The organism is Nocardia sp. NPDC056064 (genome assembly GCF_042266925.1).
Classification (GTDB): Bacteria; Actinomycetota; Actinomycetes; order Mycobacteriales; family Mycobacteriaceae; genus Nocardia.
The window spans coordinates 438,096-495,766 of the sequence record NZ_JBHJWO010000001.1 but is presented as its reverse complement, the minus strand read 5'-3'; the positions used below and the strand labels follow the sequence as shown (position 1 = coordinate 495,766).

General features: G+C 70.9%; 33 protein-coding genes and 1 riboswitch (2 of these 34 cut by a window edge). Of the genes, 12 read left to right on the top strand and 21 right to left on the bottom strand.

Annotation, left to right across the window (positions count from 1 at the left end; translation table 11 throughout):
• Positions 1-422: the final stretch of an IS5 family transposase gene (locus ACFC06_RS02280; protein WP_375926931.1), read on the top strand. It extends 484 nt beyond the left edge of the window; the window shows 422 of its 906 coding nt (coding positions 485-906); its start codon lies off the left edge, out of view; the stop codon is at positions 420-422.
• 40 nt (positions 423-462) lie between these two features.
• On the opposite strand, the gene ACFC06_RS02275 is transcribed toward ACFC06_RS02280, so the two are convergent.
• The 9 genes from ACFC06_RS02275 to ACFC06_RS02235 form a co-directional block, all read right to left on the bottom strand.
• The gene (locus ACFC06_RS02275) at positions 463-1,236 is read right to left on the bottom strand and encodes an FkbM family methyltransferase (RefSeq protein WP_375926928.1); all 774 of its coding nucleotides are present in this window, start codon (positions 1,234-1,236) and stop codon (positions 463-465) included.
• A complete protein-coding gene (locus ACFC06_RS02270; protein WP_375926925.1) occupies positions 1,233-25,607 on the bottom strand; it encodes a non-ribosomal peptide synthase/polyketide synthase in 24,375 nt (8,124 codons plus the stop codon). The genes ACFC06_RS02275 and ACFC06_RS02270 overlap by 4 nt, the downstream gene beginning before the upstream one ends.
• 540 nt (positions 25,608-26,147) lie before the next feature.
• Complete coding sequence (gcvP, locus tag ACFC06_RS02265; RefSeq protein ID WP_375926922.1) at positions 26,148-28,958, bottom strand: aminomethyl-transferring glycine dehydrogenase; 2,811 nt, start codon at positions 28,956-28,958, stop codon at positions 26,148-26,150.
• A gap of 155 nt (positions 28,959-29,113) precedes the next feature.
• A riboswitch (glycine riboswitch) is annotated at positions 29,114-29,213 on the bottom strand.
• 76 nt (positions 29,214-29,289) lie between these two features.
• A complete protein-coding gene (locus ACFC06_RS02260) occupies positions 29,290-29,847 on the bottom strand; it encodes a MerR family transcriptional regulator (RefSeq protein ID WP_375926919.1) in 558 nt (185 codons plus the stop codon).
• Positions 29,848-30,019: 172 nt separating this feature from the next.
• Positions 30,020-30,493 carry a bifunctional nuclease family protein gene (locus ACFC06_RS02255; RefSeq protein ID WP_278262095.1) on the bottom strand — a complete coding sequence of 158 codons (474 nt, stop codon included), beginning with the start codon at positions 30,491-30,493 and terminating at the stop codon, positions 30,020-30,022.
• Positions 30,494-30,649: 156 nt separating this feature from the next.
• Complete coding sequence (locus ACFC06_RS02250) at positions 30,650-31,429, bottom strand: MerR family transcriptional regulator (RefSeq protein ID WP_375926915.1); 780 nt, start codon at positions 31,427-31,429, stop codon at positions 30,650-30,652.
• 70 nt (positions 31,430-31,499) lie between these two features.
• Complete coding sequence (locus ACFC06_RS02245) at positions 31,500-31,985, bottom strand: FHA domain-containing protein (protein ID WP_110041099.1); 486 nt, start codon at positions 31,983-31,985, stop codon at positions 31,500-31,502.
• 176 nt (positions 31,986-32,161) lie between these two features.
• Positions 32,162-32,560, bottom strand: coding sequence for a glycine cleavage system protein GcvH (gene gcvH, locus ACFC06_RS02240; protein ID WP_375926911.1), 399 nt, complete (start codon positions 32,558-32,560; stop codon positions 32,162-32,164).
• A gap of 42 nt (positions 32,561-32,602) precedes the next feature.
• Positions 32,603-33,238, bottom strand: coding sequence for a CDP-alcohol phosphatidyltransferase family protein (locus tag ACFC06_RS02235; protein WP_375926908.1), 636 nt, complete (start codon positions 33,236-33,238; stop codon positions 32,603-32,605).
• A 123-nt stretch (positions 33,239-33,361) separates the two neighbouring features.
• Between ACFC06_RS02235 and ACFC06_RS02230 the strand changes: the two genes are divergently transcribed.
• The 3 genes from ACFC06_RS02230 (at position 33,362) to ACFC06_RS02220 (ending at position 36,374) form a co-directional block, all read left to right on the top strand.
• Positions 33,362-34,759 carry a DUF2252 domain-containing protein gene (locus tag ACFC06_RS02230; protein WP_375926905.1) on the top strand — a complete coding sequence of 466 codons (1,398 nt, stop codon included), beginning with the start codon at positions 33,362-33,364 and terminating at the stop codon, positions 34,757-34,759.
• 114 nt (positions 34,760-34,873) lie between these two features.
• Positions 34,874-35,752, top strand: coding sequence for an NERD domain-containing protein (locus tag ACFC06_RS02225; RefSeq protein ID WP_375926902.1), 879 nt, complete (start codon positions 34,874-34,876; stop codon positions 35,750-35,752).
• Between the two features lie 22 nt (positions 35,753-35,774).
• Positions 35,775-36,374 (top strand): phosphatase PAP2 family protein, encoded by a 600-nt coding sequence (locus tag ACFC06_RS02220; RefSeq protein WP_375926899.1) that lies wholly within the window; start codon positions 35,775-35,777, stop codon positions 36,372-36,374.
• A 4-nt stretch (positions 36,375-36,378) separates the two neighbouring features.
• Here ACFC06_RS02220 and ACFC06_RS02215 read toward each other — a convergent pair whose 3' ends face one another.
• Positions 36,379-38,310 (bottom strand): acyl-CoA dehydrogenase, encoded by a 1,932-nt coding sequence (locus ACFC06_RS02215; protein ID WP_375926896.1) that lies wholly within the window; start codon positions 38,308-38,310, stop codon positions 36,379-36,381.
• Between the two features lie 65 nt (positions 38,311-38,375).
• On the opposite strand from ACFC06_RS02215, the gene ACFC06_RS02210 reads away from it, so the two are divergent.
• The 5 genes from ACFC06_RS02210 to ACFC06_RS02190 all read left to right on the top strand — a co-directional run bounded on the left by ACFC06_RS02210 (position 38,376) and on the right by ACFC06_RS02190 (position 45,259).
• A complete protein-coding gene (locus tag ACFC06_RS02210; protein ID WP_375926893.1) occupies positions 38,376-38,999 on the top strand; it encodes a TetR family transcriptional regulator in 624 nt (207 codons plus the stop codon).
• A 3-nt stretch (positions 39,000-39,002) separates the two neighbouring features.
• Complete coding sequence (locus ACFC06_RS02205) at positions 39,003-39,932, top strand: ATP-binding cassette domain-containing protein (RefSeq protein WP_375926890.1); 930 nt, start codon at positions 39,003-39,005, stop codon at positions 39,930-39,932.
• Positions 39,929-41,560 (top strand): ABC transporter permease, encoded by a 1,632-nt coding sequence (locus tag ACFC06_RS02200; protein WP_375926887.1) that lies wholly within the window; start codon positions 39,929-39,931, stop codon positions 41,558-41,560. Before ACFC06_RS02205 ends, ACFC06_RS02200 begins: the two co-directional genes overlap by 4 nt.
• Before the next feature lie 314 nt (positions 41,561-41,874).
• A complete protein-coding gene (locus ACFC06_RS02195) occupies positions 41,875-43,908 on the top strand; it encodes an SDR family oxidoreductase (RefSeq protein WP_375926884.1) in 2,034 nt (677 codons plus the stop codon).
• 148 nt (positions 43,909-44,056) lie between these two features.
• Positions 44,057-45,259 carry an alpha/beta fold hydrolase gene (locus tag ACFC06_RS02190; protein WP_375926881.1) on the top strand — a complete coding sequence of 401 codons (1,203 nt, stop codon included), beginning with the start codon at positions 44,057-44,059 and terminating at the stop codon, positions 45,257-45,259.
• 99 nt (positions 45,260-45,358) lie between these two features.
• Here ACFC06_RS02190 and ACFC06_RS02185 read toward each other — a convergent pair whose 3' ends face one another.
• The 5 genes from ACFC06_RS02185 to ACFC06_RS02165 are packed head-to-tail and all read right to left on the bottom strand — an operon-like array spanning position 45,359 to position 49,677.
• A complete protein-coding gene (locus ACFC06_RS02185) occupies positions 45,359-46,885 on the bottom strand; it encodes a DUF4246 domain-containing protein (protein ID WP_375926878.1) in 1,527 nt (508 codons plus the stop codon).
• A 35-nt stretch (positions 46,886-46,920) separates the two neighbouring features.
• Positions 46,921-48,102 carry an NAD(P)/FAD-dependent oxidoreductase gene (locus ACFC06_RS02180; RefSeq protein ID WP_375926875.1) on the bottom strand — a complete coding sequence of 394 codons (1,182 nt, stop codon included), beginning with the start codon at positions 48,100-48,102 and terminating at the stop codon, positions 46,921-46,923.
• Positions 48,099-48,281, bottom strand: coding sequence for a rubredoxin (locus ACFC06_RS02175; RefSeq protein WP_375926872.1), 183 nt, complete (start codon positions 48,279-48,281; stop codon positions 48,099-48,101). The genes ACFC06_RS02180 and ACFC06_RS02175 overlap by 4 nt, the downstream gene beginning before the upstream one ends.
• Complete coding sequence (locus tag ACFC06_RS02170) at positions 48,278-48,454, bottom strand: rubredoxin (RefSeq protein WP_375935145.1); 177 nt, start codon at positions 48,452-48,454, stop codon at positions 48,278-48,280. Before ACFC06_RS02170 ends, ACFC06_RS02175 begins: the two co-directional genes overlap by 4 nt.
• Positions 48,451-49,677, bottom strand: a complete 1,227-nt coding sequence (locus tag ACFC06_RS02165) for an alkane 1-monooxygenase (protein ID WP_375926869.1) — start codon at positions 49,675-49,677, stop codon at positions 48,451-48,453. The genes ACFC06_RS02170 and ACFC06_RS02165 overlap by 4 nt, the downstream gene beginning before the upstream one ends.
• A 148-nt stretch (positions 49,678-49,825) precedes the next feature.
• Here ACFC06_RS02165 and ACFC06_RS02160 point away from each other — a divergent pair, with 148 nt between their 5' ends.
• Positions 49,826-50,428 (top strand): TetR family transcriptional regulator, encoded by a 603-nt coding sequence (locus ACFC06_RS02160; RefSeq protein WP_375926866.1) that lies wholly within the window; start codon positions 49,826-49,828, stop codon positions 50,426-50,428.
• Positions 50,429-50,437: 9 nt separating this feature from the next.
• Here ACFC06_RS02160 and ACFC06_RS02155 read toward each other — a convergent pair whose 3' ends face one another.
• Both ACFC06_RS02155 and ACFC06_RS02150 read right to left on the bottom strand, forming a co-directional pair.
• Positions 50,438-51,007, bottom strand: coding sequence for a cutinase family protein (locus tag ACFC06_RS02155; protein WP_375926862.1), 570 nt, complete (start codon positions 51,005-51,007; stop codon positions 50,438-50,440).
• A 276-nt stretch (positions 51,008-51,283) separates the two neighbouring features.
• Complete coding sequence (locus ACFC06_RS02150) at positions 51,284-51,496, bottom strand: hypothetical protein (RefSeq protein ID WP_278262076.1); 213 nt, start codon at positions 51,494-51,496, stop codon at positions 51,284-51,286.
• Positions 51,497-51,593: 97 nt separating this feature from the next.
• On the opposite strand from ACFC06_RS02150, the gene ACFC06_RS02145 reads away from it, so the two are divergent.
• Positions 51,594-53,288, top strand: coding sequence for an FAD-binding dehydrogenase (locus ACFC06_RS02145; RefSeq protein WP_375926858.1), 1,695 nt, complete (start codon positions 51,594-51,596; stop codon positions 53,286-53,288).
• A gap of 1 nt (position 53,289) precedes the next feature.
• On the opposite strand, the gene ACFC06_RS02140 is transcribed toward ACFC06_RS02145, so the two are convergent.
• From ACFC06_RS02140 to ACFC06_RS02130, 3 genes are all read right to left on the bottom strand, one after another.
• Entirely contained in the window at positions 53,290-54,126 is an 837-nt protein-coding gene (locus ACFC06_RS02140) for an IclR family transcriptional regulator (RefSeq protein ID WP_375926855.1), read from the bottom strand.
• Between the two features lie 82 nt (positions 54,127-54,208).
• Positions 54,209-55,159 (bottom strand): LysR family transcriptional regulator, encoded by a 951-nt coding sequence (locus ACFC06_RS02135; RefSeq protein WP_375926851.1) that lies wholly within the window; start codon positions 55,157-55,159, stop codon positions 54,209-54,211.
• Positions 55,160-55,195: 36 nt separating this feature from the next.
• On the bottom strand, positions 55,196-55,780 hold the full coding sequence (locus tag ACFC06_RS02130; RefSeq protein WP_375926848.1) for a YdcF family protein: 585 nt from the start codon (positions 55,778-55,780) through the stop codon (positions 55,196-55,198).
• Between the two features lie 118 nt (positions 55,781-55,898).
• Here ACFC06_RS02130 and ACFC06_RS02125 point away from each other — a divergent pair, with 118 nt between their 5' ends.
• Positions 55,899-56,906: a YeiH family protein gene (locus tag ACFC06_RS02125; RefSeq protein WP_375926845.1), complete on the top strand. Its 1,008-nt coding sequence runs from the start codon at positions 55,899-55,901 to the stop codon at positions 56,904-56,906.
• A 45-nt stretch (positions 56,907-56,951) separates the two neighbouring features.
• On the opposite strand, the gene ACFC06_RS02120 is transcribed toward ACFC06_RS02125, so the two are convergent.
• Positions 56,952-57,671, bottom strand: the final stretch of a protein-coding gene (locus ACFC06_RS02120; protein ID WP_375935142.1) for a 2-isopropylmalate synthase. 936 nt of this gene lie beyond the right edge of the window; only the last 720 of its 1,656 coding nucleotides appear in the window; its start codon lies off the right edge, out of view; its stop codon occupies positions 56,952-56,954.

Here is a 57,671-nt window from a genome sequence, read left to right as displayed (position 1 = left end):
GGGTGTTGTCGGTCTTGATCACCGCGGGTCAGGCTGGTGACAGTCCGCAGTTCCAGGCGGTGCTTGACGGCATCGCGGTGCCGAAACTCGGTGGCGGTCGAGCGCGAGTGCGGCCAGAACGAGTGTTGGCGGACAAGGCGTACTCGAGCCGCGTCAACCGGGAATGGTTGCGTCGTCACAAGATCAAGGCAACGATTCCGGTCCCTGCGGATCAGGCCGCGCATCGGCGTCGGCGTGGGAGTTCCGGTGGGCGGCCACCGGCGTTCGATCCGGTGGTCTACCGTGATCGCAATGCTGTTGAGCGGGGTATCAACCAGCTGAAACAGCATCGGGCGGTGGCTACTCGGTTCGACAAGCTCGTTGTCCGTTATCAAGCCACGATCCATATCGCTGTCATCAATCAATGGCTTAGACACTCGTGAGGGTGGGCCAATGGCCGCTCTCACGACTTCGAGACACTGCCTAGGCGCGTACGGCGTAGACCTCGTGCAGTTCGGTGCCCGCCAGGGACGGGTCCTGGCGGGTTCGCGGGCTGAGCCCGTGCGTGTCGAGGACCTTGCAGAACTCGCCGAGGCGCCCGTGATAGTCGTGGACCTCGGCCACGACCGCTCTGATCCGGGACCAGTCCGCTTCGGTGATGCCGAGCAGCACATCGAATTCGGCCCGCTCGACATCGATCTTGAGCACGCCGATCTCGGCGGTGGTGTCGTGGGCGGCCAGGATCGCCGACACCGTGGTGACCTCGACATCGATCTGTTCGCCGTCGTGCAGGCCGCGGGTGATCAGGGAGATCGCGTCGTCGGGCAGGCCGCTGTTGCGCAGGAATATCGCGGTCGCCTCGTCGTCGGCGGCGCGATCGGCGTACAGGCTCGAGTTCGCCGTGGCCCGGGGGTACCAGGTGAACGGCAGCACGCCGGGCGCGGCGCCGACCGCGACTTCGAGGGCGACGCCGTCGGGCACGTGGGCGGCCATGTTGCGGCGCAGGCAGTCGTAGGTCGCGGGGGCGGGCTCGGCCGCGATCACCCGGATCGCGGGATCGGTGTCGGCGAACATCATCGCGCTCAGCCCGATATTGGCGCCGATGTCGACGACGAGGTCACCCGGCCGCAGCGTGGCCGCGGCCTGCCGGTAGAAGCCGTCGGCCACCATCTCGTTCCAGAGCATGCGGGCTTCGGCCGGGCTGGTGCAGCTCACGGTGCGGCCGTCGTCGAGGCGGAGGTTCTGCGCAGTGGTCATGAGGACATGAATCCTTCGAGGAGGGGGCCGATGACGGCCAGCGCGGACGGGTGCGTCAACTCGAGGTGCCGTGCGTCGACGACGGTGTTGTGGAGGGTTCCGGTGATGTGCGGCTGCCACGTACCGGCGATGGCCGCCGGGTCGGGGCGATCCTTGCCCGCGGTGAAGAACACCAGGTCACCGTCGAAGACCCGGGGCCGGTAGGTCTCGGCGAGGGTGCCCGCCGTGTCGAAACTGCGCATCACGCGGTCGACCTGGTCGGCGGTGAACAGGCCAGTCCCGGTGATCTGTTCGCGCACGACCTGCCAGGCCTGCTCCGGTGTGCTCGCGGTGACCGCGTCGCCGAGATCGAACAGTTCACGCCAGCCACCGAGCAGATCGGCCATCAGCTCACCGGGCGCGGAGACGACGTTCGGTGCGCTGACCGGTGGGGTGCCCGCCGCGCTGTCCATCATGGCCAGCAGCGCCACGTGCGCGCCCTGTTCCTGCAGCCGCACCGCCACCGCGTGCGCGATCGCACCGCCCAGCGACCAACCAAGCAGGTGATACGGCCCGTCCGGCTGGACGCGGCGGATCTCCTCGGCGTAGCGCCGCGCCAGTTCCTCGATCGAGGTGGCGACGGGTTCGGCCGCGACGACGTGCGGGTCCTGCAATCCGTACACCGGCCGGTCGTCACGCAACTGCCCGGCCAGCCCGCCGTAGAACCAGGCCAGCCCGCCCGCCGGATGGATCGTGAACAGCGGCGCGGCCGACCCGGCGGGGCGCAGCGGCAGCAGGACCTGCATGCCCGAGGAACCGTCGGTCTCGTCGGCGCGACGGGCCAGCGCGCGGGGTGTGGCGTCGTCGAACATCCACGGCAGTTCGACGGCGACGCCGCGGGCGCACAGTTCGGTCACCGCCATCGTGGCCAGCAGCGAGTTGCCGCCCAGGTCGAAGAATCCCTCGGTGGCCCCGACCCGCGGCACCGACAGGACCTCCGCGAAGACCGCGGCCACGACCGCCTCGGAATGGGTCCGCGGTGTCTCCGGCTCGACGGTGTCGTCGTCGAAGACGGGTGCGGGCAGGGCTTTTCGATCGAGTTTGCCGTTGACGGTCACCGGCAGCGCGGGCAGCACCACGACGGCGGCGGGAACCATGTAGCCGGTGAGCACCTCGGTCGCGGACTGCCGGATCTGCGCCGGATCCACGGTCCGGCCCGCCACGGGGACCACATAGCCGATCAACTGGTCGACCTCCCTGGCGTGGCGGTGTACCGCGGCCGCCGCCTGCGCCACGTCGGGATGACGCAGCAGCGCCGACTCCACCTCACCCAATTCGATACGGAATCCCCGCAATTGGATCTGGGCGTCGGCCCGGCCCAGGTACTCGAGCTCGAGCCCGCCGGGCCCGCGACGCCACCGTCCGAGGTCGCCCGCGCGGTACATCCTGGTGCCCGGCGCGCCGAACGGGGCGGCCACGAACCGGCCCGCCGTCAGCGCGGCGGCGCCACGATAGCCGCGGGTCAGCTGTTCGCCGCCGATGTACAGCTCGCCGACGACCCCGGCCGGGACGGGCCGCAACCGCTCGTCGAGGACGTGGACCGTCATCCCGGGCAGCGCGGTCCCGATCCCACCGGCCCGCTCGCCCTCGACCTCGGCGAAGCCCACGTGGACGGTCGTCTCGGTGATGCCGTACATGTTCACCAGCCGGGGCGACCCGCTCGGATGCGCGCCGAACCACCCGCTGAGCCGGTTCACATCGAGCGCCTCACCACCGAAGACGACGTAGCGCAATGCCAGGTCGCCGCCGCCCGCTTCCCGGTACCGCTGCTCGGCCTCGGCGAATCCGTAGAAGGCCGAGGGTGTCTGGCTCAGCACGGTGACCCGCTCGCGCGCCACCACTTCCACGAAAGCGTCCGGTGTCCTGGAGGTCTCGTAGTCGACGACCACCACCCGGCCACCGGACAGCAGCGCGCCCCACATCTCCCAGACCGCGAAGTCGAAGGCGTAGGAGTGGAACAGCGTCCACACGTCGTCGGGGCCGACAGCGAACTTCTCGTTCGCATTGGTGAGCAGGGTGACCACGTCACGGTGGGTGACGGCCACTCCCTTCGGGCGCCCGGTCGAGCCCGAGGTGTAGATCATGTAGGCCAGGTTCTCCGGCCGGGGAACGCGGGGAGCGGGTATGTCCGCGACGGGGGCCGCCGCGTCGAGATGGACGACGGGGCCGTCGAATTCAGGGAACCCGGCAGGCACGCCGGACCAGGTCAGCAGGGCGACCGGATCGGCGTCGTCGAGGACGAACCGCAGCCGCTCCGCCGGATAGGCCACGTCCAGCGGGAGATAGCCCGCACCCGACATCACCACACCGAGCAGGCCGACCACCAGATCCGCGGTGCGCGGCAGCGCCACGGCCACCAGTGTTTCCGGTCCTGCCCCGCCGGCGACGAGCCGGGCTGCCACGGCGCGGGCGCGCGCGTCGAGTTCCCGATAGGTCAGGCTCGTCGCGCCGTCGGTCACCGCGACGGCGTCGGGCGCGAGCGCGGCCCGGCGCGCGAACAGTTCACCGATGGTCACCGCGGGGACCCGCGCTCCGGGTTCGCCTGCGGCATCGAGCAATTCGCGCCGCTGTCGTGGTTCCAGGAACTCGATGTCGCCCACCACGGTCCCGGGATCGGTGGTGACCGCCTCCAGGATCCGGACGTACCAGCGCGCGAAGCGCTCCATCGACTCCTCGGTGAACAGGTCGGTGGTGTAGGTCAGTCGGCCCACGATGCCCAGTGGTTTGCCGTCGGGGTCGTAGCGTTCGACCAGCTTCACATTCAGGTCCGACTGGGCCTGTTCGAAATAGTTCTCGACCGGCTCCACCACGATCCCGGGCAGGGCGAGTACCGCCTCGTCGAGGTTCTGGTAGTCGATGGTCACCTGGTACAGCGGCAGGTGCGCGGTGGATCTCGGTGGGTTGACCGCCTCCACGATCTGCTCGAACGGGACATCCGCGTGGGCCATGGCGGCCAGATCCGCCGCCCGCACGGTCGCCAGCAGCGCATCGAACGGGTCGGCCTGCCGCACCGCCGTGCGCAGGACGACGGTGTTGACGAACATGCCGATCAGGTCGTCGAGTTCGCGTTCACCGCGTCCGGACATCGGCGTGCCGACGGCGACGTCACCGGTACCGGCCAGGCGCGACAGCAGCACGGTCAAGGCCGCGTGGGCGACCATGAACGGTGTGGCGCCCGCCGCGCGGGCCACCGCGCCGATCCGTTCCTGCAGGGGCGCGCCGATCGCGAAATCGAACGCCTGCCCGCGCATCGAGGCCACCGGCGGACGCGGCCGGTCGGTGGGCAGTTCGAGCAGTTCCGGCAATCCGGCCAGCGTCTCGCGCCAGTAGGCCAGCTGGCGCGACAGCAGCGAGTCCGGGTCGCTGTCCTCGCCGAGTACCTCGTGTTGCCACAGCGCGTAGTCGGGGTACTGGACCGGCAGCGCGGGCCAGGCGGGCTCGGTCGCGGTGGTGGCGGCGTGATAGGCGGCGGCGACGTCGCGGGCCAGCGGGATCATCGACAGACCGTCCGCGCAGATGTGGTGCACCGCGATGACCAGCACGTGATCGTCGGGGCCCACTTCGAACAACTCGGCGCGCACCGGCGGCGCCTCGGTCACCCGGAAGCTGGCCGACACCACGGTGCCGACTGCCTTGGGCAGCACCGATTCCTCGATCACGACCGGCCGCAGCGCGGGCACCACCTCGTCGGCGTCGACGACGACCTGGCGTGGAATACCGTCGACCACAGGGAAGGTGGTGCGCAGCGACTCGTGCCTGCCGATGACCAGCGCGCAGGCGGCGCGCAGGGCCGACAGGTCGAGCTCGCCGGTCAGCCGGATCACCAGCGGCACGTTGTAGGCGCCGACCGAGGCGTCGAACTGGTTGAGGAACCACATCCGCAGCTGCGCGGGCGACAGCGGGACCGGCTCGTCGCCGGCACGTCGGGTCAGCGCCGGGCGTCCGACCAGGTCACGACCGGTCAGATGGGTGGCGAGGTCGGCCAGCACCGGGAATTCGAACAGGTCGCGGACCGAGACCCGCACGCCCAGCGCGGAACCGAGCCGCGCGGTCATCCGGGTCGCGGTCAGGGAGTTCCCGCCGAGGTCGAAGAAGTCGGCCCGCATTCCGGCACGGTCCAGGCCGAGGACCTCGGCGCAGACCTCGGCGACCACCTGTTCGGTCTCGGTGGCGGGGGCGAGGTAGCCCGCGGCCGGGGTGAAGACCGGCATCGGCAGCGCCGCGCGATCGAGTTTGCCGGTCGCGGTCAGCGGAAGCCGTGGCAGCACCACGCATCGCTCGGGCACCATCGGGGCGGGCAACCTGCCCCTGGCCCAGGCGCGGACCTGTTCGGGGTCGATCGCGTCACCGGTCAGGTAGCCGACGAGGCGCTCGGTTCCCTGGCCGTCGGCGCGCACCAGCGCGACCGCGTGGGTGACATCCGGGTGCGCCGCGAGGATCGTTTCGATCTCGCCGAGTTCGATGCGCTGGCCGCGGATCTTGATCTGATGGTCGGCGCGGCCGACGTATTCGATGCGGTACCCGGCGGTCCAGCGGACCCGGTCGCCGGTGCGATACATCCGCTCCCCCGGCGCGTACGGGTTCGCGACGAAGCTCGCCGCGGTGGCGCCCGCGCGCCCCGCGTAGCCGCGGGCCAGCTGGACCCCGCCGACGTACAGTTCGCCGGTCACACCGACCGGCACCGGGCGCAACCGGGCGTCCAGCACCACCGCTGTGGTGCCGCGGATCGGGCCGCCCAGGGTGACGGTCTCCCCCGCGCGCAGTGGATCACTGATGGCGACCATGATCGTCGTCTCGGTGGGCCCGTAGCCGTTGAACAGTTCCCGGCCGGGCGCCCACACGGCGGCGAGTTCGGCGGGTACCGCTTCGCCGCCCGCGACGAGCACCCGCAGGCTGTCGAGGCCCCCGGGCGACATCGTCGCCAGCACGGTCGGGGTCAGAAAGGCGTGGGTGACGGCGTGTTCGCGGATCACCGCGGCGAGCTCGTCGCCGGCGAAGACGTCGGGCGGTGACACCACCAGTGCCGCGCCGTGTGGGTGCGCCATCAGTACCTCGAGCATGACCGCATCGAAACCCGGTGCGGCGCAGTGCAATACCCGGCTGTCCGGGGAGACGTGATAGCGCTCCCGCTGTTCGGCGGCGAAATTCGCGAGCCCGGACCCGGTCACGGCGACACCCTTCGGTGTGCCGGTGGTGCCGGAGGTGTAGATGACATAGGCCGTGTCGGCGGCCCGCACCGCCACGGCGTGGTCGCCCACCGGCACCTCGGCGACGGGTTCGTCGACGACGAGGCGGCTCCAGTCCCCTTCGGGCACACCGTCGCTCGTGTCCGTCACGGTGGCCACCACCCGAGCTGCGCAGTCGGTCAGCATCAGGGACAGGCGTTCGGCCGGGTTGCGGGGGTCGAGCAGCGCGCAGGCCGCGCCGATCTCGGCCACCGCCCAGATCGTGGTGATCAGGGCGAGCGAGCGCGGCACGACCACACCGACGGTGTCCCCGTGCCGGACGCCGTGCGCGGTCAGCCGGGCGGCCAGCCGGTGTGCCTCGGCGTCCAGTTCGGCGTAGGTGAGCTGTTCGGCGCCGCAGACCACCGCCACCGCGCCGGGGTCGTGGGTCAGCCCGCGCCGGAGCAGGTCGGTCAGCGGCTCGGGCCGCACGCCGACGGCGCCCCTGGCGGGGACCAGTGCCGTGCGCTGGGCCGGGGTCAGCAGGTCGACCTCGCCGACCGGGGTGTCCGGGTCGGTCGCGAGCGCGCGCAGGACCCGGTGCATCCGGTCGGCGAAGCCGGCGGCGGTGTCCGCGTCGACCCGGGATCGCTGGTAGCGCACCCGGATGTGCAGGGTGTCGGTGTGGTGGGCCTGCACGGTGATCGGATAGTGCGCGGCGTCGGTGCCCTCGACGGCGGTGACCCGCACCCCGTCGATATCGGCGTCGCCGAGCCCGCTGCTGTCGACCGGGTAGGACTCGAACGCCACCAGCGTGTCGAACAGTCCGCCCCCACCGACGGCGGCCGTGATGTCGGACAGGGCGATGTGGTGGTGGTCGAGCAGCCGGGTCTTGTCCGCCTGCAACCGTTCCAGGGCCTGGACGAAGGTGCGGTCCGGGCGCACGTGCACGGCGACGGGCACGGTGTTGACGAACAGGCCGATCATCGATTCGACACCGGGCAGGGCGGCGGGGCGTCCGGAGACGGTCTCACCGAACACGACGCGGTCGCGGCCGAGCTGGTTGGCCAGCACTGTCGCCCAGGCGAATTGGACGATGGTCGCCAGGGTGACCCCGTGGGCCCTGGCGAAGCCGGTCAGCGCGCGGTCGGTGTCGGTGTCGAGGTCGAGGTTCAGGTCCACCGGGATGTCGACGGTCGTCTCGCCGCCGGTCCCGGCGATCAGCGCGGGTTCGGTGAACCCGCTCAGCGCGTCGCGCCACACCGCCACGCCCGCCGCGGTGTCCTGCCGCGCGAGCCAGTGCAGGTACTCGCCGTAGGACGGCGCGCCGGGCAGCAGTGCCGCCTGGGCGCCGACCGCGTACAGCCCGACCAGATCGCGCAGCAGCAGCGGGAGCGACCAGCCGTCGAGGAGCAGGTGGTGTGCGGTCAGGATCAGCCGGAACTCGGTGGGCGATACCGTGACCAGCACGAACCGCACCAGCGGCGGGTCGGCGGGGTCGAACGCGGCGGCCCGCTCGGCCGCGAGGATCTCCGGCAGTGCCGCGGTGGAGGCGTCGACGGCACGCCAGTGCGGTGCGGCCTCGGCCGGGATCACCTGTACCGCGGTCCCGTTCGCCGTGCGGGTGAAGGCGGCCCGCAGATTCGGATGCCGCTGGAGCAGGGCGTGGGCGGAGCGCCGCAACCGGGTCTCGTCGAGCGTTCCGGTGAGCGTCATGGTGGATTGGGCGGTGTACACGTCCAGCGCGCCCGCGGCCAGCTCGGCGTGGAACAGCAGCCCGCTCTGCAACGGTGCCTGCGACCAGACCGCGTCGAGCGGTCCGTACCGGGCGGTGAGGTCGTCCAGGTCGTCCTGGGTGAGCGCCACCAGGGCGACATCGGACGGGGTCAGACCCCACGCGCTGTCCCGCGCGGCGGTGTCGGCGATCTCGGTGAGCACGCCGAGCCATTCCCCGAGCAGATCGTCGACCTCGTCGCGATCGAGAAGTCGTGTCGCGTAGCCGATCCGCGCCGAGAGCACCGGACCGGCCGGGGTGTCGGCGATACTCGTGTCGATCGTCAGCGGGGCGGCGGCGGGCATGTCGGGGTCGAAGGCCGCGTGCCGGTCGAAGTCTTCGGGCGCGGGGATCCAGGCGACGCCGGACAGGGCCGCGAGATCGACGCCTGCCCGGCCCAGGTTGTTGAAACTGATCTGCGGTTCGGGCAGGGCAGCCAGCACTTCGGAAGTCTCGGCATGCAGGTGGCGCAGCATGCCGTAGCCGATGCCCTTGTCGGGGATGGCGCGTAATCGCTGTTTGACGGCCTTCACGGCCGCGCGCGGATCGGTGTCGTCCACGGCGAGATCGACCGGGTACGCGCTGGTGAACCAGCCGACCGTGCGCGACAGATCGGCACCGGGAGCGAGCTGTTCCTCCCGGCCGTGGCTCTCCAGCAGAATGCGTGCCCCCGCGTGCTCGATACCGCGACGGCGCCGCCAACGACCCAGTGCGAGTGCGAGTCCGGCGAGCAGCGCGTCGTCGGTGGTGGCGCGGGCGGCGCGGGGGACGGCGCCGAGCAGCGCGGCGGTCAGGGCGGCCGGGAGGGTGAGGGTCGTCTGCGCGACCGTCGCCTGCATGTCCACGGCCGGGTCGAAGATCTCCCGCCCCAGCAGCGGTTCGGGCCGCGCGCCCATCTCCTGCCAGAGGCCGAGTTCCCCGGCCCGCTCGCCCGCCGACGCGGCCAGCGCCTCGGCCCACCGTCGCATCGAGGTTCCCACCTCCGGCAGCTCGACCGGGCGTCCCTCGGTGATCTGCTGCCAGGCGGTGACGAAGTCCGGGATCAGGATCCGCCACGACACCCCGTCGACGGCGAGATGGTGGATGACGACCAGTGCCCGTCCCGGTGCCCGGACTCCGGACCCGGGCACCAGGCACACCACCTGCAGCAGGACGCCCGCGGCGGGGTTCAACCGCACCGAGGCCGCGGCCAGGGCCGCCTCGACCTCCATTGCGAATCCCGCGCTGCCCGGCACACTGTCTGCCTCGAAGGTCCGCACCGACACCACGTCGTCCGCGTCGATCGCGCCCTGCGGCAGGACTTCCAGGTGGTCGGTGGTCAGCCGGGCGCGCACCATGTCGTGCCGGTCCAGCACAGCCCGCACGGTCGCCACCACGTCGTCGCGGCGTGCGTCACCGGGCAGTTCGACCAGCAGCGACTGCGCGAACCGCGCGCCCCCCGGCCTGCCGAGGAACCACGACACGATCGGCGTGCGCGCCACCGGACCGACACCGCCACCGGCGAGTTCGGCCAGCGTCGCGCGTCCGGCGGTCTCGGCGACGGTCGCGAGGCCGCGGACCGTCCGGTGCTCGAAGATGTCCCTGGCGGTGACGACCACCCCGGCGGACTTCAGCCGGGCGGCGAGCTGGATCGACATGATCGAGTCGCCGCCGAGCGCGAAGAACGATTCCTCGATGCCGACCGTCGAGAGCCCGAGGACCTCGGCGAAGATCGCCGCGACGGTCGCCTCCAGGTCGGTGGCGGGAGCCGTCGCCGTACCCGACGGATCGGCCACCGGCTCGGGCAGTGCGCGCCGGTCGATCTTGCCGGTCGCCGACATCGGCATCTCGTCGAGCACGGTGATGGTGGCGGGCACCATGTGCTCCGGCAGCGCCGCGGCGATCCGGTCGCGGATCGTGGGCACGTCGATCGTCGTGCCGTCCGCGGCCACCACATAGGCGGCCAGGGTCGGCTGCCCGGCGGCGCCGCGCCTGCTCACCGTGACCGCGGCAGCGACATCGGGGCAGGCGATCAGCGCGGCGTCGATCTCGCCGAGTTCGACGCGCTGTCCGCGGATCTTGACCTGGAAGTCGGCGCGGCCGAGGTATTCCAGGGTGTGCTCGCCTGTCCAGCGCACCAGGTCACCGGTGCGGTACATGCGGGTCCCCGGGGTGCCGAACGGGTCGGCGACGAAGGCCGTCGCCGTCACGCCCTCCCGGTTCAGGTAGCCGCGGGCCAGTGAGGTCCCGGCCAGATACAGTTCGCCCGCCACACCGATCGGGACCGGCCGCAGCCGCCGGTCCAGCACCACCGCACGCACACCCCGCATCGGTGACCCGATGGTGATCGGGTCACCGGGCGCCAGCTCCGGGCTGACGCACACCGCCACCGTCGTCTCGGTCGGGCCGTACACATTGTGGAAGCGGCGGCCCGGCGCCCAGGTGGCGATCAGTTCGGCGGGCACCGCCTCACCGCCCACCGTCAGCATGCACAGCGAATCCAGGCCCGCCGGTGACATGGTGGCCAGCACGCTCGGTGTCAGGAAGGCGTGCGAGACGCGTTGGGCGCGGATCAGTTCGGCCAGTTCCGGCCCACCGAACACGTCGGCGGGCGAGATCACCAGCGTGGCGTGCGCGGTGTAGGCCATCAGCGATTCCATGAGTACCGCGTCGAACGCGGGCGAGGCGACCTGCAGCACCCGTGACGTGCGATCCATCCGGTAGTGCTCGTCCTGCTCGGCCGCCAGCCCGGCCAGGCCCTCGTGCGTGACGACCACGCCCTTCGGCAGGCCGGTGGAGCCGGAGGTGTAGATCAGATACGCCGCGTCGTCGAGCCGGACCGGCCGGGCGGGCACCGTGATGCCGTCGCGGTGCGCGGCCGCCGAGCGGGCGATCACCTCGGGATCGTCGACGCACACCCAGTCCACCGAGGCGGGCAGCGCGGTGCCACCCTCGTGTGCCGAACGCAGCGTCAGACCGAGCCGGGCGCCGGAGTCCTCGGCCATGTGGGCCAGGCGGTCGGCGGGATAGCGCAGATCCATCGGGACGAAGGCGGCACCGGTCTTCGCGACCGCCCACAGCGCCACGTGGTAGTCCACCGAGCGCGGAAGTGCCAGCGCGACAAAGGTTCCGGTGCGCGCTCCGGCGGCGGTCAGACAGGCCGCGAGGCGGTCGGAACGGGCGTCGAGTTCACCGTAGGTGACGGTCTCCCCGGGCCCGACCAGGGCGGTCGCGGCCGGGTCGACGGCGGCGATCGCGAGCAGCGCGGGCAGTGTCCGCGCCGCGACGGCGGCAGGCTGCCCGGCGGGAAGCAGCTGTGCGGACTCCTCCTCGTTCAGCAGATCGATGGCCCCGATCCCGGCCTCCGGTCGCGCGGTGATCGCCGCGAGTACCCGCACCAGGCGCCCGGCGAATCGTGTCGCGGTCGACTCGGTGAAAAGATCTGTCGCGTAGACGATCTCGCCGCTCATCCCGGCACCGGCGCCCAGTTCGTTCATCAGCACCGTGAGATCGGTCTTGGCCTGCGCGACGCCGGGGTCGAGCACCTCGACGCTGATGTCGTCGAGTTCGAACGCGGTGGTCTCGGCATTGCGGAAGCCGAGCATCACCTGGTACAGCGGCGAATACGCGGTGGACCGGGACCGGTCGAGCAGCTCGGCCAGCCGGTCGAAGGGCACGTCCGCGTTGGCGAGCGCGTCGAGATCGATATCGCGCAGCCTGCCGAGGAACTCGCCCGCGGACAGGTCCTCGTCGATCCGCGTGCGCAGCACGACGGTGTTGACGAACATGCCGACCAGATCGTCGAGTTCGGGCCTGCCGCGCCCGCCGACCGGGGTGCCGATCGACACATCGGTGCTGTGCGCGGTGCGGCCGAGCAGGATCGCGAGCGCGGCGTGCACGACCATGAACACGGTGACGCCCTCGCGCAGCGCGAGTTCGGCGATCGCCTCGTGCAGACCGGGTTCGACGGTGAACGTCACCCGGCCACCGGTCATGGACGAGACCGCGGGGCGCGGCCGGTCGGTCGGCAGTTCGAGCAGTTCCGGCGCGTCGGCCAGGACCTCTCGCCAGTAGGCGATCTGGCGGGCCGCGGTGGAGGCCGGATCGTCCTCGGCGCCGAGTGTCTCCTGCTGCCACCGCGCGTAGTCGGCGTAGTCGACCGGCAGCGCGGGCCAGTCGGGCTCGCCACCGAAACGGCGGGAGCGGTAGGCGGCGAAGACATCCCGGGCCAGCGGTGCCATCGACGCGCCGTCCGCGGCGATGTGGTGCACCACCACCACGAGCACGTGCTCGTCGCGGCCGGTGCGATACAGGCCGGCGCGCACCGGCGCGGTCCGGGCGACGTCGAAGCCCGACTCCACCGCGGCGCGCAGCTCCTCGGCCAGCCGGGCCGGATCGGTGATCTCGACCGGTTCCAGCTCGGGCAGGCCCACCGCGGTGTCGCGCACGAGCTGATGCGGGGTGCCCCGCACGTCGGGGTAGATCGTGCGCAGCGGTTCGTGGCGGGTCACCACGTCGGCCATCGCCGCGCGCAGTGCCCGCACGTCGAGCGGGCCGGTCAGCCGGGCCGCGAAGCAGATGTTGTAGGCACCCGAGCCGGGATCGAGCTGGTTGAGGATCCAGATCCGCCGCTGCGCGGCAGCCAGGGGCACCTCGTCGCGATCACCGTGGCGGACGAGCGGGACCCCGGAATAGCGGTCCCGCAACGCGATACGTTCGGCCAGATCGGCGATGCTCGGGGCCTCGAAGATGTCGCGCACCCGCACGCGCACCCGCAGGGCCGCCTCCGCGCGCGCCGCGACCTGGGCGGCCGACAGCGAGTTGATGCCGATGTCGAACAGGTCGGCCGCGACGCTCACGTGGTCGGTGCCGACGATCTCGGCGACGATAGTGGCCAGCACCACCTCCCGGTCGGTGCGGGCGACGTATTCCGCGATCATCTTCGCCCGCAGCGCGGCCCGGTCGGTCCGGCCGTCCGGGGACTCCTCGGCGTCGTCGAGCGCCGGGCGCGCCAGCGCGGCCCGGTCCAGCTTCCCGCTCGGGGTCAGTGGCAGGGTGTCGACGACACGCACCGTGGCGGGTACCAGGTACGCGGGGAGCAGCCGGGTCAGCTGCTTGCGGACCGCGCCACCGTCGAGCGTCAGGCCCGGGGCGGGGGTGACGAAGGCGGTGATGCGGTCCGGGGTGACGACCGCGACCGCCCGCGCCACCGCATCGATCGAGCGCAGCGCCGCCTCGATGTCACCGGGCTCCACCCGCTGGCCGTGGAACTTCACCTGGAAATCGCTGCGGCCGTGGTATTCCAGCGCGCCGTCACGCGTGCGCCGGACCAGGTCGCCGGTGCGGTAGAGCCGCCCGCCCGGTGCGCCGAACGGGTCGGCGACGAACCGCGAGCCGGTCAGGTCGGGACGACCGTGATAGCCGCGCGCGAGCTGCGGACCGGACACGTACAGTTCACCGACGACGCCGGCCGGCACCGGCCGCAGCCGCGGGTTCAGCACGTGGACCCGCATCCCCGTCACCGGGTAGCCGATCGGAACCGCCCCGCGCACCGGCGAATTCGCCGTGCACCGGTAGGCCGTCACCACTTCGGCTTCCGCGGGGCCGTACCAGTTGACCACCTCGGCGGTGTCGAACACCCGCAGGGCGCGTTCCACGGTTCGCCGGGCCAGCGCCTCCCCGGCCGGGAACAGATACCGCACCGACGACAACCGCACCGCGCCCGGATGTTCGAGCAGCACGTCGAGCATCGACGGCACGAAGTGCACCGTGGTCACCTGCTCGGCCGCGATCACCCCGGCCAGGTAGGCCGGGTCGCGGTGGCCGCCCGGCTCGGCGACGACGATCTGGGCCCCGGTCTGCAACGGCCAGAACAACTCCCACACGGCGATGTCGAAGGTGATCGGTGTCTTGTGCAGCACCGCGTCGGACTCGTCGTGCGGGAACTCGCGCTGCGCCCAGCTCAGCTGGTGGACGGTCGCCGCGTGACTCAGCGCGACGCCCTTGGGCGCGCCGGTGGACCCGGAGGTGAACAGCACGTAGGCGGTGTCGGCCGGACGCAGCGGCGCCCGGCGTTCCGCGTCGGTGACCGTCCCGGCGGGCAGCGCGCTCAGATCCAGGTCGTCGAGGCGCACCTGGGCGATGTCGGTGGGCAGGCCGCGATCGTCGTGCGCGGTGGTGACGACCAGGAGCGGATCGGCCACGCGCAGCACATGCACCAGGCGCGCGGTGGGGTGGTCCGGGTCCAGGGGCACGAACGCGGCACCGGCCTTCACCACGGCGTAGACGGCCGTGATCATCTCGATCGAGCGGTGCACGGCGACGGCGACCGGGGTCTCCGGGCCCGCCCCGAGCGCGATGAGGTGGCGGGCCAGCCGGTTGACCCGCGCGTCGAACTCGCGATAGGTCAGCGCGGGACCGCCGGGGACCCGCACGGCGATCGCTTCGGGTGTGCGGGCGACCTGCTCGTCGAAGGCGTCCACCAGGGTGCGTGGCGCCGTCACCGCCGCGGTGTCGCAGGCGTCGGGCCGGATCGCGTCCGCGGGCTCGTCGGCGAGGTCGATGTCACCGACCGCGATGGTCGAGTCGGTGGTGACGGCGGCGAGCACCCGGACGAACTGGTCGGCCAGGCGGTGAGCGGAGTCCTCGTCGAACAGATCGGTGGCATAGGTCAGGCGCAGGGCCATGCCGGTGATCTCGTTGCGCGGTCCGCGGTCCTCGGTGACCATCAGCAGCAGATCGCAGATCGCCGCCTCGGTGCCGACGTCGACGGGCTCGATGTCGAGTCCGGGTAGCTCGAGCCGCGCCCGCGCCATGTTCTGGTAGGCGAGCATCACCTGGAACAGCGGCGAATGTGCCGTGGAGCGTGCGGGATTGAGCACCTCGACCAGCTGCTCGAACGGGACGGCGGCGTGCTCGAAGGCTTCGACGTCGGTGCGCCGGGCGAGGTCGAGCAGATCGAGGAAACGCTGTTCGGGCCGGACCCGGGTGCGCAGCACGAGGGTGTTGACGAACATGCCGACGAGACGGTCCAGCGCCCGGTCGCCGCGTCCGGCGTACGGGACGCCGAGGGTGATGTCGTCGTCACCGGAGAGCTGGGCGAGCAGCACGGCCAGGGCGGTGTGCACCACCATGAACGGGGTGACGCCGCTGCTGCGCGCCAGCGACGCGACGGCGGTGGCGATCCCGGCGGGCACGGTGGCCTCGACCGTGGCGCCGCGGTGCGACTGCTCGAGCGGGCGCGGCCGGTCGGTGGGCAGGGCAAGCACGTCCGGAATGCCGGCGAGCTGGGTCCGCCAGTAGGTGAGGTCGAGGGCGGCGGCCGAGTCGGGCGCGGCCAGCGCCGCGCGTTGCCACAGCGCGTAGTCGGCGAACTGCAGCGGCAGCGGCGCCCACTCCGGCGCGGTGCCCGCGCAGCGCGCGCGATAGGCCTCGACGATGTCGGCGACCAGCGGCGCGACGGAGTAGCCGTCGCAGTTGATGTGGTGCACCGCCAGCGCCAGCACGTGCGCGGACGGGGACAGCCGCAACACCGCGACCCGCACCGGCGCGCCCACGGCGACGTCGAACCCGAGGCCGAAGAACTGCCGCAGCCGCGGCTCCAGGTCGACCTCTTCGACCGGGTGCACCGTCAGGTCGCAGCCCGCGACGACCTCGTCCGCTCCGAGCACCACCTGGGCGGGTGTGCCGTCGTCGGCGGGATAGGTGGTCCGCAGGATCTCGTGCCGGTCGATCACATCGTGGACGGCGGCGGCCAGGGCGACGGTGTCGAGTGTGCCGTCGATCCGGATCGCCAGTGGGACCACATAACTGGCGGATTCGGGGTCGAGCTGATTGAGCAGCCACATCCGGCTCTGCGCCGGGGAGAGCGGAACGCGGTCGGGCCGTCGACCCGCCACCGGGCCGGTGACCGCCCCGCTCGCGCGCTGCCGCTCGATCCATCGCGCCAGTTCGGCGACGGTCGGCGCCTCGAAGACCGCGCGCACGGGGATCGTCGCGCCGAGTACCTCACCGATGCGGCTGAGCGCCCGTGTCGCCAGCAGCGAGTTGCCGCCCAGGGTGAAGAAGTTGTCGTCGGCGCCGATCCAGGGCGCCCGCACGAGCTCGCCGAAAACGGTCGCGATCGTCTCCTCGGCGAGACCACTCGGCGCCCGGTAGCGCGTGGCGGCACCGCGCGGGTCCGGGGTGGGCAGCGCCCGGTAGTCGACCTTGCCGTTGGTGGTGAGTGGGACGGCCGGGATCCGGATCACCTGCGCGGGAACCATGTACGCGGGCAGGCGATCCAGCAGGGCGGCGCGCAGGGCGCCGGTGTCGAGGGGCTCGGCGCTCACCGCGTAGGCCACCAGTACCTGTTCGCCCGCCACGGTGTGGACCCGGGCGACAGCGGCGCCGATCCGCTCCTGGGCGAGCAGGGCGGCTTCGATGTCACCCAGTTCCACGCGCAGGCCGCGGATCTTGACCTGGGTGTCGCGACGGCCGACATAGCGCAACGCGCCGGATCGATCCCAGCGCACGAGGTCGCCGGTGCGGTACAGCCGCGCGCCGGGAACCGCGGCGTACGGGTCGGCGACGAAGGCCGCCGCGGTCAGGTCCTGGCGCCCGTGATAGCCGCGCGCGAGCTGGACACCGCCGAGGTAGAGCTCACCGGTGACACCGTCGGGCACCGGACGCAGCCGCGAATCGAGCACCCGGACAACCACATTCGCCTCGGGTGCGCCGATCTGGACGACGGCGCTGTCGAGCTCGCCGATCGCGTGGGCGGTGACGCTGACGGCGGCTTCGGTCGGCCCGTAGAGGTTGTCGATCCGGGCGGTGGCGACGGCACGGAACCGGTCCACGGTGACCGCGTCGAGAGCCTCGCCGATGCACAGCACCTGGCGGACCGTGGCTGACTCGGTACCCGTCGCGTGGTCGAGGAACGCCGCCAGCAGTGAGGGCACGAAGTCGACGACGGTGACGCCGTGCCGGGCGATGAGCCGCGCGATGGCGGCCGGGTCGGTGTGGTCCTCGGGCCCGGCGACCACCAGCGCGGCGCCGCAGGTGGGTGCGGCGAACAGTTCCCACACCGACAGATCGAAGGTCACCGGGGTGCGCAGCAGCAGGATGTCGTCGGTGCCGATGGCGTACCGGTCACGCAGCCAGCGCAGCTGGTTCGCGACCGCCGCGTGGGTGAGCGCGACGCCCTTCGGCACACCGGTGGAGCCGGAGGTGAAGATGACATAGGCGAGGTCGGCCGGGCGCAATGGCCGGTGCCGGTCGGCATCGGTGATCGGCGCGGTCGAGCCGGTGGTCCCGGTCAGCTCCCCGAGGCGCCAGACCGGTGCGCCGGTGGGGATGTCGAGATCGTCGCGGAGCACCACCGCGTCGGGCTCCGCCGCGGTGAGTACCGCCCGCACGCGGTCGACGGGGTGATCCGGGTCGAGCGGCAGGTAGGCCGCACCGGCGGCATGGATGGCGTAGAGCGTCCGCAGCAGATCCACCGACCGCGGCATCGCCACCGCCACCAGGCTGCCCGGTCCGACACCACGCCCGATGAGCACTCGTGCGAGCGCGTTCACCTCCTCGGCGAAGGCACGGTAGGTGAGCACTTCACCCGACTCGGCGTCGATGACGGCGGGCCGTTCCGGCGTCGCCGCGACCTGGTGCGCGAACAGCTCGGCGATGGTCGAATCGCCCTGGGGCAGTGTGGGTCCGGTGTCGCGAGCGGCCAACCCGGCGAGTTCGTCGGGCCCCAGCAGCGGCAGGTCGGCCACGGGCAGACCGGGGTCGGCGACGATCCCGCGCAGGACGCGCACGAACAGCGCGAAGATCGCTGCCACCGTCGGCTCGTCGAACAGGTCTGTCGCGTAACCGAATTCGACGCCGATGTCACCGGGCCTGCCGTCGGCGTCGAGGGTGTCGACGAGATTGAGGTGCAGGTCGTACTTGGCCACCCCGGGATCGACCAGTTCGGCCGCCACCGTCAGGCCGGCCAGGCTCACTGTCGGGATGTCGATGTTCTGGAACGAGAAGCCGACCTGGGTCAGGGGGGCGTGGGCGGTGCTGCGCGGCGGGTTGAGTTCCTCCACCAGCCGTTCGAACGGGATCGCGGCATTGTCGAAGGCGCCGAGATCGCATTCCCTGGCCCGGTCGACGATCTCGCCGAACGGCGCCGCCGGATCGACGTGCACGCGCAGCACCAGGGTGTTGACGAACATCCCGATCAGCGGGTCCAGTGCCGGTTCACCGCGTCCGGCGACCGGTGTACCCACCGCGATGTCCCCGGTGCCGGAGAGCCGGGCCAGCAGGACCGCGAACGCGGCGTGCATCACCATGAACACCGTCGCGTCGTGGCCACGGGCGAGCGCGGCCAGATCGCGATGCAGGTCGGCGGGCACGACCGCGGCCAGCGCGGCACCGCGGAAGGACTGCTGGGCGGGTCGCGGCCGGTCGGTCGGCAGGTCGAGGACCTCGGGCAGGTCGGTCAGCGCCGCGCGCCAGTACCGGATCTGTTCGGCGGTCGGGCTCGCCGGATCGTCCGGCTCGCCGAGCAGATCGCGTTGCCACAGGGTGTAGTCGGCGTACTGCACCGGCAGCGGCGCCCAGCCGGGTTCCTCGCCTTGGACGCGAGCCCGGTACGCGCGGGCGATATCGGCGGCCAGCGGGCCGAGCGAGGAGCCGTCCATGGCGATGTGATGCACCGAGAGCACGAGCGTGTGGTCCTCGGATCCCTTGCGCAACAGGCTGATCCGGACCGGCACCGCCGTGCTCACATCGAATCCGGCCGCGGTCTCCTCGGCGATCCGGTCCGCGAGCTCGTCGGCGGTGACGTCGATCGGAGTGAGTTCGGCCGCGCGGGCATCGGCGGGCAGGATCTCCTGCCACGGCCCGCTGTCGCTGTCCGGGTACCGGGTCCGCAGGGTCTCGTGCCGGGCCACGACATCGGCCAGCGCGGCGCGCAGGGCATCGAGATCCAGCGGTCCGGAGATCCGCACGACGACGGGCACGTTGTACACCGCGGAGGCGGTGTCGAAGCGGTTGAGGAACCACATGCGGGTCTGCGCCGGTGAGAGGGGAATCCGCTCGGGACGCCGCTGTGGGCCCAGCGGCGTGCGCGTCACCCCCGGCGTTCCGGAATCCAGTTCGCGGGCGAGCGCGTCGACCGTCGGCGCCTCGAACAAGGTACGCACCGGGATGTCGACGCCGAGTACACCCGACAGCCGCGCCGCGACCTTGGTCGCGGTCAGCGAATTCCCGCCGAGATCGAAGAAGTTGTCCAGCGCGCTGATCCGCGGCGCGCCGAGTACCTCGCGATACACCCCGGCGACGACGCGTTCGGTGGCGGTGCGCGGCGCGATGTCGGCGACAGGTCCCGGGAACACCGGTTCGGGCAGCACGGCGCGATCGAGCTTTCCGCTCGCGGTCAGCGGGAACCGGTCCAGCACCATGCAGACATCAGGCACCATGTGCGCGGGCAGCCGGTCACGCGCGGCGGCACGCACCTGCTCGGCGTCGACGCCCGCACCGACCAGATAGCCGACGAGCCGGTCGGCCCCGGTCTCCCCGTGGACGACGACGACCGCGTGGGTCACCGCCGGGTCCTGGGCGAGGACCGCTTCGATCTCGCCCAATTCGGTGCGCTGGCCGCGGATCTTCACCTGATGATCGGCGCGGCCCAGGTACTGCAGTGTCAGCTCCGGTGTCCACCGCACCAGGTCGCCGGTGCGGTACATCCGGGTGCCCGTACCGGACGGATCGGCGACGAAACTCGCCGCGGTCTGCGCGGGGCGGCCGAGATACCCGCGCGCCAATTGCACACCGCCGATATAGAGTTCACCGGCCGTCCCGACCGGCACCGGCCGCATTCTGGCATCGAGAACCTGCGCGGAGATCCCGCGAATCGGGCCGCCGATGGTGATCGGACCGTCGACGGGTACCGGGTCGCTGATGGCGACCATGATCGTCGTCTCGGTCGGGCCGTAGCCGTTGTGCAGCCGACGGCCGGGCGCCCAGGCCGCGCCGAGTTCGGGAGTGAGCGCCTCACCGCCCGCGACCAGGACGCGCAGGCAGTCCAGCCCGGCCGGCGACATCGAGGCCATGACCGTGGGGGTCAGGAAGGCGTGCGTCACCTCCTGCGCCCGGATCAGTTCCGCCAGATCGGCGCCCGCGTACACATCCGCCGGCGACACCACCAGCGCGCCGCCGCCGGGATGGGCCAGCAGGACCTCGAGCATCACGGCGTCGAAACCCGGTCCGGCGGCCTGCAGGACGCGCACGTCGGGATCGACGTCGTACCGATCCTGTTGTTCGGCGGCGAAATTCGCCAGGCCCTGGTGAGTGACCTCGACGCCCTTGGGCACGCCGGTCGTGCCGGAGGTGTAGATCACGTAGGCCACGTCGCCGGGGTGCACGGGCCTGCCCCGCTCGCTGTCGGTGACCGGCGTCTGCGCGTAGCCCTCGGTGATGCCACGCGACACCGGATCGGCGACCACCAGCAGCGACCACGGTCCCTCGGGTGCCCGGCCCTCGACCTCGGCGCTGGTGAGCACGACCCGCGGCCCGCTGTCGGCGAGCATGGCCGAGATCCGGTCGCGCGGATTGCGCGGATCGATCAGCACGAGGGCGGCACCGGTCTTCGCGACCGCCCACAGCGCCACGACGAAGTCCACCGACCGCGGCAGCACCAGGGCCACCACTTCGCCCGGCCGCGCGCCCTCGTCGAGCAGACGCCGCGCGAATCGGTTGGACAGCTCGTCCAGTTCGGTGAAGTCCAGGTGTGTTTCGCCCGCCACCACCGCGGGACCGTGCGGCGAGATCCTCACCCCGCGCCCCAGCAGCTCGGCCAGTGCCACCCCGGGCACCGCCGCGGCGCCGCGGACCGGGGCCAACGCCGCCCGTTCCGCGTCGGTCAGCAGATCCACGTCACCGACCGGTGTCGACGGCTCGGCCACCACGGCGTCGAGCACCCGCACCAGGCGGGCCGCCAGGCCCTCGACGGTGGCCGCGTCGAACAGGTCGGTGGCGTAGTTGATCCGCAGGGCGATGTCGCCGGTGCCTTCGGCATTGGCGGCGACGGTGACGACGAGGTCGACCTTGGCCGGTTCCGCGCCGGGATCGAGCACGTCGACGGTGAGGTCGGGCAGGGTCAGCCGGGGCAGTTCGGTGTTGTCGAAGGCCAGATACACCTGGCAGACCGGGGCGTAGGCGGTCGACCGCTGGGGGTCGAGCGCCTCCACTACGCGGTCGAATGGCACGTCGGCGTGGCTGAACGCGTCGAGATCGACATCCTTGACCCGTTCGAGGAAGACGGTGAACGATTCCTCGCCCCGGACCGGCGTGCGCAGGGCCACCGTATTGACGAACATGCCGACCAGGGGCGCCAGTTCCGCGTCGCCGCGGCCTGCCAGCGGCGCGCCGATGACGATGTCGGTGCTGCCCGAGACGCGCGAGAGCAGGACCGCGAGCGCCGCGTGCACGACCATGAAGGGGGTGACATCGGCGGCGCGCGCGAGCCGTTCGACGCCGGCGTAGGTCGGCGCGGCGAGCTCGGTGGCGACGACCCCGCCGTGCAGCGACCGGCGCGCGGGCCGCGGACGGTCCGCCGGGATCTCGAGCACGTCGGGGGCCCCGGCCAATTGGCTTGTCCAGTAGGTCAATTGCTCGCTGAGCAGCGATTCCGGGTCGGTGTCGTCGCCGAGCAGGCGCCGGTGCCAGTCCGCGTAGTCGGCGTACTGCACGGCCGGTGGCTGCCGGTCGGACGGGTGCCCGTGGGTCCGCGCGGCGTACGCGGCGGCGACATCGGCGGCCAGTGGCGCCAGGGAGGCGCCGTCGCAGCTGATGTGGTGCAGCACCAGGACCAGCACGTGGATGTCCGGGTCGCCGGTGGCGAGTACGGCCACCCGCAGCGGCGGCCGGACGGTGACGTCGAATCCCTCGGAGGTCAGGGTGCGCACCCGCTCGTCGAGCAGGCTCGGCTCGACTTCTTCCGGCTCGCAACCGAATTCGGACAGCACGTCCGCGAGCGGGAGGATCTCCTGGACGCCCGCACCGTCGACCGCGGGATAGCGCGTGCGCAGGGATTCGTGCCGTTCGAGCACGTCGGCCAGTGCCGCGCGCAGCGCCGCGGGATCGAGGCGCCCGGTCATGCGCAGCACGAGCGGGATGTTGTAGGCGGCCGACGCGGGGTCGGCCCGGTTGATCAGCCACATCCGCTGCTGGGCCGGTGCCAGTGGCATGGTCGCCGCACGCGGCACCGGCGTCAGGGCGGGGCGGGCGCGGCGGCGCGCCCGCCCGACACGCTCGGCGAGCCCGGCCACGGTCGGGTCCGCGAACAGATCACGCACCGACAGTGCGCACCCGGTCGCCTCCGCGACGCGCACCACGGCGCCGGTCGCGGTGAGCGAATTGCCGCCCGCGTCGAAGAAGCTGTCGAACGCCCCGACCCGTTGCACACCCAGCACCTCGGCGAAGGCCCGCGCGACACACTCTTCGACATCGGTCCGCGGCGCGACATACCCCGCCGAGACCACCTCGTCCGGCGCGGGCAGCGCCCGCAGATCCAGTTTGCCGTTGACCGTCAACGGCAACTCGCCCACCACCGACACCACGCCGGGCACCATGTACTCCGGCAGCCGTGTAGCCGCCTGCGCGACAACAGCATCCACGTCGAAGGTGGCGCCGTCGACCGGCACGACATAGCCGACGAGCCGGGCCGCGTCGGTGCCGGCGCGGTGCACGATCACCGCCGCGGCGGCCACCGACGGGTCGCCGAGCAGCGCGGCGCGCACCTCGTCGAGCTCGATGCGGAAGCCACGCAGCTGCACCTGCTGGTCGGCGCGGCCCCGGTATTCGAGGCCACCGTCGCAGGTGCGACGGCCGACATCACCGCTGCGGTACATCCGCTCCCCCGGCGCGCCCCAGGGATCGGCGACGAACCGGGCCGCCGACAGGGCGGGCTGCCCCAGATAGCCTCGGGCGACCTGGGCCCCGGCGACATAGATCTCCCCCCACGCCCCGACCGGCACCGGCCGCAACCGCCGGTCCAGCACATAGGTCCGCAGGCCGGGCAGCGCCGCACCGATCACACTGGGCGCACCCGGCACCGCGCAGGCGGGGTCCAGCGCGGTGTGGGTCACGAACACCGTGGTCTCGGTGATGCCGTAGCTGTTGACGAGCACCGGGGTGAGCGGGTTGTCCGCGTACCAGGGCGCCAGTGCCGCGGGATCGAGCCCCTCGCCCGAGAGCACCACCGTCCGGATCGACGGCACACCGTCGGGCACGCCCGCCGCCCGATACCGGCGGTCCGCGGCGGCGAACTGGTAGAACGCCGACGGGGTCTGACTGAAGACGGTCACCGCTTCCCGCGCCACCAGCCGGACCAGCTCGTCGGGGACGCGCGCGGTCGGCCCGTCGACGACCACGATCCGGCCGCCGCTGGTCAGCGGTCCGAAGACCTCCCAGATCGAATAGTCGAAGGCCACCGAATGCAGCCACGTCCACACATCCCCGGCGCGGATGTCCAGGGCAGCAGCGGAATTCGCGAGGTAGGTCACCGCCGACCGGTGGCTGACGACCACCCCCTTCGGCCTGCCGGTCGAGCCGGAGGTGAAGATGACATAGGCGGTGTCGTCGGGACGCAGGGGCGCGGTGCGCTCGGCGTCGGTGATCGGCGCGGTGGCGTCACCGGGGTCCTCGCCCGGTTCCAGCACGAGGGTCCGGTCCGGGCGCGCGGGCAGCAGCGGCGCGGTCTGCGCGTCGACCAGCAGCACCGCCGGATTCGCCTGCCCGACAACGTAGTCCAGGCGTTCCCGGGGATGGGTGAGGTCCAGTGGGAGGAAACCCGCACCCGACTTGACGACGGCCAGCAATGCCACGACCAGCTCGGCACCGCGCGGCAGCGCGACCGCCACCAGCGCACCGGGCCCGGCACCGCGCGCGATCAGCCGCCGGGCCAGCCCGGTGGATCGCCGGTCGAGTTCCTGGTAGGTCAGCGTCTCCGGGCCCGCCGTGACCGCACCGGCCGACGGTGTCGAGGCCGCCTGCCGCGCCAGCGCGTCCGCCAGCGTTCCGGCGGGCGCGAGGCCCTCGGGGGCGTCGACGGGCTGTGCCGCGGTGCCCACCGGCAGATCCAGGACCGGCGCGTCCGCGTCCGCGCGCACGAACTGCTCGAGGAAGTCGACGAAAGTGTCGGCGTGCGTGTCGATCTCGCGCGCGCTGTAGAGATTGTCGTTGCCGTGCAGTTCGATCAGCAGCGGCGCCTGCGGTCCGGTCCGGTAGAGGTTGAGCTGCAGGTCCTCGAGCGCGCCGGAGGTGAGCGCGTGGTAGTGGCCGACCGCGTCACCCAGGCGGATCTCGGAGTCGAAGAACAGGATGTTCACGACCGGTCCGTAGGTCGTGGCGGAATTGTCGATCGAGGGCGATTCCCGGCGCAGGTCCTCGAAGCGGTAGCGCTGATGACGCAGCGCCGAGACCAGCTCGCCGGTGGCCGCGGCGACCAGCCCGGCGACGGTGGTGGTGTCCTCGACGGCGAAGCGGATCGGCACCATGTTGGCGAGCATGGCCGCGGCATTGCGCAGCCGCATCGTCACCCGCGCGCTCATCGGCACCGACAGCACCACGTCCTGCGCGCCGGTCATCCGGGTGAAGTAGGCCGCGAAGGCGGCGACCACCACCTGGGCGGCCGAGGCGTCGAGTGCGGCGGCCCGGTCGTCGAGCAGGTCACACAGGTGCGGTGGGAGACGCCGGGCGCCGACCCGGTCGATCGTCCCTGGCCGCGCGGCACGGCCGGCGAGCCCGGCGGGCGCGGGCAGCCCGGCGACCTTGTCCAGCCAGTACCGGCGATCGGCGTCGAACCGTGATCCCGCCCGGTAGGTCTGTTCCTCCTCCGCGATGTCGCGCAGCGCGGCGGCGACGAGCCGGGTGGCGGCCCGGCCCTCCCGCAGCGCGTTGTAGTGCTCGGCGACCCGGCTGAGCACATTGAAGGCGCCGTAGCCGTCGATCACCAGGTGGTGGGCGCGCGCGTACCAGAGGTGCCGGTCCTCGGCGAGGCGGATCAGCCGGGTGACGGCCAGCTGGTGCTGGGTGACGTCGACGCGGCGGGTGTAGTCGCGGCGCATCCAGTCCAGCGCGGCGGCCATCGGATCGGGGTGGGTGCCCACATCGAGCACCAGCTCGTTGAAGGTGATGTCGCGATCGACCAGCTGATAGGGGACGCCGTCCACTTCCACCAGCCGCACCATGAGCGACTCGGTCTCCTCGGCCGCCAGGTGGACCGCGCGGTTGAACAGGGCGATGTCGATCGGTCCCACGATCTCGACATACTGCGCGATATTCGTGGCCGGCCCACTGTACGCGCTGTCAGCGAACCACATGCCGTATTGAGCGGACGAAAGCGGAATCAGATCCTGATTTCCGGCGCGACTATCGACAGACTCCATGATTACCCGACCCCTCGCATGGCTACCGACCAACTATTCGACCCCGTTGCCGCATATCCACCTCTATCACACCGTCCGGTGGACGCGGATTATCTACAGCCGATAGGCCATACTGTTCCCCTTGCCGTATTTCCGGGCCCGCGGGGCTGTACCCAGCAGGTTCTCTGCCGAAACCTTCCCCACGACACTAGCCTGCCAGCAAACATCGGGCATACGAATACCCGGGAACACGCTAGTAACAATTACGCGCGACACCACCGCCGAGATAGACATTTCACCCGAAGCGATAAACCCCGGACAGCCCGTTGGTGCCCGATCGTTACTCGTCAATTCACCTCGCCGTAAATATCCGAGAATTGTTTTCCGCGACGCACGTACTGGACATTCACTCAATGCGCCCTAAAAAGACGCAGAGTTCGTTAACGGCGACATATTCGGATATCGAGGGTTTCAGATGCCGAGGAGTCCACACCGGACGACAGCGGGCCCCGCCGAACGCATCGGCGGGGCCCGCACATCGAGGGCGAACTGAGGTCGCGGTCAGTCCTGGTAGGCGTCCAGCGGCGGGCAGGAGCACACCAGGTTGCGGTCGCCGAACGCGCCGTCGATGCGGCGCACCGGCGGCCACACCTTCGGGCGGGTGTGCCCGAGGCCGCGCGGGTAGACGGCGACCTCGCGGCTGTAGGGGTGATCCCACTCGCCGACCAGGCTGGCCGCGGTGTGCGGCGCGCCGCGCAGCGGGTTGTCGGTGACCGGCCAGACCCCGGCGCCGACCTGGTCGATCTCGGCGCGGATGGCGATCATGGCGTCGATGAACTCGTCGAGCTCCTCGAGGTTCTCGCTCTCGGTCGGCTCGACCATCAGAGTGCCCGCGACGGGGAAGCTCATGGTCGGCGCGTGGAAGCCGTAGTCGGCCAGGCGCTTGGCCACATCGTCGACGGTGACGCCGGTCTGCTTGGTGATCTCGCGCAGGTCCAGGATGCACTCGTGCGCGACCATGCCGTTCTCGCCGGTGTAGAGCACCGGGAAGTAGGCGTCGAGACGGCGGGCGATGTAGTTGGCCGAGGCGATCGCGGTCAGCGTGGCCGCGCGCAGCCCCTCGGCGCCCATCAGCCGGATGTAGGCCCAGGTGATCGGCAGGATCGAGGCCGATCCGTAGTTCGCGGCCGACACCGCGTGCGAGCCCGCCTCGAGCGGATCGCCCGGCAGGTACTGCGCGAGATGCGAGCGCACCGCCACCGGACCGACGCCGGGACCACCGCCACCGTGCGGGATGCAGAAGGTCTTGTGCAGGTTCAGGTGGCTGACATCACCGCCGAAGCGGCCCGGACGGGCAAGGCCGACAAGGGCATTGAGGTTCGCGCCGTCGACGTAGACCTGACCGCCCGCGTCGTGCACCAGGGCGCACAGCTCGGCGACCTCGTGCTCGTAGACGCCGTGGGTGGACGGGTAGGTGATCATGATGCAGGCCAGCCGATCGGCGTGGTCGGCGATCTTGGCGCGCAGGTCGTCGAGGTCGACGTCGCCGTTCTCGCGGCACTTCACCACCTCCACGCGCATGCCGACCATCGCCGCCGAGGCCGCGTTGGTGCCGTGCGCACTGGAGGGGATCAGGCAGGTGTCGCGGTGGTCGTCGCCGCGGTCGAGGTGATAGCGGCGGATGGCCAGCAGACCGGCGTACTCGCCCTGGCTGCCCGCGTTGGGCTGCAGGCTCACCGCGTCGTAACCGGTGATCTCGGCCAGCCACCGCTCCAGGTCGCCGATCAGCCCCAGGATGCCCGGCACGTCCTCGGTGGGCGCGAAGGGATGCAGGCGCGCGAACCCGGGCCAGGTGATGGCCTCCATCTCGGCGGTGGCGTTGAGCTTCATGGTGCACGAGCCCAGCGGGATCATGCTGCGATCCAGGGCGATGTCCTTGTCCGAGAGCGAGCGCAGGTAGCGCAGCATCGCGGTCTCGGTGTGGTAGCGGGTGAACGCCGGGTGGGTCAGGTAGTCCGAGGTGCGGGTCTCGACCGCGACCGGCTCGGCACCGGCGCCCGCCTCGGGAGTCAGTGCGGTACCGAAGGATTCGATCACCGCGGCGACGTGCGCGTCGGTGGTCGCCTCGTCACAGGCGATCGCGACGTGGTCGGCGTCGACCAGGCGCAGGTTGATGCCCTTCGACTTCGCCTTGGCGACAACGGCTTCCGCGCCGCCGGGCACGTGCGCGAGCACGGTGTCGAAGAAGGCACCGTGCACCACCGCGCCGCCGAGACCGGTCGCCACCGCGGCCGCGTGCTCGTGCACCCGGCGCGCGATGGCGCGCAGCCCGTCGGCACCGTGATAGCTCGCGTACATGGCGGCCACGATGGCCAGCAGCACCTGGGCGGTGCAGATGTTGGAGGTGGCCTTCTCCCGGCGGATGTGCTGTTCGCGGGTCTGCAGCGCGAGGCGGTAGGCGCGCGCGCCGTCGGCGTCGACCGACACGCCGACCAGACGGCCCGGCAGCTGCCGTGCGAAGGCCGTGCGCACGGCCAGGTAGCCCGCGTGCGGACCGCCGAAGCCCATCGGCACACCGAAGCGCTGGGTGGTGCCGAAACAGACGTCGGCGCCCTGCTCCCCGGGCGGGGTGATCAGCGTCATGGCCAGCAGGTCGGCGCCCGCCGCGACCAGCGCGCCGCGCTCGTGAGCGGCGGTGAAGACCGGCGTCCAGTCGACGACGCGACCCGACGCGCCGGGGCTCTGCACCAGCACGCCGAAGAACTCGCCCTCGGGCAGCACCCCGCCGGCGAGGTCGGCCTCGACGATCTCGATGCCCAGCGGCTCGGCCCTGGTGGCAAGGACGGTCTTGGTCTGCGGGAACAGATCGGTGTCGATCAGCAGGCGCGGCGACTTCGACTTGCCCGCGCGGCGCAGCAGCGTCATCGCCTCGGCCGCGGCGGTGGCCTCGTCGAGCATCGAGGCGTTGGCCACGTCCATGCCGGTCAGATCCGAGACCATGGTCTGGAAGTTGAGCAGCGCCTCGAGCCTGCCCTGGCTGATCTCGGGCTGGTAGGGCGTGTAGGCGGTGTACCAGGCCGGGTTCTCGAGCAGATTGCGCACCAGCACCGGCGGGGTGAGGGTGTCGTAGTAGCCCAGCCCGATCATCGAGGTGGCCACGGTGTCGGCCTGCGCCAGGGCGGCCAGTTCGGCGAGCACCTCGTGCTCGGAGGCCGGTACGGGCAGGGCGGCCAGGCCGGATTCGTCCAGAATCGTCGCGGGCAGCGCGGCGGTGGCCAGCGCGTCGACGGATTCGACGCCCACGGTCTCGAGAATCCGGGCGAGCTCGCCGGAATCGGGTCCGATGTGGCGGTCGGCGAACGAACGGGTCACGGCAGCTCCAGGTCGGGCGGGTCGACCACGCGGTCGACGGGTACCAGCCCTCCCCCTCTGTCTGTGCGCCTGAGAGATTCGGTGACGCGACCGGGCGGCCGTGTCCCTTTCCCCGTGGGCGGGCAGCCGGATGCCACCGCTTTCCAGAGGCGTCGAATCACCGGGCGGTCCCTGTTGCCTGAGAGATTGACGGGGAGGTGCTGCTCCTTCGGCGCCCGGCTTCCGAAGAACCCGGGACTCTCCCGCACGGCGGCGACGCACCTCCGAGTCTAGAGGCAGCGAACCCCCGGCCGCGCCACCTGGGGGCTGCCGGGGGTGTAGTGCTGATCACTTATCCGGTTTTGCGGTCCTCGCGCGCCTTGCGACGGAACGACAGTTCGTCCTCGGGACGGTCGGTGATGGCGGTGGCCCGCTCGGCGGGGAAATCCGCGATCGCTCCGGTCAGTTCCCGCATGGCGCCGCTGACCGCGATCCCGAAGACACCCTGCCCGCCCTGCAGTAAATCGACGACCTCCTCGGGCGAGGTGCACTCGTAGACCGAGGTGCCGTCGGAGAACAGGGTGATCCCGGCCAGATCGCCCACCCCGCGGCTGCGCAGGTGGTCGACGGCGATGCGGATGTTCTGTAACGAGATGCCCGCGTCCAGCAGCCGCTTCACGATCTTGAGGACCAGGATGTCCTTGAACGAGTACAGCCGCTGACTGCCCGAGCCCGCCGCACCGCGGATGGACGGGACCACCAGGCCGGTCCTGGCCCAGTAGTCGAGCTGGCGATAAGTGATCCCCGCGACCTGACACGCGCTCGGTACCCGGTAGCCGACCAGATCATCCGGCACCGAGTCGTCCGGGAACAAGCCAGGCTGCACGACATCCTGCGTTTGCTCTTCCACTGACCGCTCCTTGCCTTTGCCGACGATCCGAAGTCTCGACAGACACGACCGATGTTGCCCGACTTTCGAGATTACTCCTGCCATTGTCGGACCTGCACAGTCGTCGCACCAAGCACCGCGTGCGGCGATTCCCTCGACCTCTACTTCAGGTGTAGAAGATCGCCCGGTCAGCTCAGCTGTCGGTGGCCTTGAAATCGTCCGGGGACACCGATTCGAGGAACTCCTTGAACTTCTCCACCTCGTCCTCGCGCTCGTCGGGCATGACCAGTCCGGCCTCGGCCAGCACGGGCTCCTCGGCGAAGATCGGGCAGCCGACCCGCAGGGCGATGGCCACCGAGTCCGAGGGCCGCGCGGAGACCCGCAGATCCCCGTCGAAGACGAGATCGGCGTAGAAGGTGCCCTCCTGCAGATCCACGATCCGGACTTCCTTGAGGGTGCGCCCGAGCTCGGTGATCAGGATCTTGATCAGATCGTGGGTGAGCGGGCGGATCGGGGTGACCCCCTCCTGCTCCAGCACGATCGCGGTGGCCTCGGCCTGCCCGATCCAGATCGGCAGGTACCGCTCCCCCGACGCTTCCCGCAGCAGCAGCACGGGCTGGTTCTGTGGCTGCTCGACACGGATGCCGATGACGCGCATCTCGCTCATGAGTTGTCCTGCCTCCCATACTCGCCGCCGGCCGGCACGACCGCTGCACAGCTCGCCGTACCACGAGTCTAGGCGAATTCCCGGGCGCGCAACGGCGACGTCCGAGCCGAAATCGGCGTGTTGCCGGGGTGATACCGGTGCACCGGGACGGCGGAATCAGTTGCCCAGCGCGGTGCGCACGGCGGCCTTGACCAGTGCGGCGTGCAGGTTCAGCGACAACGCCGCCAGTTCGCGGACCGTCTCCTCGGCGCGGGCGCGCGCGTCGGCATCACGGCTCTTGGCGATCGGCGCGGCGATCTGGGCCACCAGCGCGGCCTCGCGGTCGGCGGCGAGCTTGAACGCACGCAGGTGCCGGGCCTCGAGCCCGAACTCGGCCATCGATTTGGCGGCCAGCGCCAGCGTGACGGCGTCGGATTCGAAGAATCCGCCCGCACCCGCCACGATGAGGCCCGCGCGCAGCAGATCGTCGAGGAATCGGTCGTCGATACCGGCCTTGGCCAGCAGATCGGCCCGGGTGAGCCGCACCCCGACCTCGACGCGTAACTCGTCCGGGGTGATCTCGCCCGGCACGACACCCAGGCGCCGCGGTGGCGGCGGGGCCTCGTCACCGGCGCGCGCGGGGCCGGACAGCGACTGTCCGGCCTCCGCGGCGCTGTGGTGATGCGCGCGGGCGCGCGCTTCGCGCACCCCCAGCGTCGCCGCACCGCTGTCGATCGCTTCCAACTGCTCCTTGATCACCTTCAACGGCAGGTACTGATCGCGTTGCGCGGTCAGCACGAAACGCAGCCGTTCGTAGTCGGCGACAGAAAACCGCCGGTATCCCGACGGCGTTCGTTCCGGCCGGATCAGGCCCTCGGACTCGAGGAACCGGATCTTAGAGATGGTGATGTCGGGAAAATCTGGTCGCAGCAGGTCGAGCACGGAGCCGATCGACATCCCTCCGCGTGCCCACTGCGCCGCCCCTGTCACAGCACTGTGCCCATCGAGGGCACCAGCACCGTAGGGGTCATCGCGACCCCGCGCCCGACGCCGACTCGTTCGCCTGCGCGCGCGGACCGGTCAGGAAGACCAGCCGGAACTTGCCGATCTGGACCTCGTCGCCGTTCTGCAGCTCCGAGGAGTCCACCGGCTCCCGGTTGACGTAGGTGCCGTTGAGGCTGCCCACATCGACGACCTGGAAGGAATCGTCGTCCTGACGGAACTCCGCGTGCCGACGGCTGACGGTGACGTCATCGAGGAAGATGTCACTGTCGGGATGGCGACCGGCCGAGGTGGTCGGCTGATCCAGCAGAAAACGCGAACCCGCATTCGGGCCGCGCTTGACCACCAGGAGGGCCGCGCCGACCGGCAGGCCCTCGACGCCCTGTACCGGCTGTTCGCCGGTCGGCTCTCCGGAGCGCGACGCGTCGACCTCGTTGAGGAAGTCCGCGCGGAAGACCGATGTCGTCTCGGCCGCGGTCTCCCCGTAACCCGGGTCCCTGTTCTCGCTCACCGTTTCTCTCCTCCTCGAACCTGATTATCCATGCAAGCAGGTGCTTCATTCGGCGACACGACCGGCGCGATCACATCGCCAGGAAAGATCCCGGCGTCGATTCCCCGACGTATCCGCTTGGCTTTGACCGTACCCTGCCGGGGCGCACCCGTGCAGGGAGAACTGTGAAGGCTTGCTCAGCCCCCGATAACTCCTTGGTAACCCGCCGCATCCAGCAGTTCACCGAGGACGGAATCGAGTGCCGACTCGTCATCGAAGGCGAGGTCGAACAGCCAGCCCTCGTCGTACGGATCGGTGTTGAGCGTCTCCGGCGACTGCACCAGATCCTCGTTCACCGCAACGACTTTGCCGGTGAGCGGCGCGTAGATGTCGGACACGCTCTTGGTCGACTCGACCTCGGCGATGCTCTCGCCCGCGGTCACGTCCTTGTCGACGTCGGGCAGCTGGACGAACACCACGTCACCGAGCTGTGACTGGGCGTAGTCGGTGATGCCGACACGGACCGCCGTGGGGCCGGTCCGACGCACCCATTCGTGCTCTTCGGTGTAGCGCAGATCCTCAGGGGTCCGGGTCACAGGACGTCCTTTCGTCGTCGACGTTGCGCGTAACAGTATCGACTAGCTGCCGCGGTGCGGCACAGGCGGTATCGATCGCGCCACGGCGACGGCCAGTCCGGCGTAGAGCGCGCCGGTCCAGACATACAGGGCGGTACCCCAGATGAGCAGGGCCCAGCCGAAGGCCCAGCCGAAAGCGGCCCCCGCCCAGTCCATCTCCCCGGTGAGGATCCACGGCAGCGCCGACATCAGCGCGAAGGTGGCCGCCTTGCCCAGGTAGATCACCTCGGGCGCGGGCAGGTCACGGCGCCGGTACACCGACAGTGTCGCGGTCAGTACCAGGTCACGGCCGACCAGGATCACCGCGATCCACCACGGGATCAGCCCGCGTGCGACGAACGCCACCAAAGTCGTGACCAGGTATAGCCGGTCCACGAGCGGATCGAGCAGCGCGCCCAGCCGCGAGGACTGATCGAGCAGGCGGGCCAGTTTGCCGTCGAGGAAGTCGGTCACCCCGCTGGCGATCAGCAGCGTGAACGCCCAGCCGTCGGCGTGACGGACCAGCATCAACCACAGGAAGACGGGGATGCCGATCAGCCGCACCAGGCTCAGCACATTGGGCACGGTCAGGATGCGGTCGCTGAACACGCCACCGGTTTCGGTGTCGTGCGTGCCCGGCGTTCCCGATTCGGTTGCCACGCCCCTGCATACCGCACGAACCCGTGATCGCGCCATCCGGCCACGCCGACACACCGCAGCGGATCACCCGTGCGCCGCCGTCCCCGGTGCCGACCGCCGCCGGACCCGCTACCGTGGACCGTCGTGTCCGACAGTGGTATTGATCTGCGCTCCTATCTCTCCGCCGAGGACGCCTTCGCGCGTGGCCGGGCCGCCGCCGAACGGGCCCCCGTGACCGGGCGCGACCGCGACGCCGCGGCCCCCGACCGGCCGACGGTGCGCGAGTTCGTCGCGGCGAGCAACGAGGGCCGCATCGCGGAGCTGATCCCGCTGCGGATCGGCCGGATGACCGCCTCGCCGTTCACCTTCTTCCGTGGCGCCGCCGGGCTGATGGCCGCCGATCTGGCGGCCGGGCCCGACAGCGGCCTGCCCGCCCAGATCTGCGGCGACGCGCACGCGGCCAACTTCGGGCTCTACGGCACCCAGCGCGGCGAGATCGTGATGGACATCAACGATTTCGACGAGACGATCCTGGGCCCGTGGGAGTGGGATCTGGAACGGCTCGCGGCCAGCCTGGTGCTGGCCGGGCGCGAGAGCGGCGCCGACGAGGACGACTGCGCCCGGGCCGCCCGCGATGCGGCCCGTTCCTACCGCGGCACCGTCGCCGAGCTGGCCGAGATGCCGTTCATGCAGTCCTGGAGCGCGCTGCCCGACGAGTCGATCCTGGCCTCGGCCAAGGCCGAGGATCTGCTCGACGACTTCAAGAAGGCCGCCAAGAAGGCGCGCAAGAACACCAGCGCCAAGGTGGTGGCGAAGTGGACCGAGCATCTCGACGACCACGAGACCGGCATCCGCAAGCACCGCTTCGTCAGCGATCCGCCGATTCTCACTCCCGTCGACGACGCGGTGCGGGAGGCCGTGATCGACGGGCTCGAGCAGTACGCGGGCACCATCCGCGAGTCGCGGCGCAATCTGCTGGCCCGGTTCGCCGTCTCGGATGTGGCCTTCCGGATCGTCGGCACGGGCAGTGTCGGCCTGCACAGCTATGTGGCCCTGCTGCACGGCAACGACGGTGAGTCGCTGGTGCTGCAGGTCAAGCAGGCCCGGCCGTCGGCGCTGGCGCCGTTCCTGCCCGCGGGCGCGGACCGGCACGAGGGCGAGCGGATCGTGGTGGGCGCGCGGACCGTGCAGTCCGAGACCGACATCCTGCTCGGCTGGACCACCGTCGCGCTGGACGAGCCGCTGCCGTTCATCGTCCGCCAGTTCCGCAATCTCAAGGGCAGCATCGACCCGGCCGGGCTCTCGGCCGACGACCTCGACGACTACGGTCGGCTGGCAGGTGCGCTGCTGGCGCGGGCGCACGCGCGCTCGCTCGATCCGCGCACGCTGGCGGGCTATCTGGCCGGTGACGGCGAGGAGGACGACCGCTTCGAGACGGCGATCACCCGCTTCGCGGTGCGCTACGCCGACCGCACCGAGGCCGACCACGCCGCGCTGGTCGCCGCCGTCGAGGCGGGCGAGCTCGACGCCGAGCCGAGCTGACACCCGCCCCCGCATCCTGCCGGGCAACGGCCGCTAATCGAGCTACGATGTACGCCAACGGTTCTCGGCCCGCGGCGCCAACGACCCAGAAGGGCGGACTCCATGCTCGTGCGCGTGCAGAATGCGGCAGGCACCGATGCCGAGCTGGCACTGATCGACTGGCTGCGCACCTGGAAGGACCCGGCCAGCCCGCACGGGGTGGCCACGATCAACTGCGGCCTGTTCCACAACGACCGGCTGCACCACTTCGACGCCGTGGTCTGGACGCCGACGAGCTGTGTGGTGATCGAGGCCGAGACCTTCACCGCGCCGCAGGACGGTGTGCTGGAGATCCCGCTCAACGGCCCCTGGATGGTCTCCGGCGAGATCGCGCGGTTCGCGGGCGCGGAGAAGTCGACCCCGCTGGAGCGCTCGCGCGAGCACACCTTCGCCCTGCAGGACTACCTGGCCGCGCGGGGGCTCGGCCAGCGCGCGGTGCACGGGCTCGGGGTGATCGTGCCCATGCGGGGCGCGCGGATCGATGTGCACCAGGGCTGGAACGATCCGAGTTTCGATGTGATCGTCACCGACGACCCGCACCGGCTCGAGGAGTACTTCGAGGTGCTGGCCGCCAAGGAACACAACCTCTGGACGGCCAACGACATCGCCGTCGCCTTCCGCGGCCTGGGCATCCTGCCCTACCTGCCCGCGCCGCAGGACCTGCTCAACGAGGGTTTCCTGGGCCCGGTGGACGTGACGCTGTGGCACGGCGGGCCCACCCAGGCCCAGGCCGAGGCCTATGCCGAGGAGCAGGCCCGGCTCGAGAGCGAGGCGCAGAGCGGCGGCCTGGTCGCGCCCTGGTACAGCCCGTGGAAGCTCTACCCGAGGGTGACCGGCGATCTGGATTTCGGCCGGGCGTTCCTGCGGATCACCCTGGCCATCGGCATGGTCATCGCGATCGTGTGGGTGCTGTGGTTCGTGGTGACCGCGGTGCTCACCTACGGTCCGGCCTGACCCACCCGCTATCGTCACGGCGGTGATCGACCGCGCGAGCGCTGCCCGGGTGACCGCGGTCGGCGCGGGCGCCGCGCTGACCGTCGCCCTCCCGCTGACCTTCCCCGCCGACGACGGGCCCACCGCGCTAGACACCGCCGTCGCGGTCCCGGTCACCGACGCCCTGTCCCCCGGCGCGGCGCACTGGCTCGTCGCGCCCAGCAACACTCCGGTGGTGCTGGGCCTGTGGCTGGCCGCGTTCGCCTGGTTCGCGCTGCGCGGGCGCCCACGCGAGGCGGCGACGATGCTCGTGGTGCCCGCGCTCGCCGTCGCCGTCAACGCCTGGTTGCTGAAACCGCTGTGGGACAGGCAGTTACACGACTATCTCGCCTATCCCAGCGGGCACACCGTCCACTTGGTCGCCGTCGCAACGACTTTCGCCTGCCTGGTGAGCGGCACGCGGGCGCGGATCGCGGTCACGGCACTGACGCTGCTCGCGCTGGTGTCCAGCGCGGCGGGAATGCTCGAGCTGGGCTATCACCACCTCACCGATGTGCTCGGCGGTGCGGCGGCCGCGGCGGCGATGGCGATCGCCGGATGCGGGCTCGCGGCGGCCCCGCCCAGGGGGCCGGGCCGCCGCTGATCCGCTATCGGCGGTCGAAAACGCTGGCGTCGTGCAGCATTTCGGCGCGCAGCATCGTCTCCGGCACACCCATCGCCTCGACCAGGGTGAGCGCGTCGGGCCGCAGCCGGTCGACGAGCTCGTTCACGCCGCGGCGCACCGACTTGGCCCGCTCCACCGACATGAACCGGTGCATGATGTACCAGGCCAGATTCTCCTCGAGGGTGGCGTACACGTAGAGATCGCACACGGTCTCGGCCAGTGCCCTGGCCTCCTCGTCCTCGATGGTGGCGATGCCGTCGACGAACTCCTCGAGCACCAGGCGATCGATGTGCGCCGAACCCGCGGCCAGGATGTGGTCCTGGGCGTTGTTGAACGCCTCGAACGGGCCGGTGTCGGCGGCCCTGGCCCGCAGCCGGTGCGCGGCGGTGCGCAGCAGGTAGTCCTCGCGGTCGGCGAACAGCTGCAGCTGCACCGAGCGCTTGGACAGGTCACCCTCGTCGACGGTCTCGTCGCTGCGGTCGCGCAGGGTCTGGATCAGCTGGCGCACACCGGAGCGCTTGCGCACCACGTCACCGGCCATGGTGGCGGCGAACTTCACCCAGCCCATGGCGTCGAGATCGCGGACCTCGTCGGAGTAGGCGGTGAGCAGTTCCTTGGCGACGAGCTGGGTGAGTACCACATTGTCGCCCTCGAAGGTGGTGAACACATCGGTGTCGGCCTTGAGGGTCACCAGGCGGTTCTCGGTGAGATAGCCCGCGCCGCCGCAGGCTTCACGGCACTCCTGGATGGCCCTGGTCGCGTGCCGGGTCTGCGCGACCTTGAACCCGGCGGCGCGCTTCTCCAGCGCGCGCTGGGCGGCCGGCTCGGTCTCGTCGCCGCGCTGGATCACGTCCATCCGGCGCACCAGGTCGTTCTGCGCGAAGGCCAGCGCGAAGGACTTCGCGACCAGCGGCAGCAGCCTGCGCTGATGGCTGCGGTAGTCCAGCAGCAGGGTCTCCTCACCGCTGTCCGGATCGAAGAACTGGCGGCGCGCCAGCGCGTAGCGCACGGCGATGCTCAGCGCCACCCGCGTGCCCGCCGCCGCGGCGCCGCCGACGCTCACCCGGCCGCGCACCAGCGTGCCCAGGGTGGTGAAGAAGCGGCGGCTCGGGTTCTCGATCTCGGAGCTGTAGGTGCCGTCCGGGGCGACGTCGGCGTAGCGGTTGAGCAGGTTCTCCCGTGGGACCCGGACGTGGTCGAAGACGATGCGGCCGTTGTCGACACCGGGCAGGCCGCCCTTGAGGCCGTCGTCGTAGGTGGTCACGCCGGGCAGGTCGGCGCCGAGTTCGTCGCGGATCGGCACCAGCAGGCAGTGCACACCCTGTTTCTCACCGTTGGTGATCAGCTGCGCGAAGACCGCGGCCATCCGCGCGTGCACGGCGGCGCCACCGATGTAGTCCTTGCGCGCCGACGGGGTCGGGGTGTGGATGACGAATTCCTGGGTGGCCGGGTCGTAGGTGGCGGTGGTCTCCAGGTCGGCCACGTCGCTGCCGTGGCCGGATTCGGTCATCGCGAAGCAGCCGAGCAGGTCCAGCGAGATCAGCCGTTCGATGTAGTCGCGGTGGCGTTCGGTGCCCAGGTTCTCCACCGCGCCGCCGAACAGACCCCACTGCACACCGGATTTCACCCACAGCGACAGGTCGGTGTAGGCCAGCATCTCCAGCCCGGTGACCGCGCCGCCCGGATCGCCGGTGCCACCGTTCTCGGGGCGGAAGCCGCGCTCGGGATAGCCCATCGTGGCGATGGCCTTCATCTGCCCGAGCACCCGGGCCCTGGCCGCGTGGATGTCGAGTTCCGGATCGTCGGTGAAGCTGTCGTCGGCGAGCTGTACGCGCGCCTGTTCCCTGATGTCGCGCCACGGTCCGTCCAGTGCCGCGCGGAGATGTCCTGCCGTCGTCGATGTGCCGGTAGCCATGTCTTCGACACTAGCGGGACGGAAGGGGTTGCCAAGGGATTGAACGCGCGTTTAACATATTGAACATGCGTTCAACCCTCGATCTGAGTACGGCAGCCCGCATCCGCGACACCGCGATCAACCTGTTCGGCGAACAGGGATTCGGGGTCGGGGTCCGGGCCATCGCCGCGGCGGCGGGCGTGTCTCCCGGCCTGGTGAATCACCATTTCGGATCCAAGGACGGCCTGCGCGCGACCTGCGACGAGCGGGTGCTCGAGATCATCCGGGACGAGAAGCTGCGCGTCATCCGCACCAGCGGCCCGACCGCCATGCTGAACGCGATGGCCGAGGTCGAGGTCTACGCGCCCCTGGTCGCGTACATGCTGCGCAGTTTCCAGGCCGGCGGCGCGCTCGCCGAATCGCTGCTCGAGCACATGATCGGCGACGCCGAGCAGTACCTGCAGACCGCGGTCGCCGAGGGCATGATCAAGCCCAGCCGCGATCCGGCCGCGCGCGCACGCTACATCGTGCTCTGCCACGTCGGGGCGATGAACCTGGCCATGCAGATGCGCATCCAGCGCGAAGGAAAGCTCGACTACCGCGCCGCGATCCGCGATCTCTCCGACGAGCTGACGATGCCCGCGCTCGAGCTCTACACCCACGGCATGCTCACCGATTCGACACTGTTCGACACCCTCACCGAGGAGTAGAAGATGCCCACTGCCACCTCCGACCCGGTCGTCGAGATCCGGGGCCTGCGCAAGACGTTCGGCCGTTTCACCGCTCTGGACGGCCTGGACCTCACGGTCCGGCCCGGCGAGATCCACGGGTTCCTCGGCCCCAACGGCGCGGGCAAGTCCACCACGATCCGCGTGCTGCTCGGCGTCCTGCGCGCGAGCGGTGGCGAAGCGAGCCTGTTCGGGCGCGATCCGTGGACCGATGCCGTCGCCCTGCATCACCGGATCGCCTATGTCCCCGGCGATGTCACGCTCTGGCCGTCGCTGTCGGGCGGTGAGACGATCGACCTGCTGGCCCGCATGCGCGGCGGGATCGACCAGCAGCGCCGGGACGCCCTGATCGACCGGTTCGAACTGGATCCCACCAAGAAGTCGCGCGCCTATTCCAAGGGCAACCGGCAGAAGGTCGCCCTGGTCTCGGCGTTCTCGGCGAACGCCGATCTGCTCATCCTCGACGAGCCGACCTCCGGACTCGACCCGCTGATGGAACAGGTCTTCCAGGACTGTGTGCGCGAGGCGGCCGGTCGCGGGGCGACGGTGCTGCTGTCGAGTCACATCCTGTCGGAGGTCGAGCATCTCTGTGACCGGGTCACCATCATCCGGGCGGGCCGCACGGTCGAATCCGGTTCGCTGGATCAGCTGCGGCACCTGAGCCGCACCGCCATCACCGCCGAGCTCACCGGCGATCCCGGCGACGTGGCCGCCCTGCCCGGCGTCGACGATGTCGAACGCGATGGCTCCACCCTGCGCTGCCAGGTCGACGCCGAACACCTGGGCGCACTCATCCGGGTCCTCGGCGACGCCGGGGTGCGCGGCCTGACCTCCGCGCCACCCACCCTGGAAGACCTGTTCCTGCGGCACTACCACGTCGACCAGGACCCGAGCGAAGCGGCGGTGCGGGCATGACCACCGTCGCGGCCCGGCCGCCGTTCACCGAAACCCCCTTCGGCGCAGGCGAATTCGCGGGGACCGGGCAGATGCTGCGCCTGTCGCTGCGCCGCGACCGGGTGATCGCCCCGCTGTGGGCGCTGCTGATCGGGCTCATGCCCGCGTTGCAGATCGTCTCGATCAAGGACCTCTACAGCACCCAGCAGCAACTGGACCAGTTCGCCGCGACCACCGCGGCCAGTCCCGCGCTGATCGCCATGTACGGGCCCGTCTTCAGTTCCGCGCTGGGCTCGATCGGCACCTGGAAGGCCGGGGCGATGTACGCGCTGATCGCCATCGCCGCGGTGCTCACCGTCGTCCGGCACACCCGGGTCGAGGAGGAGACCGGTCGCGCGGAACTGGTGGGCGCCACCAGCATCGGCCGTTTCGCCGGGCTCACGGGCGCGTTGCTGCTGACCTACGGCGCCGCCGCGGTGGCCGGAATCGTCTGTGCCGCTTCGCTGATGGCCACCGATCTGCCCGTCGCGGGCTCGGTCGCCTTCGGGGCGGCACTGGCCGGGTCGGGGTTCGTCTGGGGTGCGATCGCCGCCGTCGCCGCGCAGGTGAGCAGCGGGGCGCGCATCGCCCGGGGTGTCGCGTTCGCGGCGCTGGGGGCGGCGTTCGCGGTGCGCGCGGTCGGTGACGCGGGCAACGGCGTGCTGTCGTGGTTCTCGCCGCTGGGCTGGTGCCTGCAGATCCGGCCGTTCGCGCAGGAGCGCTGGTGGGTGCTGATCCTGCTGGCCGCGCTCGGCGCGCTGGCCACGGCCCTCGCCTATCAGTTGCTGCGCACGCGCGATCTGGGTGCCGGGATGCTCGCCGATCGCGCCGGTCCGGCGGCCGCGGGTGCGGGGCTGGCTGGCCCGGTGGGTCTCGCGTGGCGGTTGCAGCGCGGCTCGCTGCTCGCCTGGACGATCGGCTTCGGGCTCTACGGCCTGCTCATCGGCGGTGCGGTGCAGAGCATCGGCGGCATGCTCGACGATTCGGGCACGCTGAAGGACGTGGTCACCTCCCTCGGTGGTTCGGCCGATCTGGAGAAGTCGTTCATCGCCTACGCGATCACCATGCTCGCCGCCGCGGCGGCCGCCTATTCGGTGTCATCGGTGCTGCGGCTGCACGAGGAGGAGAACTCCGGGCGGGCCGAGACGGTGCTGGCGGCCGCGGTCGGACGGGTGCGGTACGCGAGCAGTCATCTGCTGTTCGCGGTGGCCGGGCCCGCGGTGGCACTGCTGGTCTGCGGACTGGGCATCGGCGTGGTGTGGGGCGCGACCGAGGGCGGGACGGCCGACAAGATCGGCCAGTCGCTCGGCGCGGTGGCGGTGCAGCTGCCCGCGGTGTGGGTGCTGACCGCCGTGGCGATGCTGCTGTTCGGTGTGGTGCCGAAGTACGCCGCGCTCGCCTGGGCCGTGCTCAGCGCGATGATCGTGGTCTTCCTGCTCGGCTCGCTCGGCGGGCTGCCGCAGTGGATGCTGGATCTGGTGCCGTTCATCCATCCGCCGAAGCTGCCCGGCGCCGCCTTCGCACCGGCACCGCTCGCCTGGTTGCTCGCCGTCGCGGCGGCCGGTCTCGCGGTGGGAGTCCTCGCCTTCCGGCGCCGCGATCTGCGTTGACCCCAGCCGCTACCGGGCCGCCGCGGCCCGGTAGCGGCATGTTGTCCGAAACCGCGAGTTACTGAAATGGTCTGTCACACACACCCTTTGACCTGCGACAACGGGTGACAAACCCCACACGGGTATCGGCCGCCGCGCGCTTGCCCGAACAAGTTACTGACGAGTACGGTAGGCGTACCCGGGACGACGATGTGCCCGGTTCTCTCATTCCCGCCACCGTGCAGCCGGACTTCGTCCGTCGGTCTCCGCATCCACCGCCGCATGCCGGATCACTGTTGCGCGACAGGCGTTTTCCAAGATTTTCAGGAGGGGCGATGGTTTCCTACATCGTGACAGGCGGTACCGGATTTCTGGGTCGGCGAGTGGTGCAGGGGCTGCTCGCGGCCGATCCCACCGCGATCGTGCACGTGCTGGTGCGTGCCGAATCGCTGGCCAAGTTCACCGAACTGACCGCGAAGCACCCCGACAGCGACCGCGTGTTCGCCCTGGTCGGCGACCTCACGGCCCCCGGTCTGGGCCTGGGTGACGGTGCCCCGCGGGCCGACCACGTGCTGCACCTGGGCGCGGTCTACGACATGACCGCCGACGAGGAGACCGCGCACGCAGCCAATGTGGCGGGCACCCGGTCGGTGATCGCGCTGGCGCGCAAGCTCGGCGCCGTGCTGCACCACGTGTCCTCGGTGGCGGTCGCGGGTGATCACCGCGGCAAGTTCTTCGAGGAGGACTTCGACCTCGGGCAGAACCTCACCTCGCCGTACCACCGCACCAAGTTCGCGGCCGAGAAACTGGTCCGCGAGGCCGAGGACCTGCGCTGGCGGGTCTACCGGCCGGCGATCGTGGTCGGTGATTCGCGTACCGGCGCGATGGACAAGATCGACGGGCCCTACTACTTCTTCTCCGCCATCTCCGCGCTGGCGGCGCTGCCCGCCGAATTGCCGCTGCCGCTGCCCGATCTCGGCGCCACCAATGTGGTGCCGGTCGACTACGTCGCCGAGGCGATGGTGCGCCTGGTGCGGCGCGAGGGCCTCGACGGGCGCACGTTCCACCTGGTCAACCCCGAGCCACAGCCGTTCGGGGAGATCTACCGCGCGCTGGCCACGGCCGCGGGCGGGCCCACGGGCATCGGCACGGTGCCCGGCAGCGCCCGCGCGCTCACCGGGATCGGGCATCTGCCCGGCGCGCACGCGGTGCGCGATTTCCTGTTCGAGCAGGCCGGGATTCCGGCGGCGGTGGCACCGCACGTGGGATTCACCGCCGAGTTCGTCTCCGAGTCCACCCGCGCGCAACTGCCCGGGCTGACGGTGCCCGCCTTCGCCACCTACGCGGACAAGCTGTGGGATTTCTGGCGGGCCAATCTCGACCCGAACCGCGGCCGCCCGGCCCCGCACGCACATCCGCTCTCGGGCCGGACGGTGCTGATCACCGGCGCGTCCTCGGGTATCGGGCTGGCCACGGCGCAGGCCGTCGCGCGCCGGGGGGCGATCGTGCTCATGGTGGCCCGCGGCGTCGAAGACCTCACCGCCGCGGCGGAATCCGTGCGGGCCGAGGGTGGCACCGCGTTCACCTATCCGTGCGACATCACCGATGCCGCCGGCGTGGACACCCTGGTGCGGCAGGTGCTCGCCGAGCACGGTCACGTCGACTACCTGATCAACAACGCGGGCCGCTCGATCCGCCGTTCGGTCGCCAATTCGGTCGACCGCATGCACGATTTCGAGCGCACCATGGCGGTGAACTACTTCGGCGCGGTGCGGCTGATCCTGGCGCTGCTGCCCTCGATGCGGGAGCGGCACTTCGGTCACATCGTCAACATCTCCTCGATCGCGGTGCAGACCAAGGTTCCGCGCTTCGCCGCCTACGCGGCCAGCAAGTCGGCGCTGGACAACTTCAGCGATATCGCCGCCGTCGAGAACCGCGGCGCCGGAGTGACTTTCACCTCGATCCGGATGCCGCTGGTGCGCACGCCCATGGTCGCCCCGACCGATCTGTACCGGGCGCTGCCGCTGCCCGAGCCCGAGCGGGCCGCCGATATCGTCGTGCGCGCGCTGCTCGAGCGGCCCGACCGCATCGACACCCCGGTCGGGACGTTCGCCCAGGCGGTGGAGATGTTCCTGCCCTCGCTCAAGCGCACGATCATGCACACCGGCTTCCGCCTGTTCGGGGAATCCACCGCGGCCCAGGGCAAACCGGCCGTCGCGACCGTGGTCGCGGAGCCGGTGGAGCCCGCCGCACCCGCCGAGCCGTCCCGCAACGCGCTCACCGCGCTGGCGCCCGTGCTCACCCCGCTCATGGTGGTTCCGGGTTCCGCGGCCCGGATGAGCCGGATCCTGCCGGGCGTGCACTGGTAGTTCCCGCGGTTACGCGGCCCGGTCACGACCTGTCCACGGTCGTGACCGGGCCGTTCGCGTCCGGAGCGAGCGCGTCCTCACTCGGCCTGCCGGACGTGGGCCGGGCGGGGTAGCCTCGGCGTCGAGCTACTCGACGTGGGGGTGAGTCATGGGCGAGCACAACGTATTCCGACCCAGGAACCTGGTCCGTCCCGATGCCGTCCTGCGCGGCGACGAGGTGGGTGACGGGCCGACGGTTCTGCTGTTGCACGCGGGCGGGGAACGGCGCCGGGTGTGGGCGCCGGTCGTCGACAGCCTCGTCGCGGACGGGCTGCGCTGTGTGGCCTTCGACCAGCGCGGACACGGCGACAGCGACGGCACACTGGACGCACTGGCACCGTGCGCGGCCGATGTCGCCGCACTGGTGGACGCCGAACCCGGCTGTGTGATCGTCGGCGCGTCGCTGGGCGGGCTCGCCGCCGTGGCGGCGCTCGCCGATCCGTCCACGCGCGCGAAGGTGGCGGGTCTGGTGCTGGTGGATGTCGTCCCCGGCCTCGACGCGGACCGGGTCCGCGGTTTCCTCGGTGCGGGCGGATTGCTCGATCGCTACCGGGATTTCGTGGAGGACACGCTCACCCAGGTGCCGCGGCTGCGGCAGATCACCGCCGGTCTCGACCTGCCGATCCTGCTGGTCCGCGGTGATCTCGGTTCAGCGGTCACCGACGCCGACGCCGCCGACCTGCTCGACCTCGCTCCCCACGCCACGGTGGCCCACGTGCCCGGGGCCGGTCACCTCGTCGCGCGCGATCAGCCCGCGGCACTGGCCCGAATCCTCGCGGACACCGCCTCGACGTGGCCCGCCCTGGCGCTGCTGCGCGAACTCGGCGCCGCCCTGCTCGACCACCCCGGCGGCGATCTGCTCGATCACCTGCGGCGCGTCCACGACCTGGTCACCACCCTGGGTGGCGGCCCCCGGGTCCGCCTCGCCGCCCTCACCCACGCCACCTACGGCACCGACGGCTTCCCCCACCCGCTGCTGGGCCCCGGCCAGCGCGCCCGCCTCCGCACCGCCCTCGGCGCCACCGCCGAGTCCCTCGTCTACCACTACGGCGCCTGCGATCGCGCGGCCACCTACCCGCACCTCGGTGAATCCCCGCTCCCCCTGACCGACCGCTTCACCGGCGAAACCCGCCCGCTGACGGCCGCCGATCTCCCCGACTTCGCCCTGCTCACCCTCGCCAACGAACTCGACATCCTCGACCACGCTCCCCTCGCCCCGGAAGCCACCCACGCCATCCGCGCCCTCATCAGCCGGTGCGCCATCTACCTTCCCGAACCCACCACCCGAACCCTCACCGACCTCCTGCGCTGAGCCCGACCGCTCCACAGCGGTCCGACACGGCGGATGGCCCGGTCGCGCCGACGTTGGCCGACGCCGGTAACCGGTAGGCGTCGGCCCTTCCACGGCGAATCAGTGCTCGCAGAGGGAGAATTCGCGTTCGTAGAGGTCTTCGTTGTGTTCGTCGACGAAGTACTTGCGCTCTTTCATGAGTTCCTCGCGGAAGGCTTCGGCTTCGGCGCGGGTCATGGTGGTGGTCGGCGACCAGGGTTGCTGGGGTGGGATGTCGGCGGTGGAGGTGATCGGGGTGGTGGGGTCGATCAGGAAGAACGCCAGGATCTTGCGGTGGCCGGGGCGGGTGGGGTCGGCCAGGCGGAAGGGGGCGACGCGGTGCTGGAGGATGTTCGGGAAGGCCAGGCAGCGGCCCGCTGTCGTCGGGACCGAGCCGAGGAACTGGTTCAGCGGGTCTTCGTCGTCGAGGCCGTAGACCTCGCGCATGCCCGTCGCGTCGTTCTGCTCGTAGTGCGGGTCGTCGATGGCGGCGCGGAAGCCGAGCTCACTGTCGGTGATGTTCGCCGCGTCCCAGTAGTAGATGCCCGTCGAGACGATGCGCTCGTTCATCATGCCTTCGACATGCCAGGAGCCGCCGGGGTATTCGGGCTTGTCCGGGGTGAGGTGGATGGTGGCCAGCTTGACGATCACCTGCAGGCGCCTGCCGCGCAGATCGACCCGGGACGCGTCGTCGACCGGTGCGGGCGCGTCGTATTCCGGGGCGTCGGGCACGATCGGGCGACGGTTCCGCCAGCGCTCGTCGGCGGCCTCGTCGTAGGCTTCCGAGGCTGCTTCGTAGGCCTCCCAGGCCGCCTCGTCGGCATCGTCGCCGGGCTCCTCCGGCTCCTCCCCGTCCCAATCCGCCGGATACCAGTCGAAGGGATCGGCGGTGATCCGCGGCGGCCGCGGATGACGCAGATCCGTGAGCACGTTCTCGAACAGCGGCCGCATCCGCGCGAACAGCACCGGCAGCACCGCCGCGAGATCGCGGTGGGTCTCCGGATGGACATTGTTGACGTAGGAGGCGAACTCGACCTCGCCGTCGGCACCGACCTCGACATCGGTGGGCAGCCACTGGAACTTCTCCGACAGCGCGTACCGAGCGATGCCACGATCCGTCGCAGGCCACGGCGCGTCCGCCGCCTGGCTCACCCCGCGCACGCGACAGAACAGCGAGGGGTGAACCAGATCCAGCACCTGACCGTCGGAGCCCGGATGCCAGTCCAGCTCGGCATCCGGGACATCTTCGAGGGGCCGCACCGCCGCGGCGAGCCGGTCGCGCAGTTCGTCCTCGATCAGCGAGTCCGAATGCCAGACGCCGTCCACGGCCGACACCTCGATTCCGGTCCGCTCGTCGCGCTGTGCGGCGTAGGACGCCAATTCGGCGAGCACATAACGGATCTGGGCCTCGGTGAGGCCCTGCTCGGCCGCCTCCCGCGTCCACTTGGCCTCGATCCCGGGATCGTCGCGCTTGACGAACCACTGCGGCTTGGCGCGGATGTGGGCACTGAGCTGCATCATCTGCTGTTCTCGCAGGGTGCGGACCGGTGCGACCGGGCATCTGTGGGCGACGTGGAAGGGCAGCGGAAAGGCGGTGAGATCAATCATGGCGCAGCCGAGGATAGTTCAGCGCACCGACACGATCACCGGGCGTGCGCAGGCTCCGCGGCCCACGGCTCACCCGCCGCGATGAGCGCGCGTGCGGCCCGCAGCTCGCGGGGTCTGGCCATGGCGACCGCGCCGACCGGGCGACCCTCGCGCAGAGCCACCGCGAGGAAGTCCCGGGCGGCCGGATCGCCCTCGACCACCAGTTCGTCGTGCGGGTGCATCCACCCGGCGAACTGCATCGACACCCCGTACTGATCCGTCCAGCCCCAGGGGATCTCGGCCGGTGTGGCGGGCAGGCCGAGGATCGCCCTGGCCGCGGCGGCGCCGTCGGACAGCGCGGCATTCCAGTGCTGCGCGCGTTCGAAGACACCGCGGTGCGGATGGAAGGCACTGGCCACGTCACCGGCGGCGAACACCCCCGGTGCGGACGTGCGGTAATGCTGGTCGACGACGATGCCGTCGTTCACCGCGATGCCCGCGGCCTCGGCCAGCGCCGTATCGGGCACCGAACCGATGGCGATCAGCGCGGCGGCGGCGCCGAAGACGCGGCCGTCCGCGGTGGTGGCCGTGACACCCTCGCCGCCTTCGGCGAGTTCGGCTGTCCTGACATCGTTCTCGACGATCACGCCGTGCTCGCGATGCAGTGCGCGCACCACCTCCGAGACCGCCGCGGGCACGATCCGGTCGAGCAGGGCCGGGCCCGCCTCGAGCAGGGTGACCCGCGCGCCGAGCCCGCGGGCGGTCGCGGCGACCTCGCACCCGATCAGTCCACCGCCGAGCACGAGCAGCGAACCACCCGTATCGATCGCCGACTGCAATGCCGTGACATCGGCGCGGCCGCGCAGGGTGTGCACCCGCGGCGAGCCGGTCTCGATCGTGCGGGCGCGTGCGCCGGTCGCGAGCAGCAGGCTGTCGTAGCCGAGCTGTTCACCGGTGTGCAGACGCACGGTGGCCCGGTCGGTGTCGACGGACTCCACCCGGGTCGCCGGGCGCAGCTCGATCGCGTTGTCGGCCCAGAACTTGACCGGTTTCAGCAGGACGCGCTCGAACGAGGCGGTGGCGGCGAGCAGTTCCTTGGACACCGCGGGCCGCCGGTACGGCAGGTCGGGTTCGGCGCCGAGCAGCACGATCTCGCCGGCGTAGCCCTCGCGGCGCAGGGTCTGGGCCGCGGTGGCACCGGCGACACCGGTGCCCACGATGACGACACGCCCGCTCATCCGCGGCTCACCTCCCGCATGTCGAAATCGGCCTTGGCCGCACCGCAATCCGGGCAGGACCAGTCGTCGGGGATCTCGTCCCAGCGCGTGCCGGGGGCGATACCGTCCTCGGGCCAGCCCAGCGCCTCGTCGTATTCGAATCCGCACTGCACACACTGGTAGAGCTTGTAGTCGGTCATCGGGACACCTCTCCGGCCGGTTCGAAATCGAGCTTCTCGCGCACGCCGCAGTCGGGGCAGCACCAGTCGTCGGGAATGGACTCCCAGGCGGTGCCTGGGGCGAAACCCTCACGGGGAGCGCCGTTCCGCTCGTCGTAGACGTAGTCGCACACGGGGCAGACGTAGGACATCAGGCCGCTCCGTACTTCGCCAGGACCCGCTCCCGCTTGGCGGGCTGGATGTTCACCCGGGTGATGTCGCCCTGGTAGTGGGCCAGGACGCGATGGTCCATCACCTTGCGCCACAGCGGCGTCAGATAGGCCAGGCCGATCAGGCTCGCGTAGCCGCTGGGCAGTTCGGGGGCGCCGTCCATGTGGCGCAGGGTCTGGTAGCGGCGGGTGGGGTTGGCGTGATGGTCGCTGTGGCGCTGCAGGTGGTAGAGGAAGATGTTGGTGACGATGTGGTCGGAGTTCCAGCTGTGCTCGGGGGTGCAGCGCTCGTAGCGGCCCGAGGCCGTCTTCTGCCGCAGCAGTCCATAGTGCTCGAGGTAGTTCACCGTCTCGAGCAGCGAGAAGCCGTAGACGGCCTGGATCAGCAGGAACGGCAGAATCGCCGGACCGAAGGCCACGACCAGCGCGCCCCACAGCACCACCGACATGAGCCAGGCGTTGAGCACGTCGTTGCGCAGCGAGAACACGCTGGTGCCCAGGCGCTGCAGGCGGGTGCGCTCGAGCTCCCAGGCGGAGCTCAGGCTGCCCCACACGCTGCGCGGCAGGAAGCCCCAGAAGGATTCGCCGAACCGGGCGCTGGCCGGGTCCTCCGGCGTGGCGACCCGCACGTGGTGGCCGCGGTTGTGCTCGATGTAGAAGTGGCCGTAGAAGGTCTGGGCCAGAGTGATCTTGGACAGCCAGCGTTCGAGTTCGTCCTTCTTGTGGCCGAGTTCGTGCGCGGTGTTGATCCCGATGCCGCCCATCGCGCCTATGGTGAAGGCCAGGCCGATCTTCGAGACGAGTCCCAGCCCGCCGTCGATACCCAGCCACGACAGGTCGGTCGCGGTCCACAGGTAGCAGGCCAGGACCAGGCTGACCAGTTGCAGCGGGATGTAGGCGTAGGTGCAGTAGCGGTAGTACCGGTCGTTCTCCAGCCGCGCCATCACCTCCTCGGGCGGATTCTCGCCGTCGGGGCCGAAGAAGCGATCCAGGATCGGCAGCAGGACGTAGAGCAGGATCGGGCCCAGCCACCACCACACCGGCGCGACCGCTTGCCAGCCGAGCTGGTCGAACGCCCACACGAAGCCCATCGCCAGCAGTGTCGCGCTGGGGGCGATGAGACCGAACAGCCACAGGTAGCGCTTGGGATCACGCCAGTGCGGTGGCGCGGTGGACGCGTCGTGGTCACCGATCCGAGATGTCGTCATTGCCATTCTCCTCATCGCCGAGACCCGGACAGATGCTCATCCGGAGTCGCCTTCGTTTACAACATAGCGGTTTGTGTTCCGTATGGATACACATTTGGCCAGATTGTCAACGAACGTGTCGATCGACCGGCACATGTATGCTGCGGAGGTGGCCGAATCGCCGAACTTTCACGCCGAAATGCGTCAGCTGCTGCGCGATCGCATGCTCGACGCCGCCCGCACGATGGTCATCACCGAGGGCTGGGGGTCGGTGAACATGTCGCGGGTGGCCAAGGAAGTCGGCATCAGCAGGCCGGTGCTGTACAAGGAGATCGGCACCAAACAGGCGCTCGCGGACGCGCTGATCGAGCGCGAGACCGGGATCTACCTGACCGGGATCGCAGAAACGCTCGCCGCCCACCGCACCGACCCGATCGCCGGGATGACCGCGGCGGCGGAGTACACGCTGCGAACCGCGGGCGACAACACCCTGATCAAGGCCGTGCTCTCGGCCCGGCAGGACGCCGACACCGCCCTGCTGCCCGCGCTGGTCAGCGATCCGGAGCCGGTGCTCGGCCGGGCCGTCGCCGCACTCACCGCCACCGTGCGCGAGCAGTACCGCTTCGACGAGCTCACCGACGACGAGGTCGTCGGCATCGTCGAGATCATGGTGCGGCTGACATTGAGTCACCTGTTCCAGCCGACGGGCAGCGTCGATCGCGCGGTCGCGCAGATCGGCGCTGTCCTGTCCGGGGTGATGCCCGGCGCCTGAGCGGCGGGCTCACAACCGCGCGTTCACCTGCCCGGCGGCCGCCCCGAAGGACCAGCCGTAGGCACCGTGCGCGGCCGGGAAGATCCCGCCCGCGCACACCGGATCACCCGCGGTGCAGTAGTTCGCCGTGCGGCCCGCGTACAGCGGCGCGACGCCCTGGCCCACCAGCCGCAGCGGATCGCCGAAGAGCAGCACCGCGACCACCCGCGACGACAGTTCCCCGGGCAGCACATACATCCCGGGCAGCAGCATCATGGCGGGCGAGCCCAGCACGCCGTGGGTCACCGCGGCGCCCTGCGAGTAGCCGACCAGGACGAAGCGCTGGTCGGGGCAGGCCGCGGCCTGGGCCATCACGTGCGCGGTCATCGCCCGGGTGCCGTCGCTGACCGAGGAGGGAACCAGCAGGTCGGCGGGATATTCGACGCGGTGGGCGGTGGTGTCGACCGGTAGCTGAGCGCTCAGTACCGCGTAGAGCGGGTCACCGATGACCGCTCCCAGGTAGCCGGGTTCGTTGGTGCCACGGGCGACGACGACATCGATGCTCGCGCAGTTCTGCGCCATCGCTGTCGTCTGGGACATCGCTGTCCCGATCCCTGCGGCCAGTAGCACCACCGCCAGCGCTCGCGCTGTCCGTCCTACGCCGATTCGAATTACCTTCCGGTTGGTCATCGTGCCCACCCACTCACGCCGTTGTGAGAAATAGAGAAATGAGCGATCACCGTCCACCGCAAGGGCATTCGGCGCGCTCAGGGTGGGAATACCCGCTGACCGGCATCGGCACGGCGCGAACTCGGCATCCCTTGTGCCACGATCGCGTCTCGGAATCGCCTGCGGCGCAAGGCCGCAGGCACGGAATCAGTGCTTCTTGGGCTTCTTCTTGTACTTGGGCTTGTCGTGGTCGGGCTCCCACTCGTAGCCGGCGACGCCGCGTTCGCAGTAGGAGTCGGCGACCAGGACGTCGCCCTGATCGCGCTCGCACCAGCGGGTCTTCGAGCAGGAGGTGGCGCCGAGCCCCGCCAGGACGGCGAGAGTGAGCACGGCGGCGCCGGTACGGGTGCGGACCTTCATGGAAATCGTGGGCCTTTCCTCGACGAAACATCGCTGGTCAGGGCGTTTTCCAGGACTTCTCCCCTACCCCCGACCCACCAATGCTACGTTCCAGGGCATGTCGAGCACAGCGCCTGATCCGCTAGCAGATTTCACTCCCGACGCGATTGTCGTCGGCGCCGGGCTCGCGGGCCTGGTCGCCACCCACGAACTCGTCCTGGCCGGACGCAAGGTGCTGGTGCTCGACCAGGAGAATCGCGCCAATCTCGGTGGGCAGGCGTTCTGGTCGCTGGGCGGACTGTTCTTCGTCGACAGCCCCGAACAGCGTCGGCTGGGGATCAAGGACTCCTACGAGCTGGCCCTGCAGGACTGGCTGGGTTCGGCCGGGTTCGACCGCGAGGACGAGGACCGGATGGCCAGGCAGTGGGCGCAGGCCTATGTGCGCTTCGCCACCGACGAGAAGCGGGACTACCTGCACGCCTTGGGTTTACGGGTCACCCCGCTGGTCGGCTGGGCCGAGCGTGGCGGCGGGCTGGCCGACGGGCACGGCAACTCCGTGCCGCGGTTCCATCTCACCTGGGGTACCGGTCCCGAGGTGCTGCGCGTCTTCCTCGAACCGGTGCTCGTGGGTGAGGCGAAAGGTCTGGTGCGCTTCGCTTTCCGGCACCGGGTCGACGAGCTGGTCGTCAGCGACGGCGCCGTCACCGGGGTCCGTGGCAGCGTGCTCGCCGACAGCGACACCGAGCGCGGTGTCGCGTCGAACCGAGATGTGGTGGGCGAGTTCGACTTCCACGCCCCCGCGGTGCTGGTGAGCTCGGGCGGGATCGGCCACGCGCACGAGCTGATCCGCCGCAACTGGCCCACCGAGCGGCTGGGCCCGTGCCCGGAGACGATGATCTCCGGTGTCCCCGCCTATGTGGACGGCCGGATGCTCGGGATCTCCGAGGCGGCCGGTGCCTCGCTGGTCAACCGGGACCGGATGTGGCACTACACCGAGGGCATCAACAACTGGGACCCGGTCTGGCCCGACCATGCCATCCGGATCATCCCCGGCCCGTCCTCGCTGTGGTTCGACGCCGACGGCATCCGCATGCCCGCACCGTGTTTCCCCGGTTTCGACACCAACGAGACCATGCGCCGGATTCTGTCGACCGGGCACGACTACTCCTGGTTCGTGCTCAATCAGACGATCATCGAGAAGGAGTTCGCGCTGTCGGGGTCGGAGCAGAACCCCGACATCACCGGCAAGGACCTCAAACTCACGTTGCGCAGCCGCGTCGCCAAGGGCGCGCCGGGCCCGGTGGAGGCGTTCAAGCAGCACGGGGTGGACTTCGTCGTCGCCGACACGCTGGCCGAACTCGTCGACGGGATGAACGCGATCGCCCGCGGCCCGCGGCTCGACGCCGCCGATCTCGAACGCCAGATCGTCGCGCGCGACCGGGAGGTGCGCAATCCCTACACCAAGGACGCGCAGATGGCCGCGATCCACAACGCCCGCAAGTACTTCGGTGACAAGGCGGGCCGGGTGGCCAAGCCGCATCGCATTCTCGACCCGGCCGAGGGCCCGCTGATCGCGGTACGGCTCAACGTCCTGACCCGCAAGACGCTCGGTGGCTTGCAGACCGATCTCGATTCACAGGTGCTGCGCCCGGACGGTTCGGCCTTCCCCGGGCTCTACGCCGCGGGCGAGGTCGCCGGATTCGGCGGCGGCGGCGTGCACGGTTACAACGCGCTCGAGGGCACGTTCCTCGGGGGATGCATCTTCTCCGGCCGGGCGGCCGGGCGCGCGATGGCGAAGGCGCCGCGCGGCTGAGTCAGGGCAGGGGGCGGCCGTGCCGGGGTGCCAGGGTGCGGGCCGCCTCCTTGGCGACCTCGGCCAGCGCACGAGCCAGGCGGGCGGTGTCGAGCGCGCTGCGGTCGCCGTGCACGGTGCCCGACAGCGAGATCGCGGCCACGGCCACCCCGCGACCACGGATCGGCACCGCCACGCACCCCACGCCGGGCAGCGATTCCTCGGTGTCCACGGCCACGCCCTGACGGTTGCGGATGCGGGTCAGCTCGCGATGCAGTTCGGCGCGGTCGACAATGGTGCGCGCGGTCCTCGGCACGGTGTTGCCGCGCAGTGACGCCTCGGCGATCCCGGGTTCCAGCGTGGCCAGCAGCGCCTTGCCGACCGCCGTACAGTGCGCGGGCAGCCTGCCGCCCACGCGGGTCGGGATGGCGACCCGGCTGCGTCCGCCGGAGCGGTCGAGGAACAGCACCTCGCGCCCGTCGAGCACGGCCAGGTGCCCGATCAGCCCGGTGCGCTGGCTCAGCTCGTAGAGCAGCGGCCCGACCACTTCGCGCAGTTCGTTCTGCTCGGCGGCCAGCCCGCCCAGTTCGAGCACACGCAGGCCCAGCCGGTAGCCGCCCGGGGTGTGGGCGAGCCAGCGCAGGCGGATCATCTGATCGAGGATGCGGTGCACGGTGGAGCGCGGCAGGCCCGTGCGTTCGGCCAGGCCGAGCAGGGTCAGCGTGGGGGTGGTGGCGTCGAACGCGTCGAGGATGAGCGTCATCCGCTCGATCATCGACGTCGGCGGCGCCCCGGTCGCGCGGCCCGATCCGGTCCACAGGTCCTCCGGCGCCGGCTCGGTCACGATCTCGACCGTCATTGATCCAACCTCCACAGTGCGTAGCGCTATCAGACTAGAGCCGTCGGCTCCGCATATGCACCATTTCGCTGTACCGACCGGTTCACCGGGGTGATTCGGACCTTTCCGGCGCCGGGGATCGGGCCGATTCCAGGCGCGCGGCCCGCTCGACGAGCAGTTCGGCCGGACCCGACGGTGGGGTGTTGCGCCGCCAGATCGCGCGGAACTTGCGTGTCAGCCGGGCGCTGTCGGCCGAGGGGATCTCGATCAGGGCGCCGGAGGCCAGATCGGGCGCGGCGATGAGCTTGCTGAGCACGGCGGGCGCCATCCCGGTGCGGGCGGCGGCGACGATCGCGGCCGCCGAGCCCAGTTCGGCGGCGGGTCCGGCCGGTGCGCCCGCGGTGCTGAGCAGATCCCAGACGGTGTCACGGGTCCCGGAGCCGGGCTCGCGCCACAGCAGCGCGGTGCCGGCGAGTTCGCCGAGCGTCACGGGGGTGGCCCGGCGCGCCCAGGGGTGGTCGGGCGCCACGACCACGACCAGGTCGTCGGTGCCGAGCACGCGGCTGCCCAGACCGGCGGGCGGATGCGGGCCCTCCACGAAGCCCAGGTCGGCGCCACCGTCGCGGACCAGCGCCGCGACCTGGGTGGAGTTCTCCACCTCGAGCGCGATCACCACCTCGGGACGCTCGGCGCGCAGCGCGGCCAGCCAGTGCGGAATGCGATGGTCGGCAATGGTTTTCGAGGCGGCGATGCGCAGCCGGGGTGCCTGTTCGGCGCGCAGCCTGCCGACGTCGTCGAGCAGGTCGCCGACCGCGGCCAGTACGGTGCGCGCGTGGGCGACGACCGCCTGTCCGGCATCGGTGAGTTCGGAGCCGGTCGGGCCGCGGTCGAGCAGCTTGACCCGCAGGCGCCGTTCGAGCGCGCTGATCCGCATGCTCGCGGCGGGCTGGCTGATGCCGTGTCTGCGGGCGGCGGCGCCCAGGCTGCCCAGTTCGGCCACGGTCACCAGGAGGGCGAGTACCTCGAGGTCGGGGGTTCCGGGCGGCAGGGTCATGCGCCGATTATGGGTGACGCCCGCGCGGGCACCGCATCAGGCGCCGGTGCGGCGCTGGATGTCCTTGACGACGCCGTAGACGGCGATGAGCGGTTTGAGCGGCATCCACTCGCCGAACCGGTAGTCGCGGCCGCGGACCAGGCGTGGCGCCAGTTCCGGGCTCTGCTCGATCAGGTAGCGGCGGGCGGTCTCGGCGTGGGTGGGCAGGGAGACGATCTTGATCCGGTCGACGTCCTTGACCAGCGGTAGCGCGAAAGCGATGTTCTCCCAGGTGGATCGGCTGGCGTCGTCGAGGGCGAGCTCGCCGCGGTAGCCGCGCTCCTCGGTCGCGTAGCGCGCCATCAGCGCGGCCTCGCTCACCGGTCCGGCGCAGGCGCCGCCGCACAGGACCAGCCGCGATTCCGGGGCGGCGGGGTCGATCGAGCGCAGTCCGGCGCGGACCCGCCAGCGGTTCATCGCATTGGCCCGCGGGCCGGTGTCGCGATACCCGAGGACGACCACGGCTTCGGTGCCCGTGGGGACCTCGCCCACGAACCGGCGCGAGGCGCGCCAGTTGGCCCACTCGCCCCAGAGCATCAGTCCGATTCCGGCGCCGACGGTCAGCCGGGTTGCTCTCCGCACCGTTCCAGGAAAGCACATCCGGGCACTCCGGCGCGGCCGCAAAGCCATAAGCCACACTTATGAGTACCTCCGAAAGCGGTCTCTACCTCGGAATCTTCGGCTCGGCGAAGGTGGAGGGGTGAATCGCGCACGCACCCTCGCTCCCGGTCTCGTCCTCGCCGCACTGCTGGCCACCGTGGCCACGCCGGTGGGCTCGGCGCTGCCGACGGTCGGGGTGCCGGTGCTGGCGCTGGCAGCCGGGGCGGCGGCGGGGATGGTGCTGCGGCGCACGCGCGGGGCCGAGGCGGTGGTCGATCCGGGGCTCGATCTCGCCCGGCAGCGGCTGCTCGGCGTGGCGATCGTGCTGCTCGGGCTGGGGTTGCCGGTGGGTTCGGTCCTGAGCGTCGGGCGCGAGACCGCGATCGTGCTGATCGGCACCCTGCTGGTCGGCGCGGTGGCCGCCTTCGTGGTGGGGCAGATGCTGGCGGTCGACCGGGAATCGGCGACGCTGGTGGCCGTCGGCACCACCATCTGCGGTGCGTCGGCGATCGCCGCGGCCACCGCGGTGCTGCGGCCGGATCGGCAGCGGGTGGCCTACGCGCTGGGCACCATCTTCGTCTTCAATGTGGCGGCGGTGCTGATCTATCCGCCGCTGGGCCGCGCGCTGGGTATGTCGCAGGAGGCGTTCGGGCTGTGGGCGGGCACGGCCATCAACGACACGTCCTCGGTGCTGGCGGCGGGTGTCGTCTTCGGCGCGGGCGCGGCGCATTTCGCGGTGATCGTGAAGCTGGTGCGCAGCCTGGCCATCGTGCCGCTGTGCCTGGGCCTGCATCTGGGGCGGCGCCGGCTGGCCGCGGAGACGGGCGCGCCGGAGGGCTCGCTGCGCCAGGCGTTCCCGCTGTTCGTCGTGCTGTTCCTCGCCGCCTCGGTGGTCGCGGGTCTGGGCATCCTGCCGCCCGCCCTGACCCAGCCGTTGGGGACGGTCAGTGGCTGGCTCATAGCCGTCGTCCTGGCCGCCATCGGCACCTCGCTCAGCGTCGACCGGCTGCGGACCGCCGGGGCCCGCCCCCTGCTGCTGGGCGGGTCGCTCGGCCTGGTTCTCGGGCTGTCGAGTCTGGCTCTGATGTATGCCACCGGCTGGTGGTGAGCGGGCTCCGGGGCGACCACAGGGGTGGCCGCCCCGGACTGCCCACTAGGCGTTGACGGCGTTCATCACCGCCGCCAGGGAGGCGGCCACCACCGAGATGTCCCGGCCGAACGCCCAGCCGGAGCGGGTGGGCGTGCGGTATTCGAGGTAGCTCGCAGCCGCTGCGGCGGCGCCTTCCTCGAGGGAGTGCTGGGTCAGGCCCAGGATCTCGACGGGACGACCCGCTGCCGTGAGTGCGGCGGTGAGGGCTTCGACCGGGCCGATGCCGTGGTGGACGGACCGCTGTTCGCCGCCGTCCACGTCGAGGGTGATCTCGGTGCTGTCGCCGGTGATCCGCCATTGCCGCAGGGTGATGCGAGGATCGCGTGCCGTGTAGGACTCCTCGAAGAGGGTGTACAGCTCCTTCGCGGTGATCTCGGCGCCGGTGTCGTCGGTGTGGGTCTGGACGCGCCGGGCGAGATCGATCTGCAGGCGACGCGGCAGTTCCAGGCCGTAGCCGGTGTGCAGCAGGTAGGCGATGCCGCCCTTGCCGGACTGCGAATTGACCCGGATGACCGCGTCGTAGGAGCGGCCGATGTCGGCGGGGTCGATCGGCAGATACGGGACCTGCCACGGCACTTCACGCTCGGACAGGTTCGCCGCGGCGGCGCGGGCACGGTGCTCGGCCATGCCCTTGCGGATCGCGTCCTGGTGGGTGCCGGAGAACGCGGTGTGCACGAGATCGCCCACGTACGGGTGGCGTTCGTGCACGGGCAGGCGGGTGCA

Excerpts from the sequence above, each read along its gene's own strand:
- ACFC06_RS02275 (WP_375926928.1), bottom strand. The coding sequence starts at position 1,236 with ATGACCACTGCGCAGAACCTCCGCCTCGACGACGGCCGCACCGTGAGC.
- ACFC06_RS02270 (WP_375926925.1), bottom strand. The coding sequence starts at position 25,607 with ATGGAGTCTGTCGATAGTCGCGCCGGAAATCAGGATCTGATTCCGCTT.
- ACFC06_RS02255 (WP_278262095.1), bottom strand. The coding sequence starts at position 30,493 with ATGAGCGAGATGCGCGTCATCGGCATCCGTGTCGAGCAGCCACAGAAC.
- ACFC06_RS02250 (WP_375926915.1), bottom strand. The coding sequence starts at position 31,429 with ATGTCGATCGGCTCCGTGCTCGACCTGCTGCGACCAGATTTTCCCGAC.
- ACFC06_RS02215 (WP_375926896.1), bottom strand. The coding sequence starts at position 38,310 with ATGGCTACCGGCACATCGACGACGGCAGGACATCTCCGCGCGGCACTG.
- ACFC06_RS02210 (WP_375926893.1), top strand. The coding sequence starts at position 38,376 with ATGCGTTCAACCCTCGATCTGAGTACGGCAGCCCGCATCCGCGACACC.
- ACFC06_RS02205 (WP_375926890.1), top strand. The coding sequence starts at position 39,003 with ATGCCCACTGCCACCTCCGACCCGGTCGTCGAGATCCGGGGCCTGCGC.
- ACFC06_RS02200 (WP_375926887.1), top strand. The coding sequence starts at position 39,929 with ATGACCACCGTCGCGGCCCGGCCGCCGTTCACCGAAACCCCCTTCGGC.
- ACFC06_RS02195 (WP_375926884.1), top strand. The coding sequence starts at position 41,875 with ATGGTTTCCTACATCGTGACAGGCGGTACCGGATTTCTGGGTCGGCGA.
- ACFC06_RS02190 (WP_375926881.1), top strand. The coding sequence starts at position 44,057 with ATGGGCGAGCACAACGTATTCCGACCCAGGAACCTGGTCCGTCCCGAT.
- ACFC06_RS02185 (WP_375926878.1), bottom strand. The coding sequence starts at position 46,885 with ATGATTGATCTCACCGCCTTTCCGCTGCCCTTCCACGTCGCCCACAGA.
- ACFC06_RS02180 (WP_375926875.1), bottom strand. The coding sequence starts at position 48,102 with ATGAGCGGGCGTGTCGTCATCGTGGGCACCGGTGTCGCCGGTGCCACC.
- ACFC06_RS02175 (WP_375926872.1), bottom strand. The coding sequence starts at position 48,281 with ATGACCGACTACAAGCTCTACCAGTGTGTGCAGTGCGGATTCGAATAC.
- ACFC06_RS02165 (WP_375926869.1), bottom strand. The coding sequence starts at position 49,677 with ATGACGACATCTCGGATCGGTGACCACGACGCGTCCACCGCGCCACCG.
- ACFC06_RS02155 (WP_375926862.1), bottom strand. The coding sequence starts at position 51,007 with ATGTCCCAGACGACAGCGATGGCGCAGAACTGCGCGAGCATCGATGTC.
- ACFC06_RS02150 (WP_278262076.1), bottom strand. The coding sequence starts at position 51,496 with ATGAAGGTCCGCACCCGTACCGGCGCCGCCGTGCTCACTCTCGCCGTC.
- ACFC06_RS02145 (WP_375926858.1), top strand. The coding sequence starts at position 51,594 with ATGTCGAGCACAGCGCCTGATCCGCTAGCAGATTTCACTCCCGACGCG.
- ACFC06_RS02140 (WP_375926855.1), bottom strand. The coding sequence starts at position 54,126 with ATGACGGTCGAGATCGTGACCGAGCCGGCGCCGGAGGACCTGTGGACC.
- ACFC06_RS02135 (WP_375926851.1), bottom strand. The coding sequence starts at position 55,159 with ATGACCCTGCCGCCCGGAACCCCCGACCTCGAGGTACTCGCCCTCCTG.